The organism is Candidatus Liberibacter asiaticus (genome assembly GCF_000590865.3).
Lineage (GTDB): Bacteria > Pseudomonadota > Alphaproteobacteria > Rhizobiales > Rhizobiaceae > Liberibacter > Liberibacter asiaticus.
Map to the genome: position 1 here is coordinate 1,143,358 of NZ_CP010804.2, position 57,671 is coordinate 1,201,028.

Sequence of the window (57,671 nt, forward strand, 5' to 3'; positions counted from 1 at the left end):
TTAATTGCTCTGAAATACTCAAGACCATTAATTGTTATTAAAATGCACTCAGTTTAATGAAGAAAATTCACTTCTCACATTCAGTGAGACTGATTTCTTCGTAACCAATTAAATTTATTATTTATAGACTGTTTTTTTTCACAATCACAGTTCAAAACTGTCCCAATAAAAGAAATCATCAATTCTTATTTCTTTTTGATTTTTAAAAGAAAGATTGTTTTTTCTCTACTAAAATATTTTCTGACTTATCCTTATTCGCAGTGTAAGTGTGTAAAAAAAATATTTATAAACATTATTGATTATACAGTATGATATAGTATAGAGTTGATATAGCGAATATCTATTACTATATTTCACACAGTATTTTCTGGTATTGTATCTTATTGATACCAATGCATACATTGGTGACGAGAAAAAGTTATGTTTTTCACGATTAACGATAGAAGGAAAGTGATATAAAATATGCCACGGCGTAAAAGAGACGAACCACATCTTTCAGATGCAATCTTGCGTGAACGGATGATTTTTGTAAATAATTTCCGAAACATACGCAAAGAAGCAAAGTTGACTCAAAAAGAAATCAGAAATCGGACTGGCTTTGCCCAATCATGGATCAGTGAGCTGGAAACAGGAAAGTCTACTATTAACATAGATAATATGATTATTTTAGCCCATACCTTGGATACCCCTTTGTGGAAACTATTAAAACCCTAGTATTGCCATTTAATTCAAAATGGTGCGTCTCTCATTATTGAGAAAGATAAAACATCATCATCAAAAATAATTTATTGAGCATGGTGATGTTTTTATGGCGTCATACACTCTTGTAAGTGATTGGCTATTTTTGCGTGTCTTTTAAACGTGTTTCGTTTAGATCGTTTTATTATCTAGAAAACTTAACAGAACACTTCTATGAAACTTTATAATTTCTTTGTTTCTCTAATTGTCAGACAGAGAGTTTCTCAAAAAAATCAGATTGACGTTTTTAAAAATCCCTGTGATGTGTCGAAAAAACTCACAGAAGTATTTTTATAACATTGATTTTAATCATTATTACTAAAAATTTTCATCTGAAAGATCTATTATCTATACACTTACCTCATAGATCATCTATTACACACCCTAGAAAATGAGTAGAATAAAAACCCTTCTTCCGAACAGGAGCATAATCCTTTAAATGCCCAAATATCCTTTTAACAAAGGCATTATTAAGTTAATAATCCTAGTTAAGAGGATATTGACACAAAAAAATTTTGAAATCGAATTTTTTCACAAAATAACACAATATAAACCATCCCTATAACATCTTTCCCTAGATTTTTACTTAAAAATGTATTATAATTAAAGGAATAAATTCTTTTAATGGCTTTTTATTTTTTTAGATAATTTTATTTTAAAATATAGAAATATTTTCCTCATAAATATCTAGGAAAATTTACAGAAAAAATAAACATATGGTGAATTTGTATCGAAACCAGTAATGCTGTCCGATTTTTCTAAAAAAATATTATTCTCGGAACAACAATTCTATCTATTATTTTATTGGATTGGAACAAGAAATTCTAGGATCCTTATTATTAAAAGGCAATTTACAACCGATTATAAGCTTTTTAGATGCACAACATTTTATTGATCCCATTCATAGTGAAGTATTTCGTGCCATTACTCGTAAAACGACCAATGAATGCTGAGATTATATCTCATTTTGAATCTCAAACAAAAATATCCTTTTCTACTTACCTTAATAACTTGCTTACTTTAGCTTCTTCAATAAGCTCTGAAGTGATCAATGCCGCACGGCGCGTTGTACAACAATGGGCGAGGATAACTATCTCTCAAGAAGCAAAAGCTCTAGCACTTCATACTTCTGACCCTACTTGCAATACCGCTACCCTTATTCGAAAATCCATGCAAAGTTTTGAGGATATTATTTCAGAAGTTCATTTAACAAAAAATCAATGCACGGGATCATCTTGTATTTCCATTGCCAATGCAGCTACAACGGCGATGAAATCAGCAGAACAACAAAAGAAAGAAGGTGAGAATCCTGATATTAAGTGGGGATTACAAAGTGTTGATCATTTAATGGGTGGAGTACAACTACGCGAACTTATTCTTATAGGCGCTCGCCCTTCTATGGGCAAAACAACTTTTGCTCTCTCCACTGCATTGCATATGGCCATGAGCGGTCATGGTGTTGCATTTTTTAGCCTTGAGATGGATAGGGAAAAACTTGGTGCTAGAGCTCTATCTAATTTGCTGTATCCAAGCTCATCACGTATTCCTTACCTTAATCTTATTCGAGGAGAAATTAACCAAGAACAATATCGCATATCTCAAGGCATATGTGAAAAACTGCAAGATTTTCCGCTTATTATTGATGATCGTCCTTCTCCTGGAATCATGGAATTCGTACACGTAGCGAACGGATTGCGGAACAAGCATACAAAAATGGTACAACTCTACAGGTTATTATCATAGACCATCTTGGTCTCATACGCGCATCTAACCGTTATCAAGGTAATCGGATTTATGAAATTGCAGAAATAACCGCAAACCTCAAGATAATAGCACGCGAATTAAATGTGGCAATTATTCTACTATCTCAGCTGAATCGTTCTGTTGAAACACGTATAAATACCCCCCCAACTTTCTGATCTACGAGATTCAGGAGCAATAGAACAAGATGCTGATACCATCGCATTTTTATATCGCAAAGCCTACTTTTAGCCCGAGAAACAGGAGGAACATCCGATGAACAATTTGAACGTCGTGACAAACTAGAAAATCATGAAAACAAAAGTGATGGTGCATCCTAATCGTGTTATGGCGAGCAATGCAGAAACTGCACGAAATGCATTTCTCATTCATCCTAAATGGATTTTATTGTCGCCAAACAACGTAATGGCCCCATTGAATCTGTTTCTCTTTTTGTAGATATGCCCTATTCCGTAATAAAGGATGGAAAAGAATGGTAAATAATCGTCCATGGTATAAACGTTATCCTGCTAATTTTATTTCTGGTATTTTGGAACTCACTCTTGAACAGAAAGGAGCATACAGCATTATCCTTGATCTCATTGTATGATCGTGGAGGATCTATCCCAGACAACGATAAATATATTGCCGGTGTTTGTGGTTGTTCCATTAGGAGATGGCGCAACATCCGAGCAATACTAGAAAAATTCAATAAAATCTTTATCCAAGAGGGCAATATTTACAATGTTCGTGTTGAAAAAGAAATAATAAAAGCCAGCGAAGAACGCCAAGAAAACGGTCGAAAAGGCGGAATAAAATCTTCTCAAATGCGTATTTTATCTAAAAAAACCAATAATTTATTTCAAGGAACGCTCAAGCCCGCGCACGTGTTCCAGAAACCAGAATCTATAAATAATTATAGTGCACCTGTTGATTTTGAGAAAATAAATCCAAATCCCTTAAATTTAGTTATTGCTTTATGTTGTGCAACTGATGTACTCATTCATCATTATGGTATCGTCACTTCTAGACGAAAAAATGACACAATCATCTCAAATTAAGGAATGAATTCATTCGCATGTATATGATTAAAAAGCATCATTTTGAAACAAAAAATATGTTACTTGCAAATCCGTAAAATAAAATGGATTCGCAACAGAGAACAATATGTAATAATACCTTTGCATTTTCTCATAAAGTACTGTTTTTTCTTCTCTATCTATTATTCTCGCGTACACCAACTAGTACTGATACGCATGATAATAACACTTCTCTAAAACTACCAACTTAATGATATATGATCCATTATTATAGATGCTATTATCCCACCTCATTGATTGACTATAGTTGAAAAGAATATCCTCCTGAAAAAATTAGTTTATTCTTTGACTTTACTCTCTAAATAACCTGCAAAAAAACCATTGATTTAACGATTTTTCTAACATTTTCGCAAATTTTTAACAGCAAAAAATAAAGAATTAAACAAAATAAAGGATCACACATGGCAAATAACACAGGATTAAGCCCTATTCAAGCAGGAGAAAAGCGGGTCAATGTCGATGATAAACGCATATTGACAAATATTGTTGACTAAAATACAAAATAAAAAGTTTATCCCTAAACGATACAGATTACGGTAATTCTATACAGTAAGTCCTAAAATAAAGAAAAAGGAATCGCATTAGTATGAATATCAAATTATGTGTCAGGTCTGAATAATAGTACGTGCTTTTTATGCAATAATCTGTGTATTAATTACGTTTGTTGGAGGATTTTTCCAAACATCGTATTGTGAAAATGAATTAGCTGTCGAACTTGTTACTGCGAGACAGCCAGAGGTTATTGATGGCCATGATGCTAGTAATCGTTTTGAGCCATTTGTTTCTTTAGGTTTGAATTATAAGAAAATTCATTATTTAGATACAGCCAAAAGTTTAAAAATAGAAGTCGAATTTGAAATCGAAGGTACTCGAACAGAACTAACAGCTAAACCTACACTATTTATAGAAAAGACATGGCGTTATGATTTTGGTAATGACTATTTTTCAAAGAAACAGGAGCTGATGTCGCTCCATCTACGTCATTCACCTTACAGAATCAGTGGGTTGAATCAAAAGTAGGGGTATCCTTTTACACGTACGTGAGTGACATCATGGCTTAAATTACAACGGGATTTTGGGGTTGTTTTAATTGGTGATAAGGCTTTCAATACTTATCGTTCTCAATTGAGAATTTTGATAACTGATAATTTGAGCGCTCTTATTTCTTCCGATAAAAATATAACAGAAAGCGGAAAAGAAGGCATTGTTAAAATGGATCTTAGTTATGTTTATACGTTCTAATCTCTCTTCTTCTGCACAATCTTAAGCATATTCACATCTCAGATCCATCTTTCCTATCACCTCTCCATAAGATTTTTTTTGAATATATGAACAAGCCACGCAGTGGTTTTTCTTCCACCCTGTGCATGTTCAATTTGATTTTGATACGGTTTCTTAAATCCCACCTCGTCCTTCTTTCGAATTTCTATTAACCACAAACCTAAGAATAAGGTGTAGCAATATATTAAAAATACATTAAAATCATATATTTAAGATTATTTAAGAGGATATTGTATCAAGACTTGGTTACAATCTTGAGATAGCATCATGAGGCATGAAAAGTAAGCGTTTATCAAAGAATGAGAGCATCTCGATTATCTAGAAAACCAAAACATCCTATTGCCGATTTGTCCCTTTAGCGGAAAAACAGTGGAGCCTTACAGTGACATCTAAAGACTTTTAAAGCATCAACCAATGCAACTCTAAAATGTAATAATACGGTCTTAGCGTTTTCTATCTATGAAGTAACAAATAATTTTAAAATTTAAGATTTGCGTTTTAAGTGTACTTTATATTAGTGTCACACGTATTGATTGTGTTTTTTAAAAGGAAATATCGTGCGTAAAAATTTATTAACCTCAACCTCATCTTTAATGTTTTTTTTCTTATCTTCTGGCTATGCTTTATCTGGCAGTAGTTTTGGTTGTTGTGGAGAATTTAAAAAGAAAGCTTCTTCACCTAGAATCCATATGCGTCCTTTCACCAAGTCATCACCTTATAACAACTCAGTGAGTAATACAGTGAATAATACTCCGCGTGTTCCTGATGTCTCTGAAATGAACAGCTCTAGGGGTTCTGCTCCTCAATCTCATGTTAATGTTTCTTCTCCTCATTATAAACATGAATACAGTTCTTCTTCGGCATCTTCTTCAACACATGCTTCGCCTCCTCCTCATTTTGAACAGAAGCACATTAGTCGCACTCGTATTGACTCAAGCCCTCCACCCGGTCATATTGATCCTCATCCCGATCATATTAGAAATACACTTGCACTCCATAGAAAAATGTTGGAGCAGTCTTGAAGATGAGCGTGCATTTTCTTAATGCATTACTATTCATTTTCTAATGATGTACTTATAAGTGCAAGCAAGATGCCAGTTTTTTTCAATGGTATTCTTTTCTTTATGGAGGTATGAATGAGTAAGTTTGTGGTGAGGATTATGTTTTTATTAAGTGCTATATCTTCGAATCCTATCTTAGCTGCCAATGAGCACTCTTCTGTATCGGAACAGAAGAGAAAGGAGACAACAGTAGGATTTATCAGTCGTCTTGTCAATAAACGTCCTGTCGCTAATAAACGTTGTCCTAATGCGACTAAACAAACACCACCCGATCATGGATCCAAGTACGATACACGAGAGGTGCTTATGCTCTTTGGAGGCTTAAACAATTGATTTTTTGATAGGCTAATCAGTACGTGTCAATACAGGTTCTCAAATTTTCTCCCATCTCAATCTCCATATTTATTTGATTGAGATGATGGGGTTATTTTTTGCCAAAGTATTTTTCCATGTATATAGCACGGACTTATTGGGTTTACATGATTTTCTGTTTTCGTTTCATAGAACAATCCTTCGTATGTTACATGTTAAAAAAATCACGAGCCATAAAGCAAGATATTTAAACAATATTTATCACTACTATGATTTTTCTTAACAATAAAACCGAATAATATTCTCACTAGTAACGCTCATTGCTGCATTAAAGAAAGGATTTCTTCATCTAAATATATATGTGTCAATGGTGTTCTCTAATATGCATTTCATGCATCGTCCATAGCGTTCTACAGATTGGATGGATTAACCTCGCGTGTTACTTACACGTCAGTCTAGAATTATTACAGACAAGATATCTTTACATCTTCAGCATATAGCTAAATAAAGATTATAAAATTATTTCATCTAAGATTGTAATGTTATATAGAAAAAACACAGAGAAAAGTATTCGATTCTTAATAGATACCTCTATCGCAAAAACTATAGGATGCTATAGAGTAGTAAATTAAGACGATAGAGCAATCCCTGTTACAAATAAGATCCTTATTGGTAAAATTGAAAAAATACCGACAAACGTAATTGAATACCATAACGAATGCAAGATTTCCCCAAAGGATTGCAAGAATAGAAATCGAAGAACATTCTTTTTAAAAATCATAAAGACATAGATAAAAAAAATAAGTCAATAACTTAAATATTAAAAAGAAAATCGATGACCGTGATAAAATACAACCAAAAGCAAAGAAACTATTATAAAAAAAAACTTCCCTAATACTAATATTATCCTAGAGAAAAAAAGGGGGCATTTTTTCCCATGCCCCCTTTTTCTATTAAGCAGTATCTCAAAAAACACTCATCAAGCAATTATTCAACCATGACATAGAAGAGATACTGTTTTTTATTTCTCCCCATCTAGATATCTCTGAATCAGATTATCATGCACGGTAACTGAATACTGACTTTTCAAATAAGCAATCACCGAATCCAACAAATCTTTATTCATCATCTGTGTTAAATAAGAGATAAATTTATCTTTTTCTTGAACAGGACCAACCTTAGAATTCGTTACTTTGAAAACTACATAAGATAATCCATTCTCAATAGGGAAGCATTTGACCATTTCTACAGGACCAGAAAAAACCTGAGAGATACCATCATATCCAAAGAATTTGTTTTCGTTGTCCATACGGTTAATCTGATTTGTAGTTAAAAGGGATGCTCCCAAATTTTTTCCTATATCGCGAAAATTTTTTCCTTCTTTGCTATATTCCAAGACCAACTGATTGGCTTTACTCGACACCTCTTCTGCTGTTTTAACAGTTTTCCAATCTTTTTTGACGTCTGTCAAAACCTCCTCTAATTTTCGATCACGTGCAGGAATAGATTCTTTGATCTGAACCCACATGTAGCTTCCATCAGGTAACGCTACCGTATGATCTTTAGAAAGAGGGTCATCTTTGCCAAAAACACGGAATAACAATTGCTCTTTATAAGGAATTGCCGCTACCTCTTTACCCTTCACATCCTTACCTGCAAAATCCACAAGCGGGAGATCGATAGAAACTATTTTTTCTCTGCGAGAAATTTCGTCCATGCTTGTTCCTAAGGCAAGAAATTCCTCCAATCTCTTATAATCCTCTTTAACCTTTTCGCTTGCTTTTGTAATGCGCATCTGATTTGCAATATCCTTCTTTACCTCCTGAAAAGATACTGTAAAACTAGGTTTAATATTACTTACATGGGCAATGACATATCCAAAAGAACCATGAATCACGGGAGTAAAATCACCTTTTTTCGCAAGCGAAAAAATTGAATCTGCTAAAGAAACATCTGGTATATACTCCTTAGAAAAACTCCCTAATGAGATATCAGAGAGAGATTTACCTTGCTCTTCGGCTAATTGAATGAATTTTTTTCCTTTTTTCAAAGACTGAAAGGCTTCATCAGCTTCTTTTTGATTTGGAAAAACTAACTGTTCTACGGTGCGAATCTCTGGCGAAAAATACTTTTCTTTGTTTTTTTCGTATTCTGCCTGCAATTCATCATTTGATATCTCTATCTTCTTTTCTTTTTCATGAACATCAAACAAGATATAAGAGATACGCTTGTACTCTGGAGCGCGATAATTATCTTTATACTTTTCAAACCATTGCGTAAGAACTGCATTTGATGGATCAGCTATGGCAGGAACATGACGATTGTTGAGAACAATATAGTCAACGGATCGATTTTCGAAATAAAAACGCTTCGCTTGATCAAGTAATAAATTAGAAGGTCGCATTCCTCCAACGAACATTCCAACCACATCAGTACGTGATAGCATCTTTGTATAATGATCAATGTACTCTTTTTCATTTATACCTTCGCGGGCAAGCCGAGATACAAATACATCGTGACTGAATTTATTATCTTTTCCGTGGAACAACGGAGAACGCGCAATTTCTCCCCAGACACGACCATGATCAGCTTCTAATCCTATATCTTCAATAAACTGGTCAAGAGTAGCTCCAGAAACGAGGTTATCAAGAATTTTCTTATCCAAACCGACGGATCTCGCTCTCTCCGAATTAACAACAAACCCGATTTTCTGGGATATCATACCTAATTCTTGTTTCCAAGAATTAATAAAAGAAGAAAAGGGAACTTTCTGACGACCCACAGAAACCACTGTCGACGATCCTGAAACAGAAAAGAGAGCATCGGACAATCCCCAAATAAGGAAAGGAACGAACAAGACAACAAGAAAAATTTTTGCAACCCATGTACGAGAAGCTTTGCGTATTATCTCCAGCATGATAACCTATTATCTCCAAATTATTGAAACACTCTGCTAAATACAATAAAACACACAACGGACATGGATAGGTCGTATATTACTACGTATCAGCATTCCAAAATACGAAAATCCATCGATTATGGAATCAACTTTTTCAACGGTATTATAAGAACACCGCAATTAAAACAGATATTTTACAAATGCACAATTGATTTTGGAAACTACTTTATCTTTTTGACAGGAGATCAATAAAATAACCATGATGGATTTGCGTCCTTGACTAGATAGACTACTACCTTGAAAGAAGCATCATCTATATTAATTAATTAATTAATTAATTGCTTGATATCTAAAAAGAAACCTTAGAAAACTATCATAATAAAGAATCTAATATTCTTAAATCGCATTCATAGAAGTTCCCTATAGGAAGTTTTCTGGAATCTCCGCACCTTTATCCTCCAAAACAATCTTATTTTGTATGACAAGAAGCCATAACCACCAAGCGGTGTGGCGAAGAGTATTCGCTATTACTTTATTCTCTTCAATACCTCTACAAAAAATATCTTTCCTTCCACAAATTTTCTCTCTTATTATAACGTGCGGTGCACAAGGAAAATATTGTGTCTTATCGGCAAATTTTCAATTGAATAAACTAGATAATAGCAAAACAGCAAAAGAAAATCTTGATTCTTTTTTTGCAACATATTGAGGTCACGACTCTTCACTTCCTAGGCAATCCAAAAGTAGAATCTTAAAATCTTTCCAACCAAGATGCCAACGAAAAACACGAGAACTACAATGCTTACCCTTGTAATGCGGTCATGGAAATAAAAACCTTGAGAAAATAGCAGAGAGAGATTTTTAGAAAGTACCCTATACTCCACATTTAAGTAGTTTAATTTCTGAAAAAACTTACTTAACATACTCATGTCCATCAATAAGTAATAAAAAACAACATTTGACACAAAAACAGAAATAATGCAGGAAAAATTTACCCATAACGGCACAATAGTTTTTACCTCCAACCAATCGCACTATTAAACAACAAATAATATGTAAATCTCATTAATTAATATGATTAATATATAAATGAATTCTTCGATACTCTCAAAATGGCACACTATTTCAAAAATACGGAAAACACAAACTAGAAATTGATCTCACTACCCCATCGATAACACCGATAAATATCATACAACAATAGAAAATATGATCTGCATACTTTAGGGAAAAAATTCTTGATTCAGATATCTTATCTGCACTATAATATGGCTTTTTTCTATCCAATATGCCCTTAAAAATTCGTACACCCGCTTCACAACTACATTCTTCTTTGTTTCAATCTTCAGAAAATCTCATAAATCTGAGCCTTTTCCGACAACAAGGAATAAAAATTTCACTAATCAAGCTAAATATTCAAGATTCTCTTAGTTGCTTACTGATGCTAATACAATTCATATAAACAGATAATACTGATTATTCCCTCTAGTATTGCAAAATCCAAAAAATATATATTCCATATCATATTAATTAAATATTTTTTTTGAAGAAAAAATGATACCCTGATGCCAATTATAGATATTTTATTTATTATGCCATACTTCTTCGATATTTTCTGTTACGTTTGAAATATATTTACTGATGAAAATACATTCCCACCTTAAGCGTTTGTTTGTCGATTTTCCTTTGTGTATTAAAACTCAAGGCAAAGCAAGTGGAGATCAATATCACTATCTTGCCCATGTATTGCGAATGAAAGAAGGTGATAATATTTTACTGTTTAACGGCAAGGATGGAGAGTGGTTGAGTAAGATTTCGTATGTAGGTAAAAGTATTAGATTTAAAGTGGAATATCAGAGCAGATCTCAAACTAAGCAATCTGATGTACAGTATATCTTTTCCCCAATTAAAACCAATCGCCTTGATTATATGATTCAAAAATCAGTTGAGATGGGAATGGGAGCAATTCGTCCTGTCATCACCCGCTACACACAAAACACACACTATAATATGGATCGTGTACGCACATATACAATTAGTGCTGCAGAACAGTGCGATATTCTCACGTTACCCTTTATATATCCCCCAACTACACTAGAGTTTCTACTAAAAAATTGGGATCACAATTGTCAGATAGTTTTTGCAGATGAAACATGCGGTTCAGAGAACTCTTTAGAAAAACTTCACGCAATTGCGCATATTCCAAACGTAGCAATTCTCATTGGCCCAGAAGGAGGATACCATTCTGAGGAAAAAGAAACACTGCATTCTCTTCCTTTTGTCACCCCTCTTTCTCTAGGTCCGAGAATTCTACGTTCTGATACTGCAGCAGTTGCAGCTATGGCTTTAGTTCAAGCGATTTGTGGTGATTGGTACTGAAACGAATGCACATTTTAGTCATCCCTATCGGTTTAATATTGCTCTTTAGTTCTTATGTAAAGGAATAAATATGACATGCAATCCGTTAGCTAATACTATCGTAACTTCCATTGATGATTTGGTGCAACATATTGCATCTGGGATCAAGCCACAGGAAGAATTTCGAATTGGAACAGAACACGAAAGTTTTATCTTTTCACGTGCAGATCATCGCCCTCTGCCTTATGACGGAGAAAAAAGCATTGTCACAATTTTACAAGCAATACAAAAAAAGCTTGCGTGGAAAGAAATCATGGATAAAGGCAATATCATAGGGTTGGCGAATCCATTGAGTAAAGCGGGGATTTCTATCGAACCTGGAGGACAATTAGAATTGTCCACTACGACATTACAAAATGTCCATCAAATCAAAGGAGAAATTCTCGGATATATCCAAATACTCAAAGAAATTACTCAAAACCTTGATCTTGGCATTCTAGGAATGGGCTTTAATCCTAAATGGAAATTAGATGAAATGCCAATAATGCCTAAATCACGTTATGTACTCATGAAAAAATATATGCCCCAAGTTGGCACTCATGGTTTAGACATGATGTTCAGAACCTGCACTACACAAGTCAGTCTTGACTTCAGTAGCGAGCACGACATGGCTACTAAGTTACGAGTTTCTTTTAAATTACAACCACTTGCTACAGCAATTTTTGCTTCTTCTCCCTTTGCAGAAGGTCGAATCAATGGATTTCAATCATGGCGAAGTGAGATATGGCGACATACAGATAGCGATCGTACAGAAATTTTGCCTTTTATTCTCAGGGATAATAGTAATTTTGAACACTACGCACAATGGGCATTAGACATTCCAATGTATTTTATCCTACGTAAAAAAGAGTATTATTGCTGTACGGATATAACATTTCGTCAGTTTATGAACGGAGCGCTCAAGGGTAGAATCAAAGAATGGCACCCTACGCTAGAAGATTGGGAAAATCACTTGTCAACACTATTTCCTGCTGTACGTTTAAGGAATTGTCTTGAAATGCGTGGTGCTGATTCTGGTAGATTAGAAAATATTTTTGCCGTTGCAGCCTTTTGGACAGGCATCCTTTACGACTCATCTGCCTTGCAAAATGCAGATCACTTAACATCCAGTTGGTCATTTTACGATATTAACAAATTAAACAATACTGTTCCATCTAAGGGAATGCGCTCTACTGTTAGAGGTCAATCTTTAAAAGATATTGCAATCCAAATTCTCACTTTTGCACATCAGGGACTAAAAAATCGTTCTGCAAAAAATCATTTGCAAGAAGATGAAACAATTTTTTTAAAACCGTTAGAAAAAATTATTCATAATAACCAGACTACTGCTGATGAAATGCTCGCTGCCTATCATACCAGATGGGGAAAATCGATAGATCCGTGTTTTGAAGAATATGCTTATTAAGAAGTGTGTAACAGCGTAAAAAGCAATATCTTCTCATACTTCTCTGCAACGAACTATTCCCTTAATATTTTGAGCAACGTTCTGCACAAGTGGGAGAAACAACACCCGATTAGGATCAACGGGAGCAGGCAATATCAGGGATTTCCAAGGTACTGCTTGAAAACCTAATTTACTATAATAAGCAATATCCCCTACTAGTACGATGACTTGTGATCCCTTTTTTTCAGCAGCATCAACGGACATGCTGATCAATTTTCTTCCGATGCCTTTGTTTTGATATAATGGATGTACTACTATAGGTCCTAGCAAATGCCCTGTGATTTTTTCTATAGAAATCGGCGTCATACGCACTGATCCTACAATTCTTTTTCCCTCTGCACAAAGAAAAGAGAGAGAAAGATCGTGCATTCCTTGTTCGCGCAATAAAACAGCAGCTCGAACAAAACGACCAGGACCAAAAGAGTCCGCATGCATGGCACAAATAGAAGAATCGTGCTCAAGACGTTCAGAAAAAAAGCTCCAATCTTTTGCCAACGGCTACGTCTCCAACAAATAAACTCAAAAAAGGCAATGGATAAAAATTTGCGCAATTCTATATTATTATCATGCATCTGCCAATAATAAAAGAGAGAAAAAATATAACCATTTGTATTTGTTCCGTTAAAAAACGAATACGGTCAACTTATGAAAGGAAAATAGACACCGTATTGCCTTAGAGATACAGATAACGGTGATAATACAAAGGGCATTTTTTCACTAAAAAAATACCCTTTTCAGAACAATAATTCAACCTGATAAAAAGATTAATTCTATCTGTTACTCCCGATCCAATCATTACGAAGCTCTTTAGCATAATGGATATTATCTTTTTTCAAACAATCCCTTACAATTTTAATATGCGTTAGATAACTTTTTATTTTCTCATGATCGAAATCGGTTAATGGAATACCTTCTATCCCATATCTCATAAGAATTTTATCAACTTCGTCGATATATTCTTTAAAATGCGTGAAAAACTTGGAATTAAAAAAGTCCTTTTCTACGTTTTTTTGGCTTATTTTCTCTAAATATTGACCATACCCATTCTCTATATTGTCAATTAATGTGAATAATTGGGCAATATCTTTTGCCATTTCTATGTTGGGATTACCTAACAAAGCAATAACAAAAGAAAATAGAAGTACGTTAATTGCTAGCACTATCTTTATTGATACATCATAAGAGAACTTCTCTCCGAAAAACCAATAGGCAAACAAAGTGAAAAACCCTAAACAAAGTAGCCACAAAAATGTTCGGCATAGCAATTCCCAAAACTCGACACTCCAATAACGTAAAAGAGACCACAGCTTACGTTGCTCTGCTGAATCGAAGAGCCCGAATGCTCGCATTATGAATTTGAGACATTTGCCTGTACTTGACGTGATTTTGGGTATACTGTCCTCTATATCTTGCATCAACCCTTATCCCTCACTTAAGAACACCAAAAATTTTTGAAAAAACCTGTTCCGTGATTTTTATTTTGCTAACGAGAGGTAGGAAACATGATTCAGATCAGATGAGCACTCTAACTTCTTTGGAATAATCATCTCATCACCAAAATAGATCCAATCGAGTGATTTTTTTAACACTCGTTTAATCTATAAGAACGTTCCCGATTGTGAACATATTGATTCATAAAGATTAATGTCGATCCCGCCATCGTTTAAGAATACTTGTTACGATAGCTCACACTAGACAAAAATCCGGCAATGACCGCACACACACACCATTATCGAACACAAAATATTTTGAGAACCCTACCTCTGACGCTCTAGACACCTTTTTAATTACGACTAAATACGAGCATAAGAAACCATCTCACTTCGGTGCACAATATTTCTAAGCGTAACTCGGGAAAACTACAGCGAACTGCCCGCTGTATACCGAATACCATCCCCACTCTTTTTCCAGCAACGTGATGTCCTACAGACATACCAAGAACGTCCGATACCTCGCAAATATCTATGCATAAATCTCATATGAGATATGCATAGATTTCATACTAACATAATTTTAATAATATTCAAGATAAACTATTCAAATCTCGGTTGATACTCCGAATTGAGTCTGGTTTAATCGGATTTTTTACATGGCTTGTCGCAACTTTTTCCCAACCATTAAAAGGTCTATAACACTCTTTTTCCTTCTTTATATTTTCTGGAAATCCTTCATAGAACCAATCGATCCGAATTCATTCCACAAAAACAAGTTGTAGCAAATGTTGGAGATAGCATAATCCGTTTCGAAGCTATTAACGGAACTTCAATGATCAGCTAACAACTGCCCTAATACTTATTTGGATTAACTTTTGAGACATTCGTACGTCTCTAAAACATTGTCAGACTATTTTCCAATTGATATCAATGTTATGCTTTTCCATAGTTATTTTATATCTCAAATTCTCCTCTGATCCAACAATTGATGGCATCTTCAATATTATTTATTCAACGCTTATATGTACATCATTTTCAAATGATAGTACAGGTTTTTTCATCGTGTTATAAATAATATTTAAAAGTGCAATACCCTCGGAAATATCAGAAAAATCAGCACGACCATCGCTTTCTCTCAGGCTTAGGAAACCATAGCCTTCGAGAAAGATATGTTCCATATATTGCATCCTCAATGGTGACTATGGATACAATAAAAATTGCGTCCATTTTCCTGCGATGGTTTCACGCGAAAAGAGAAGACGATCATGGAGACGATAGGGACGTTCACTCCAAAATTCTATAGATAAAGGACAAATGCGAAAGCCATGCCACCAAACAGGACGGGGAATTTCTTTTTCTTGATAAAAAGAAGAATACCGCTGTACGGATTTCTGTAAATCATCAAGCGATGGCATCTTTTGTGATTGTTTTGAAGCCCATGCTCCTATTTTACTTTCCCGTGGTCGCGATGCATAATAATGATCCGATGCGAGGTCACAGTATTTTTCAACTAAACCTCGTACACGCAATTGTCGTGCCAAAGACTTCCAATGAAAGCACAACGATGCTTTGGGATTTTCCAGTATTTCTTTGCCTTTAGGGCTCTGGCTATTAGTATAAAATACAAATCCTTCCTGATCAAAATGTTTGATCAAGACTACACGTGCATTGGGAAATCCCATACGATCAGCAGTTGCCAATACTACCGCATGAGGATCATGAGATTCACTGGATTGCGCCTCTTGCATCCACTGAGATAATAACGTAAAAACTACATCATTATTAATAGGAACGTCTTGTTTCATAGATGTATCTCATTTTTTTAAATGCTGACTTTGGTTTTTTCCCCCCTAAGGAAATTTACAATAATATAAAGTAAACTTGAATATACTAACAATATTATGTAATACGTATCCAAAAGGAATAGCCCCCAAATAGGAGTTTTAGATGCTTGTAGTAGATAACCTCATGAAAGACAAACGAGGTATTGTTTTAGGTGTCGCAAATAACCGTTCGCTTGCGTGGTCGATTGCTAAGATGTGCCATGCTGCAGGTGCCAAAGTTGCGTTAACGTGGCAAGGTGATGCTACTAAGAAACGTATTGAGGGTCTTGTTGAAGGGATGGATTTTTTTATGGCAGGTCACTGCAACGTTTCGAATTCTGAGACAATTGACGATGTTTTTCGTAATTTAGAAAAGGAATGGGGAACAATCGATTTCCTAGTTCACGCCATTGCCTTTTCTGATAAAGCCGAGCTTACTGGACCGTATATCAACACAACTCGCGAAAATTTCCTGAATACAATGGATGTTTCCGTATATTCTTTCACTGCTTTGGCAGCTCGTGCATCTTCCCTAATGAATAAAGGTGGTAGCATGTTAACCCTCACGTATCTCGGCGCTGATAAAGTGATGCCGCATTATAACTGTATGGGACCTGCAAAAGCAGCGTTGCAATCCGCTGTCCGTTATCTTGCAATGGATTTAGGCAGGCAATCTGGCATTAGGGTCAATGCACTTTCTGCTGGACCGGCTAAAACTCTTGCTTCTTCTGGCATTAGCGATTTCAGATACATTCTTAAATGGAATGAGTATAACTCCCCTCTTGGACGTAACATTACACACGATGAGGTAGCCAAATCAGCGCTTTACCTGCTTTCTGATTTTTCTAGTGGCGTTACTGGTGAGTGCCATTATGTAGATGCTGGCTATCACATTGTTGGCATGAAAGCTGAAGATGCTCCTGACATCTCTGTAGTAAAAGAAAAAGATCCCGCTTCTCTATCCTCTTCTGTAAAATAAAACACATAACAATCGGGAGACGTTGCGTCTATTATCAATTAAAGAATTTTACTATGATGACTCGGTTTATGTTGAATTGTTTGATGAAATTAAACATTTTCAATATCCGTGATGGGAGTAAGGTCGTTGATAATCATCAATATTTTTCTGTGACAAAGTAGAAGCATTGATCCGTTCACAAAAAATAAAATAACGACCGGTGTTTTTTTTGAATTTTTGATGATTTGAGAATTATTCTTGGGAAGTTACTCAAAGTGTGTCAGAAAGGCTCTAAAGTATTGTTTAAGAAGATGATTTATAAAGATTCGATCATAAGGTTAAATGCTGTTTCAATGATGTGATGAGTTGCTGTTGAAGCACCGGCTTCAACAGTCAGGATATGGCGACAACGTCGTGAATTTGGAAATCCATGGAATAAACCAATCATATGGCGAGTAATCTGTTGTAACTTTCCACCCGAGTGGAGATGGCGCGCGGCATAATCAGTCATCGAGGCGCTTATTTTTCTCCAGAAATCCTTATCGACTCTTGTCTTTATAGGAGACGACCCCGTGAGAGGATTGCTAAAGTATTCATCAACGGTAGTAAGCATGGCACTGTTTTTATAGGCCGCTCGACCAATCATAACCCCATCCACAGAGGGCAAGATCTTTAAGGCTTGCGACATGTCCTCTAGACCACCATTAAGACCTATAAAAAGATCTGGGTTTTCTTTTTTTATCTCATAAACGATATCATAGTCAAGATTTGGAATTTTACGATTATCTTTGGGTGATAAACCCTTGAGAATGGCTTTACGTGCGTGAATCCATATGCCATTTACTCCTGATTTTTTTATGGATTTCACCAAATTTCGCAAAGCAACTGCAGGAATTTGATCATCAACACCGATACGACACTTCACTGTTACAGGAATAGAAAGTGCTTTGCACATGGCTGCAATACAATCGCCAACAATATCAGGATTAAGCATCAGACACGCTCCAAAAGATCCTTCATGAACACGAGCCGAGGGACAACCAACATTGAGATTAATTTCATTATATCCAAAATCTTCTACGATTTTTGCGGCTTCAACGAGTTTCGAGATATCAGCTCCACCAATTTGCAAAGCGAGTGGTTTTTCTTGCGTACTAAAACCTAAAATATTTTTTTTGTCCCCGCGTAGAATCGCATCAGCCACAATCATTTCAGTATAGAGCAAAGCATTATTGGTCAATAAGCGTGCAAAAAAACGATAATGTCGATCAGTCCAATCAACCATGGGAGCTACAGCAAAAACCTTTGATGATAAATGCGCAATATTTTTTTTTTCTGAAGAAATATGTTCTAATTCGTATGCCAACATTCCTTTTATTCCTTATAATTGTAATTTGTGCTCTTGTACAACATTCTTTCCGATTAAAACCACTATTGCTATCAAAAAATTTAACAATACATCATACACGCGTAATGAGTTTGACAAATTATGTGAAATAACATTAGAGTCGGTTCGAAAGAGTTTAATTTTTTTCGAAGCTTTATACTGGCAATTCTCGCACATTTTATTGGTAATTTTTCGCAAATTTATCCTTAATTTTATAGTATGATCTACTAACTAGCTAGTTGCTGTGATCAGCAAAATTTCTTGTTTCATCCAGATAAAGAACATCTACATACATCTAGAAAGGAAGAAAAATGGTTTTTTTTGCGCATTGCTTCAGTTTTTTTCATAGCCAAATATTAACCAAGCCTGCTTTTATGCTGGGTCTGATTGTTATGTTAGGAAATATTCTCCTTTCTAAAAAGATCACTACTGTGATTTCATCGACGATTCAAACGATTGTTGGTTTTTTGCTCCTGCGAGTAGGAGCTGATATTCTTGTCAAAAAATCCAAGGCTATTATTACTAAAATTTCTGTCATACATCATATTGATGGTTCAATTATTGATCCCTATGTTTTTATGTTCTCCTGTATAACATCTTTAGGAGATAAATATAATTTTGTCGGCTATACCGTTTTGATAGCGTTCCTTCTCAATATCCTCATGGTTATTTTTCGTCATCTCACGGGTATCCGTACCATTGTACTCAATGGAGAAGTGATGTTCCAACAAGCAGGACTAATTTTTATTTTTTTTCACACAGCATTAAACACAGAAATATGGCAATCCGTTGCCTACTCATCCTGTTTATTAGCGTTATATTGGGGCATAACATCCAACCTTTTATATAAACCGACACAAGAGATAACCAATAATGCTGGTTTTTCGATAGGACATCAACAACAGGTAGCATCTTGGATTGCGTATAAAATAGCACCTTATTTGGGTGATAGATCGGAAAATATCAACTCTCTCAAACTTTCCAAATGGCTTGTTTTACTGAATAATTACGTCATTTCTACAGCAATCGTCATGATTTTTTTTTGGGGAATAGCCCTTTTATCTTTAGGTATTGACACAGTTCAGACAATGGCTGGCAAAACACACTGGACACTTTATATTTTGGAAACAGGTCTATTGTTTGCCGTAGGAATTGCCATTATTATGCAGGGAGTCTCGATGTTTGTGAAAGAGTTGACCTCTTCATTTCGCGGGATTTCAACATCTCTCATCCCTGGTGCCATTCTTGCCATTGATTGCTCTGCAATTTATGGATTTGCTCCTAATGCATTGATATGGGGATTTATTTGGGGTGCAATCGGACAAATATCAACAATTCTTGTGATGCTTTTTTTTCATTCTCCCATACTCATTGTCCCTGGCTTTATTCCCATGTTTTTTTCTAATGCCACTATAGGAATTTTTGCCAATCATTACGGGGGATGGCGTGCAGCATCTAAAATATGTTTTGTAATGGGTGTCATTGAAATTCTTGGCAGTATTTGGGCCATTCAATTGGCAAAAACGGATAGTTGGATGGGAATGGCCGATTGGTCTCTTATCGCTCCATTGATTATGCAAGGTTTTAAATTAACTCATTTTTTTATCATTCCAATTGGTTTATTATCCGTCATTTATATGATTTATGCGCGTCGCACACTGGATGATAAACAAAGCAACAGCAATCATCATGAATAACCTGCAAGGACTTTGTTTTATTTATCCTGTAACCATTAGCTATCGCATGAATAGTATCCACAAAAAACTTTCGATATTCATTTGATTCGTGTCATTAAACACAAAAAAATATTGTCTTTTCTCACGAAAAAAGAATAAATCCTCTATTTCATCATACGCCATAATACCTAGTCATGTTTTCCAACATATAATGTGTAAATGACAAATTATTTGGCTCCTTATATTTCAAGGATTATGTAGAATGAAAGCTACTACTGCTATGAGTGTTCATCTGGTTTGGCTACGCAATGATCTTCGTATTACCGACAACAAAGCACTGTATGCCGCTTGTCATAATTCAGATGCAAAAGTAATAGCGGTATTTATTGCTACTCCCGAACAATGGCGCCAGCATGGGATATCAGCACGTCAGTCTCATTTTATATATGCTAGCCTTCTCCAAGTTCAAAAGTCTCTTTCTCAAAAAGGTATTGTCTTCCAATACCATCAATGTTCTAATTTTGATGATTCAATAGAATGGCTAGATTCTTATTGTTTGCAACAAAGGGTTACAAAACTTTTTTATAATCGCCAATACGAAATTAATGAAGTTCGGCGCGATAAACTTCTAGAAAAACGCCTCCAACATAGGGTTATCTGCAAGAGTTTTGACGATAGTGTTCTCCTGCCACCTGGGAGTATACTCAACCATGCGCTTCAAATGTATAAGGTCTATACTCCATTTCGTAAAGCATTGATACAAAACTTAGTACAAGCAGATCTGCGTTCTTTGCCTGTCCCTGCTATACGTCTCACTGGTCCTGTAACTCCAAGCAATATTCCTCGATTTTTCGATTACCCTTTTCAAGCAATAGATCCAATGTTTCCTATTGGCGAACAAAATGCGTTGCACATTTTACGTAAATTTTGCAAAGAAAAAGTATATTATTATGTTGAACAACGGGATATTCCTGCTATCCAAGGAACAAGTCAGCTATCCCCCTACTTGTCTATTGGTGTCCTATCTCCTCGTCAATGTTGGAATAGATTAAAAGAAGAATTTGTAGATCTACTGATCAAACCCAAAAGCGGCGCTTTTAGCTGGCTCAATGAACTCATTTGGCGTGAATTTTATCGCCATTTAATGGCATTTTATCCTTCTGTCTGCATGGGAAAGCCTTTCATTCCATGGACTGAAAAAATAGAATGGAACAAGGATTCTCACCTATTACAAGCATGGAAACAAGGATACACAGGGTTTCCTATTATTGATGCAGCGATGCGTCAACTCAATACGATTGGATGGATGCACAATCGCCTACGCATGATTACAGCAAGTTTTTTGGTCAAAGACCTTTTAGTAGATTGGCGAATTGGAGAAGAATATTTTATGTCACAATTACTAGACGGTGATTTAGCATCGAATAACGGCGGATGGCAATGGGCAGCATCTACTGGAAACGATTCCGTTCCCTACTTTCGCATTTTTAATCCTACCATCCAAGGAAAACGTTTTGATCCGCAAGGAACTTTTATACGTCACTGGTTACCTGAACTCAACAACGTCCCTACGCAATACATCCATGCTCCCCATAGTTGGCTGGATAAGAATGACCTATCTCTCAATTATCCACTTCCAATAGTTGATCATAAAAAAGCATGTCATCACACATTGAATCAATATTATGCCGCGAAAAAACAATCTCTATTATGACTAAGATATTGTGCTGAAAAAATGTTGATTGATTACCCAATCTATAAAAAAGTAATTGTACTGGGTATCTAGTCAATCGAACAATATACACAAAATAACAGTGCTAATTTTTCACCGTGAAAAAAATTTGACATTAAAAAACTTGATAACAATATACTGTCTTGCTATGGTCTCACCGTGCTCTATATGTGAACTATATCACATAAGACCTTTGTAATGATGTCCTTGATACAAGATGATAGGAAGAAAAGAGGGAAATATGAGATGTCTTTAGGTAAAATGATAACCTTGGATAAACAACAAAAAGCTTATCTCTTATATGTTTCTTCTATATTGATCGGCATATTTTCGGGTACGACGGATTATGTTATCTTTAATGAAACAGCAGAGTTTATTGTCAATGTTTTCGTGAGAATTTTTAAATTTATCAGTTTGCCATTAATATCTCTTTCTTTAATCGTCAGTCTATCGAAATGTGTTCCTGAACAGGGAATGGGCAAATTATGGGGAAAAACCGTATTTTATACTATGCTCACTACGATGTTAGCGGCATCAGTCGCATTGTGTACTTATGGACTTATCTCTCCTTCTAATATGATCACCAAACCAGACGTTGCCGTCAACATCGGCAAGATGAACTTCTGGAATTATGTTGCGAACTTAATCCCAAATAATGTTGTCGCTCCCTTTTTAGAAAGTCAGGTTATAGGCATTTTATTAATTTCTGGTTCCATAGGCATTGCTACTCATTTCATCACTGATAAACATATAAAAAGCTCCACTATTGTATTTTTTGAGGGGATCCATAGCATATTTCTCACGATCACCAATTGGGTTATGAAAATAATTCCCATTGCCTTAGGTAGTTTTATTGCTGTCACGATTTTGCAATTCAAAAAAGGACTCAATATCTCGGGTTTAGGAGAATATCTATCGGTTGTCATTTTATCGAATCTTATACAAGGATTCATTGTATTACCTGTTATATTGTATATAAAGGGCTTTAATCCGCTTACCATAGTCAAAGGCATGTTTCCTGCATTGGCTGTCGCCTTTTTTTCCAAATCTTCGGCTGGCACTTTGCCTGTGACCATGCGAACTGCAGAAAAAAATCTCAATATTTCTCCTGAAGTTAGCAGGTCTATCTTACCTTTTTGTACCTCTATTAATATGAATGGTTGTGCCGCTTTTATATGCATTACACTAATTTATGTTATGCAAAATAACGGCATAGAAGCAACATTTTCAACCTTGTTTTTATGGATTTTAATGGCCTCTGTTATCTCTGCGATTGGCACTGCAGGTGTTCCAATGGGATGTTTTTTTCTCAGTGCAAGTCTATTAACAAATATGGGAATACCCATTAATATCATGAGCATGATTTTACCATTTTATAGTATAGTAGATATGTTCGAAACAACATTGAACGTTTGGTCCGATTCTTGCGTAACTGTTATAGTAAACAAAAGTTATCCCAAGTCATCTGATCATCCTGAAAACGCAATAGTACAAAATAGCGTCGAGTAATAACACCATTGCTTATTCAAACGAAATAACAAATATCATAGCCGACATTGTTATGAAAAAGTATCATCATCCTGTCATTTAATTGTGGCTTTGTTAGTCATCGTCGTGGATACGCAACGTTGTATTATACTGTTGTAATAGAAATAAAAATTGCTCTTCGTTCATTATTTTAACACCTAGTTGTTGTGCCTTCTCTAACTTGGAACCAGGATTATCACCAACAATAATAATATCAGTTTTACGAGAAAGAATAGCAGAAACAACAGCACCTAACTGAGTCACATATTCTTGTGCTTTATGGCGTTGAATTTTCTGCAGGGTTCCGGTAAATACTAATTTCTTATTTTCGATCTCAGAGCTGACATTTTTTTCGTGACGCCCAATAGAAGGAGATACTTCTTTTAACAGTGCTTCTACAGCACAAATATTCCTAGGATTCTGATAAAATTCTACAATAGCCTGCGCTATTATATCTCCTACTAGAGGAACTCTTATTAAAGACAGCCAATCATCATTGTTATGTGCAATAATGTTGTTGATTTCTTGTGCAAAATTTTGATATGAGAGATAATATTTCGCCAAAGATCTGGCAATTTCTGCGCCAACATGCCGAATACCTAAGGAAAATATAAATCTTTCCAAAGAAATATTGCGTCTTTTATTAATAGAATCGTAAAGATTGGTGACACTAACATCGCCAAAACCTAGAATATTCTCAATCTTTGTAGTAGAAGTTTGTTGACGACGTTGCAATGTAAAAATATCGGCAGGAATCCTAATAGAAAAAGCAGGATCTTCTGATTTAAAGAAGAAATCCAATTGTTGTTTTCCTAAACCTTCTATATTGAAAGCATCTCGCGAGACAAAATGCTTAAGACGTTCTAATTGCTGTGCCGAGCACGCAAGTCCTCCCGTACAACGATGGGCAGCAACAAGTTTTCCTGTTTTCGGATTTAAATCACGCACTACTCGACTCTGACAGATAGGACAAAAAGAAGGAAAAGAAAACGGTTGAGCATCAGGATGTCTTTCATTGACAATAATATCCACAACTTTAGGAATCACCTCTCCGGCTCTTTTGACCAAGACCCTATCCCCTACACGAATATCCCTTCCTCCACGCATTACTTTACCAGATGCATCCAATCCTTTGATGTAATCTTCATTATGCAATGTTGCATTAGTGATTAAAGCACCTCCTATGTTAACAGGTTCAAGACGAGCTACCGGCGTGAGAATACCAGTACGACCAATTTGAATATCAATATCTAAAAGACGCGTAGATGCTTGTTTCTCTGCAAATTTATGCGATATCATCCAACGTGGGCTTCGAGCTCGTTCTCCTAATTGTTTTTGTAAAGAAAATTCATCGACCTTATATACCAATCCATCTATATCATATGGAAGAGTAGAACGTATTGATTTCATTTCATTATAATAGGATACGATACCGTGAAAAGTATTCGCTTGTCGAACTCCGTTATTAACAGGAAAGCCTAGACAACGCATTTTTTGTAGCATTTCATACTGACCTTTTGCGAATATCTCAGATGTTTTTCCTAATCCATGCACAAAAAAATTCAAATACCGAGTAATATCCGTAGGATTTAAACGACGTAATATGCCAGAAGCAGCGTTTCTAGGATTAGCATAGGGTTTTCGGCCGACTGCAATCATTTCATCATTAAGCGCAAGAAAATCATTTTTTGAGATGTAAACTTCACCACGCACTTCTATAATTTCTGGAATATTCAATGATAAAACACGAGGAATTGTCGGAATAGCACGAATACAAGCACTAACATCCTCTCCGCTATGACCGTCACCACGCAAAGCAGCATAAACAAACTTTCCTTTTTCATATCGTATAGTAATCATTGTCCCATCAATTTTAGGCTCCAGAGTAAAAAAAATGCTGTTATCATCTTTTTTTTGCCAAAAACGATAAATTCTAGTGATGAACTTACGAAGATCTTCGATATTCCAAATCTTTTCTAATGATAATGTTGGGATAGAATGAGTCACTTTAAATAAGGAGAGGTTCATTTCTCCCCCTATTTTATTCAGAGGCCCATTAGGATCTTCAGAGCGTGCTAAATCAGGAAAAGCATGTGCAATAGCATCACAACGTCTTTTTAATGCGTCATATTCAGAATCTAAGATTATAGGTTTTGAATACTGATAATAACAATCATCATGATATGATATCTCTTGTTCAAGAGACGATAATTCTTTTCTAGCTTGTTCGATACTCAATGCCTCGATTGGAATCAATTGACGTTTTTTCATTCTTATCCATCACAGAAATTCTTAATTGAAATATTTCAAGGTACTAAAATATGAACACCGTTTTTTTTCAATACATATACATCGGATTAATAAAAAAGTTATTCTTTTATTTCTCAATTACTGAAATTCTAAAAGTATTTCTGCAGCGGCGCGTGCTTCTTCAGTTATATGGCTTCCAGCTAACATACGAGCAATTTCTTCCCGACGTTCTTGTGGTGTAAGAACGGCAACATAGGTTTCTATCCTCTGCGTATCATCTGGTTTATTTGTTTTATAGACAAGAAAATGCCTATCAGCACGTGCGGCTACTTGTGGTGCATGTGTTACAGCCAATAACTGTATCTTTTTCGATAATTGCTTCAGCCGATATCCAATAGCATCTGCAACAGCTCCTCCTATCCCTGAATCCACTTCATCAAACACCAAAGTAGGAATTGATCCTTGATCAACGAGAACTATTTTTAACGCCAATAGAAACCGTGATAATTCTCCTCCTGATGCTAATTTCATCAAAGGCCCAGGATTTTCCCCTCTATTAGTCTGAACGTAAAATTCTACTCTATCGATTCCATCAGGAGAAATATCTTCTTTATCCGATGTAATATTGACCGTGAAACACACATTTTCTAACTTTAAAGCCGGCATCTCTGCCATAACATTTTTTTCTAACATTTTAGCAAACTGATACCGTTTTGTAGAAATATCTTGTGCAACACGATCATAAGCTTGCCGAGCTTCATAAAGCACTCTTTCTAACGAAACAACTTTTTCATTTCCTTCTGAAATATCAGCAAGATCTTCCTCCATTTTTTTTGCTAATTCAGGGAGCTGATCAATAGAAACAGAATACTTGCGACTCATAGCGCGTAATGCAAAGAGACGTTCTTCAATATTTGCTAATTCTTGAGCATCATATTGAATTTCTGAAAAACTCCGTTCTATTTCATGTTGAGCGTCGGATAAATTCTCTTGTGCTTCATTTAAAAAAGAAATACTTTTCTGTAATAAATCAGGAACTTCAGTGGATTTACGCTCTAGTCTTCGTAACATAGAAGAAATGACAGAAATAGGCGAAGATGACTTATGAAAGTCATCCATAATACTAGATAACTCAACAGCAATGCGCTCTTGCTTTAATATTTTTGAACGCATTACTACCAATTCATTTTCTTCTCCTGGCTGGACAGCGAGAGCTTGTAATTCGTCTATAGAAAATCGCAAAAATTCAACATCTTGAGAAGAGGATTTTTGTTCCTGATATTTTTTTAATGCATCTGCAGTACAACACCAATGACGATATAGTGTTCCCAACTCACAGAGAGAAAGGTCAATATCAGCATAAGAATCGAGAATTTTCCGATGTCCCTGAACATCAAGCAAAGAACGATCTGCATGCTGGCTATGAATCTCTATTAAAAGAGATCCTACTGCACGCATGAAATTAACACTGACTACTTGATCATTGACATAAGCTTTTGTGCGTCCATCAGGAAATTGCACACGGCGTAATATAACATGCTTTTCAAGCGTAAGATTGGCTTCTGCAAAAAGGATTTCCAGTGCTGGCAAATGAGAAATCTCAAAAACAGCAACTACCTGTCCCTTTTCTGCATGACGACGCACCAATCCTCCATCGCCTCTTCCTCCAGTCACCAAAATAAGAGCGTCTAATAAGATAGATTTTCCAGATCCAGTATCGCCACTTAGTATCGATAATCCTGCAGAAAAATCGATATCAAGACTCTCTATAAGCACAATATTATAAATTGAAAGACGTGTCAGCATAAGGAACAAACGATAATTTTAAAATCATAATTCTTAAAGAACACTATAAATATGTGTTATTCTATTTCACAAGTGTTTCAACGTACCGAGCCCAATATCCCTGAGGATAGCGTTCTTGAATAAGAGAGACCACCTCCCTTGCTTCATCCATCAGAGCAAGAGCAACATATGCTTCCACAAGTCTAGCCATTGCCTCTTCGGCATGTTCTGCATCAGAATAGTTTGCAAGAACTAATTGAAACCGTGGAATGGCTGCTACGTATTCTCCTCTTTTTAGATAATAGCGCCCTATTTCTACCTCCTTGGCAGCCAATTGATTTCTTCCAACAGTAACATAAAAGCGAGCACCTTTGACATAAGGAGAATTTGTATATCGTTCAACGATTCTACTCATATACTGTAGCATTAATTTTGTAGCTCGTTGATCATAAGGGACATCCCGAATCATTTGTGCATAAGACATGCCGACAAGATAATATACATAATCAACGTTTTTTGACTCAGGATATTGCGTAATATATTCTTCCCCAAGGGAAGCAGCTTGTTGATATTTTCCCGCACTATACTGAACAAATGCAGACATCAATAAAGATTTACGTGCTACACCAGCAAAGGGAAAATCCCTTGAACATTGATTAAAATATTCATAGGCCTTGCTAAAATTCTGCTCTTTTAGAAATAGGACTGCCTTTTCATAAACTTCGCGCTGATATCGAACATCCGTAACGCTATCAAGGTAAACATCACGAGAGGATTGTCGCTCCCAACCTACTAAAAAGCATACAGCAATAGAAAAAAATATAGTTAGCGCAAATTTATACAACTGATATGCCCATGCTTCGAAAATACAAATAGCTCGTCCTAATACTGCACTCAAACCAAATAATGCACCTCTCTACACTAATCACAAATGATCTGCAGTCAACTACCACTCTACTCCAAAACAACAAAAATATCTTTCTTTTAACTCTTCTAAACATTATTTTTAGGATAAATGAACACTTACGCACCGTGATCATCAACAATCTCATAGGAATCTTTATCTGCAAAAAGAGTACACAAAGCCATATGATTTATCTCATGGCTTCCTCGACATGAACGATAACATCCGATCACAGGATAGCCTGCCAATGCTATATCACCTATTGCATCCAATGTTTTATGGCGCACGAATTCCTCACCGGAATACCGCAATCCCCCGTGATTCATCACTTGATCATCTTCAGAAATGACAACACTATTTTCTAAAGAAGCCCCTAACGCACAACCCGCTTTTCTATAGCGCTCAACATCTCGTAGAAAACCAAAGGTGCGAGCAGCATAAATTTCATTACGAAAAACTGTTTGCGTTAAATCGCCTGCCCATTTCTGAAAACCTATGATACTATTCTTGAACTCAATGGATATTTCAAAACGCATAGAACAATGGGGAGAAAACTCTGCCCATGATTCACCACTGGTAATTCGAACGGACTTAATAATGCGCAGATAACGACGCTTGGCTGTTAGTGTTTTTATTCCAATACGCTCTATAACTTCTACAAATGCCTTAGCACTTCCGTCCATGATAGGAACTTCTGTGCTATCAATTTCGATAATAACATTATCAATGCCATAAGCATAAAGTGCCGCCATTAAATGTTCAATAGTACGAACTTGACAAGAAGAAGAGCCTATAGTCGTACTCAATGTCGTTCTCAAAACATTACTCCACAATGCTGATAAGGAATCAGTGATTCCTCCAGATTGAGTACACTTAAATAATATTCCTACTCCTTCTGGTGCAGGGCACAATTTTAAATTAGCCCTTTTCCCTGAATGAATCCCGATACCCGTAATGGTGATTGAATCCGCAATTGTATGCTGTAACCGACCAATTTGAAGCATCTCCATCTCACCACTTTAAATTCCAAAAGTCCTGCAATTCGCAAGAGCTAATCTAACCTTTTCATAATTTCAATCCCTAATTTATAATCTATCAATCAATGCGATTGACGACGCAAAAAAGCAGGTATCTCTAATTTATCTTCCTCACACTTAACAGTTGGCTTTGATTGTACACAAAAATCATCAATGCTCTCTTCAGAGATAGAAGGGTTTCTTTCTCTCAAATAAGAAACCGTAGATTCACTTTTCATATGAACGGAATCTTCTTCTGAAGCAATATTTTCATGCAAACCAAAAGAGTGTGCAATACGTTTAATTAATGCCATCACCCCACGCTCTTCGACAGAGTCACTATGTCTTTGCCGAGATATGAGACGATGTGGAGCAGAAGATTCTGGAACAACATCTTCCTCTAAAAACAATTCTTGATTTTGATCTCCTACCAAAGAATTTTCTTGGTTATTTAAATCTTCTTGATTGTCGGTGCAGTGAGCATTTTCAGCGATTACACTATGATGCATAACATGAGAATCTTCCACCGGTAATTTTGGGGAAGAAAGATTCAAAAATTTTGCGTTTTTTAAAGATTCATGCGTTGTCAGAGAGCTATCTCGATTATCATCACCATCTCTATGCAAACGATTCTCTATTCCCGTCGCAACAACAGATACACGAATCACACCTTCAAGCGCTTCATCAAAAGTAGCACCAAGAATAATATTGGCTTCGGAATCAACCTCTTCACGAATACGCGTTGCAGCTTCGTCAACTTCAAACAATGTAAGGTCACTTCCCCCTGTAATTGAAATCAATAATCCTTGCGATCCCTTCATTGACGCTTCATCAAGCAATGGATTAGCAACAGCTGCTTCGGCTGCTTGGATACCACGTCCATGACCAGAAGCTTCTCCTGTTCCCATCATAGCACGTCCCATATTGCGCATGACGGAACGAACGTCTGCAAAATCAAGATTAATCAATCCCTCTTTAATCATCAAATCAGTAATGCAAGAAACACCCGAATAAAGCACTTGATCTGCCATAGAAAAAGCATCGGCAAACGTTGTTTTATCATTTGCAATCCGGAATAGATTTTGATTAGGAATCACAATCAATGTATCAACTGTTTCTTGCAATGCTTCTATCCCAGATTCTGCTACACGCATACGCCGAGAACCTTCAAAATGAAAAGGTTTAGTGACCACACCAACAGTTAAAACCCCTTTATTCCGCGCTATTTTTGCAATAATCGGGGCTGCTCCCGTTCCCGTACCGCCTCCCATGCCTGCGGTGACAAAACACATATGTGTTTTATCTAACATCTCAGTAATTTCATCAATGCATTCTTCTGCAGCAGCACGACCAACTTCTGGATGAGATCCTGCTCCCAAACCTTCGGTTATTCCAGATCCTAGTTGAATAATCTGCTTAGCTTTAGACATCATCAATGCTTGAGCATCAGTATTGGCTACAACAAAATTGACACCCTGAAGACCTGAGGAAACCATGTTGTTGACGGCGTTTCCACCTCCACCTCCTACACCAAAGACGGTAATCCTAGGCTTTAATTCAGTTATATCCATATTAGCGTTTTTCCCTACCATTTACCCATTCCTTCTTATTGATATTCTCTTTGCCGATATCACTTTCTAGAAAGAGTCAAGTAATATTTTTATCTCTTTCATAGATTTAATACAATACCCAAATCATGAACTTTTCCGAAACCAGTTTATGAATGGAGAAAACTGTCTCTTACTCCAAAAAGAAGAATATTCTTCTCCACAATCAACTTCTTTTGCAATCAATTGCGGATAGATCATTAACCCTATAACGGTTGAAAAAGCAGGGCTTCTTGCTGAAAACGGCAATCCTACAGCTCCTATAGGCCTTCCCATACGCACGTTAGAACAGATCGTTTCTCTCAACATCTCTTGTAAACCAATGACCTGGCTTGCTCCTCCTGTTAATACTATACGCTTACTCGCTAGAGAACTAAATCCTGATTTCTTAATACGCTCTCCTATTAATTCGAATGTTTCTTCAATACGTGCCTGAATAATTCTCGAAATCATTGCCCTAGAAACCTGAACTAAATCATTGTGATCAGCATTACCGATAGTGGGAATAGATAAAATATCATGCTCATCAGCCAAACTAGGAATAATACTAGGATGCATCACCTTAAGACGCTCAGCATTGTCAAGGGAAATAGATAAACCGCGCGCTAGATCATTCGTCACATGAGATCCTCCAATAGCAATCACATCCATATAGACTAATTTTCCTTTATCAAAAATTGCGATCTTTGTTGTTCCTCCTCCCATATCAATAACAACAGAACCCAACTCAAATTCATCATCGACAAGAGTGGCTAAACCACTAGCATAAGGCGATGCAACCATTCTTTCTACGGAGAGATGCGCCCGATTAATTGCTCTCTCTAGATTTTTCATAGAAGATTTTTCTACTGTAAGCAGATGCGACTCAATGCCGATTTTGTCAGCAAACATCGATATAGGAGACTTTATTCCAGATTTTCCATCTAACGCATAATCAGTAATTATAGAATGTAATAACGTGCGCTTTTGATCGCGCAAATAGCGACGAAATGAGGATTTCAGCAATATCTGAATATCAGAATCATTGACTTCTCTCCATCCTATCTTCATCTCAACGAAATGTTGCTGCGACTTCAAACATCCAGCAGAAATATTGACTAGAAGATTGTCAACAGTGAAACCTGCCATCCGTTCCGCGGCATCAACAACTTGACGCACGACTCTCTCAACGGCATCAATATCAACGATAGTACCCATTTTGACACCATGCGATTGCTGACATCCAATACCAATAACTTCAATTCGATGTGTTCTTCCAGACAAAAGACTTGTTGTATTTTGAGGGACGAGCTTTCCTATCATACATACAGTTTTTGTCGAACCAATATCTAATGCTGATACGATATAGGTACGATTAGATAACAAGCAACCTGTATACTGTGAACTAAAAGGCATTGTAAAAATACTCATTACCTCATCCTTTTCAATTCTTGATCACGCTTATCAACAATATCTCGCCTATCGATGAAAGAACCTGTCGTTAAACGAACAGAAAGGCGATCTGGTAATCTCATATCAATGACGGAAATATCTCTATCTAAAATTTGATATTTATTTTGTAATTCCAAAATCTTAGCGATAGCTACATCAAATTTTTCTTCTGGAAGTTTAATAATGATGCCATTGTGGAGGTGCAAATCCCAGCGCCTTTCAGCAATCCAATTATAGGCTTTAACAAACTTAGTTATTCCTGCGATATTTGATAATACTTCAAAAGACCTTACTGCTTTGTAGATATTTTCCCCAATCAATATAGGAAGATAAGCGAATCTTACATGATTAAATGCAGTGATCACATAACCATTGTTATCAATGAGATATAGGGCGGAATTATTTTGCCATATCGCATAAGGATGACGCTCCGTAAGACGAATTTCCATCGTATCCGGATACAGTCTACGAATTTCAGCATGCGCAATCCATGGCAAAGCTAGCAACTGCTTTTGAATTTTTATAGCATCAAAAAAAATCAGTGAAGTCGATGTATTGAGATCTAAACAATGAATAATATCTGCTTCTGGCGTTTCAACGTTACCAATGATTCTGACCTTTTCTATTGAAAAACCAATAAAAGAATCTACAATATCAATGACTTTCCGTGTATGTCCTCCAATGGATGCCCCATATATACCAACGATTGCAAAGAAAAAAATAGCCAAAATTACACCACAATACGATGGCAATACCTTTTCTAAAAAGACACAAAAGTTCAGAAAATTTCTCATCTCTTCCAAACCCAATACACAACACAAAGATAATGACATCCCAATAACAAGGCACAATCTCCGATCAATGCTTAAACCTCTGTGATTCAACGCAAACATGAAGCATCCTCCACCATCCATAACAGAAGTTCTCGAAAAGAATATCCAGCATATGCAGCCATTTCTGGAAATATAGAAACAGGCGTCATACCAGGTTGAACGTTGATTTCTAACCAGAAAACTTTTCTTGAGAGAGGATCAAAGAGAAAATCCGATCTACTAATTCCACGACAACCAATAGCCTGATGTGCTAAAAAAGCTAATCTTTGTACTTCTTTATAGATATCCAACGGAATTTTTGCTGGCAAAACATGCGTAGAATTTAAAGATGAATATTTTAATTCATAGCTATAAAAATCTGATTTTGGTACAGCAATTTCAGTAACATCCAGAGAAGCATCTCCCATAACACCACAGGTCAATTCAATACCATCAACATATTGCTCAATCAAGAGTTGATCTCCATGATTCCATGACGAAGATTGCAATAAATCTAGAGGAATAGATTGATCTTTTTTTATTACTATAATACCTAAAGAAGATCCTCCTTTCAAAGGCTTGATGACATAAGGTGGCGATATAAGATGCTGAGAATCCATTGTAAAGCGATTAACGAGAATCGAAGGACACACTGGCACACCACAGCTGCTGACAACTTGTTTGGAACGCATCTTATCCATAGACAAAGCAGAGGCTAAGATTCCAGAATGGGTATAAGGAATTTCCAACAATTCTAGTATCGCTTGTACCAGTCCATCCTCTCCGAAATTTCCATGCAAGACATTGAAAGCCAAATCTGGCTTTAAATGCGCAAGAACTAATCCTACAGAACGGTCTACATCAATCTGGCTCACTTTAAAACCAGCATCTTCTAGAGCAGAAGCACAAGCCTTGCCTGAAGAAAGGCTCACCTCTCTTTCCGAAGAGATGCCACCCATGAGCACAGCCACATGCGGACTTCCTATTTCTTGTTTATTTATCATAAGTCGATCTACAATATGCCGAACTGAATCATCTCCATAACCAACCCAGCATGTAAATCTATCAAGGTTAACGAAGCGTTCATTTTCCTTAACTTTTGTTCAAAAAAAACATTCTTTTTGTTTTTTATGATGTGCTATGAATAATGGAAAACAAAAAATAACCATTATTGAATGATAGACACCGTACCATGGCTAATTCAAAAAGACTGCGAAGAACCTATTGAAAAAGTTCGGTTATATCCGAATAAGTTGTGGAAAATTTCGAATAACGCCTCCTCCCATTCTCCTTGACTTCTCCTTAGATTCTATCAGAGATTGAATTTAATTTTATTTTCTTACGCATTTGGTTGTAGGATGTGATGGCTATTTTCCTAAATGGAATGCCAGTGGTCATTAGCTGTTTTCAAATACTCTCCTCCTGAAAGCGTGAGAGAGATGTGAATGCGTAAAGACCTGTACTGTAATTCCCAGGAATCGGTGAAAAGATTCATTGGTTGAGCTTGAAAAACTTTATGGGCAAAATTATTTCATCTTGAACATGCAATGTGGGGAAAAAATTAAATGAATAAAAGGAGCATTGTAATCGTATCAGGATTGGCTACTTGCATTCTATCCATCAATCCACAAATAGCTGTGATCTCGTAAATAACGAGCAATTGACAGAGATTGAAGAACCTCAAAAAGTCACCGTTGATCAAATCAACAATGCCATAGCATCACTCATACCAGAAGAACGGCGAGATTTACAGGATAGAATGGCAAAGTATTCCACGAGAAAACTAAAGCCCAGAGGAAGAGTTATATTTGCAGATGATTAGTTTATTTTAACTTTGAACTATCGTAAAATGATTAGTATTGAGAAGACTTGGAGGCATTTTTTCCCCTAAGAACGCAAATGGTTGAGAGAAATCATATAAACTGGAAAACTACTAATTGCATCAGCCTTCGTTTCTGGTATCTTATCCGCTAGTGGCTGTAGTGATCAGGCTTATTTTGAAGAACTTCGGATGTCCCTTGAAGAGGATCGTAAAAGTGCAGAAGCAAGCTAAATCTCTCGCTAACGCATCTCAGAAACTCACTGTCGATCAAATCGATAATTCTATAATGTTCCTTTATCCGGAACAACGCCAAGAACTAGCGAAGCGATACAAAGAAAAGTATAATGATGTGCTCATTCACTTGCCAGATTAAAAACTTATAAGCGTAGATTCAAAGCCCCACTATTGGTTAGATCGTATTATTTTGGGCTTTGATCTTATGAACCGAAATTAAAATTGAAAAGCATAATAGGTAATTTTCCTCGAGAAAAAGAGGTAGTTGGATCTCGTACCCTAAGAAATATTGAAAAAAAGCCTAAAGAATCCTCTACCAGAAAATCGAGTTTAGAAGGTCAATAGAAATTTAGTTTCTTTAACCTCACACGTGCCGTTTGGAAGGGGATGACAATAACCAAGTTATCGCAAGGAAACAACAACCATTCCCGTAATCCTATTCTTTTTTAGCACAAAGAAAATAAGAATCGGGTTGTTGTCCCCCCCAAACCACAGAGATATTTCTCCAATACACTATTGAAAATACACAAAAAACTGTAAGATCTAGCTAAAAGAGATAAATAGCCTTCACTAACGCCATCAAGAGCCTACTAGAACCAAAGATCCAACCAGCTAAGAGCGATACCCATACCTAACCAATACCTCATCAACTGATGATAGCTCTTCCATATCATCAACATTGTCAATATCACCTCATTATAGAGGAGGAAAGGAAAATACCCATGAGGAATGATAATCTTATTACCTTAGGGTTATTCTCGCATTTATCCGTCTCTAGACTGATTTGGATGAGTTGATTTTTTTTCTTTAATCAAAGCGGGCAAAGTGAAGACGATATCACAAAAAAGATTGACGAATTCAAGACATTCGTCGGATTCTTCAATAGAAGACTGACCCTCATGAACAGCTTTATTTCCTTCAATACGGACGAAATTAGACCATTCAAAGATTTCTTCAATAATCAAATTATGTTGTTTCAAATATCTTGTTCTATCACTAAGCATTCCACACTTTTCAAAATTTATGCGCTGTCCTTGATCATCCTTCATACTTCTGATGGCGATTTCTAGCGCAGTGCGACATGATCCAAGAATAGCTCTGGCAAAATGAGGATCTTCTTCCTTCTAAAGTTATTCCGCTGCACGCACACTATCAATAACTTTTCCAGGCCATCCGTAGTAGATTCAATAAGACTAGCTGGCTTTGGATAAATAGAACTCCTCATAAGAGGGAAAATATTCCTCTTTAGTTTGAGATTCTCCTATTGCCTTATTTATATCCTTCGTAGGCAACCACTTTTGGAAAGCCATCAAAGAAAGATCACCACAGTTTTCACAAATCCCTACTGCATAAGTTGGGTGCATATTTCCAGCCTTTTCTTCTTTACTCACTCCTGCATGGCACATACCATAATTTGGATTCTTTTGACTGCAATGCCTACAAAAGATAGATAATTTCGATGTATTCCAGATTAACATAATACCCCCCTTACAATGGAGTGAATAAAGAAAACAGACACCACAACTTATAAATGAAATTAATAATAACCGCAACCATAAATGAAGGAAAGTAAGAAATTTGTCATCATGAGTATGCCAATAGAATGATCAAGAGCAGATAAATAGCTTAAACGATTACAATAGTTTCCACCCCCCTCATCTTCAAGTGGATTATATGCCTATTCCTTAAGTAGCACATAATAAGTCAGATGAATAAAGTATACCCATGTGCTGAAAAATAATTTATTCGTGTCAGTTTATTACTCAGGAACTATTATGGTCAGTAATCCACCTTGTTAGGACAATCTTTCTTTGAAAGAGAAAATAGAGTTAAGCGTTAAAATTTCTAAAAACGTCGTAGATCATATGAACAGGTTTTCCGAAAGAGAGAAAAGAGCATTAGCGAACGCAAGCACGTACTAGAGAAAATGCTACCCGCTAAAAACGTTGAGAAATGAGACTAGCATACGTAAGTTCAAAGCGGAGATAAATGGTTGGATGCCAATGGAAATTAAAAATTCACAATGTCTGCATGAAGTATAGAGATTGTAGCGGTCAGTTTAAATACAGAAGACATCTGTGATCGCATCAACAAATGAATTAACAAAAAATATCAGAAATTCTTTGTTGGGTAGAGAAAAACGCAACAGAAGCGCAATCTCCCGCCGAATAGGGCAGCGAACTGGTATAATCCACGACTGTTATGTTATTGAATTTGATCTTTAAAAAGGCTCATTCTCCTATTCCAATAAACCGAGCATAACAGTTTTCCGCACGTCTTTGAAACACAATCCACTTTCTTTCCACAAAGTATGCTGTTTTCTTTACGATAGGATTCTCACGGATTATTCTCCCTCTTATCGAAATCATGATCGATATTTGGATGGAAATCAATATCATAAGAGGAAAAGTATACCATAGGATCGGATAGAATATATTAATAAATAAATGATTTATCGCTTCATTCATGATTCCATGAATCATGAAACTAAAGGAAAGGAATGCAAAAAACTATAATCTATTACTTTAGGTTAGAGAGAATGTTTTAACACTGTCTATCTTAATGACCAGAGAGGCGTTTGGTTGGATATCAAATACATCAAGATAGACAGGTAAGAAAAGTAATACTAAACAAAACTTGTGTGAAACGTATCGTTGATGTGATGCATAACTTTAATCCCGTTAATTAATGAATGATTATACTGTAATATCAACTGCTTAATCCCTTAATATCCCTAAAAAACTACTAAAAAATCACATCATTATTGATTCTACGATGATTTTTTCACCCTTCCTACAGCGATATTAATAAACCGCTTGGCAGTTGACGTTGGTTCACAACAGTATTGCCCACAGGGATACGTCACTAGAGGGTAATGGCTGGGATTTGGTTCTTCTAAAGTAACCCTTTTTGCTATCTATAAATTCTAACCTCCTTCATTTCTGAAGCATTCAACCAAAACAACGTGATGAAAGAACGAATGAGAATTACGACATTGCAATACCTTACTCTATAAAAACGCCACACGTTAATGAATGGTCACCCGGAAAATTTTAAAATAATGATAACCATATTGATTCATAATTAAGTGATATTATTATGCAATTATAAAAAATAGTGAAATATATTAGTAAAATATAGGAGGCGATATGGTTAGTAAAAACATAGGAATCAATATTATCTTCGGTCTGGTTCTTGTACTCAGTGGTTGTTCTATTGGAGAACAGAAAAAAAACAATTCAGTAAAAAAGTACTTTAATAAACTAATCCAAAGATGACCAAGAGAAAGTAAGAGAATTATCTTTTCTCTCTCTTCATTCTTTTCGCATGCTAACATTTATTAGACTGAAAACTATTTACCCAATAATGAAGGGTTCATGCTCTTCAAAATCCCAAGACGGTGGTTCCCAATCTGATTAAGGACAATTAATCCTAGTATTGAGATCAGAAGACACACAAAATTCCTAAGAGTATTCTTTATATTTTCCAATCTTTTGAATGAAGAATAAATCGGTACACTCGTTCCTTTGATACCTATATTTCCTTAGTAATAGTATTATAATCTAAAATCAATTACTTAAAGTATCCCTAACCCTCGAAAATCACCCATATTAACCTATTGATACGACAATTCTTTTCTAAACCACTCCCGCACCTTTTTAAGCCCCTCCCATACCTTTTAAAGGTAAGACTAAAATTAGACTCATTGATTTACTTTCAAAATAAATAATGCTAGTACGGATGTAGAGTAATACTTAGAGTATTATGACAAATACTAGTTTCCTGAAGGTATTTATGACAGAGTATTACAACCGCTAAACTAAAACGATTAATGAGGAGAAACACTCAATCAGCCACACTACTTCGTTGACCCAATATCTTCTCTATAGGGCTATAATTTAAGTTCTCTAAATAATTGGCCGTAACCGCTCCTATCCCATTCGCATACAACACAATAGCATCAGGATTATATTGATGAGCCAACTGGGCAACCTTCTTGATTAGTCTCTTGAATAAGCTTCGCTGACCAATCAAATATATGTTCAATGATATTACCACGACGGAAGACAACAACGGTCTTATCTCCCCCTTCTCCCGCTATGTCACAGCCCATAATTAACGGGGCGTATAGGTCGTCTATCGCCTCTCGAGACATCGCTTCCTCAATGTAATTGTGAGGAATAAAGTTATTGACCTCTTGTTGAGGAAATTGACCTAAAATTTCAATACGAGCCACGTCAGAATCAAGTCCATAACGGGATATGATCCCTTCATGAAAACCTGAATCAATCCCCTCTACCGTCCGTGTATCAATTTGATAACGCTTCCAATCTTCAAGAGGAATATTAAATATATCGTAAAACCAACCATTTAACCTACGAGTATTGGAGGTCATAATCCAAAAACGATTAGGATTAAGTTCGGTGAAAAACCCAAGAATAGACTTATTGATGATATCAGGAGTTCCCGACGCTTCATCGTTAAAAACTGCCATCCCATGAGTATTGTGAGGGCCTACAAAGGTATCAGGACGTTCTTCAGAGTAGGTTCTACAGGTTATGGTATAATGCTTAGAATCTATCCCCATACTCTGCTCTAACAATTCCGCATACCACCCAGAAGGATGAAGGGATAACGACTGCATCTCAAACCAATGGCGATGGGGAAGCATCGAAAGCCACTTAGACACTTCCGCCCATAACGTGTTTTTCAACTGGGTTTCTGAGTTCGCAATACAAATAATCGACATGCCCGGACGGGTCGATATCAACCATAGCATCATCCATGCGTTTAAGGTGGTTTTACCGATACCTCGCCCCGCGGATATAGCGCATTTAAAAATCGTAGGGTTAGAATTATTTACGTTAGAATGACAATGGACATCCACCGCCTCCATAAACTCTAATTGCCATCGGTGCGGTTGAGAAAAGTGTTCAAGCGGTTTCCCTTTAATCCCCCAAGGGAAAAACCTCATAACAAAGTTTTTAAAACTCAAAACACATTCAGCATGCATAAGCATCTCATGCAATTCTTGTTCAAGCTTTTGATCAGTGGAAATCAAACGGGGCAAAGATGAAACTCAATATCAATAAATATGAATACCGCAGGAGAAGTTTAGCCCCATCTCCTATAGATATTTGATAGTAGGCTAATACTACCAAATAAAATACCTACTATAACACAACCATTACAAGAATACAACCTTTAAACGTTTGAAACGTCAACGTTTATAAATTTCCTCTATAACTCTGAAATTTTCAAAATTTTATAAAAATTGTCGGAGGGTAGCCTAGAGAAAAATCAGAAAAAGCTCTTTGGGGGGCACCCCCTCCAAAACTCTAAAAGCTCTAAAAACCCCCTAATTTTTCAAGTCTTTCGCTCTACGATAGTCTTTCTAATCGTTTAAAAACTATTGTAACCTGATAAAGCTTCAAAAGCTCTAAAAACACCTCAATTTTTCAATTATTGTGTTCAATGATAGATTGTTCAGCTATAGATGATTCCACTATTTCTAGTGGCTTTTCTGTGGATTTATGAGGTATCCGCTCAGAGTCAATGGGCTTGAGATGCTTGTAATGCTCTCGAAGCCTCTCAATCGCAGGTCTTAAATCTATCGTATGCTTAGATTCAACAGAAACTCGAGGGCCATACTTCTGATTACTAAGCTTCTCAAGCAGAAAAGTCCCCATCCTCTGCTTCCTATCTCTCATCTTCGAATAAAATACGGGATTCGCCAGTTCTTCCGCTGTCGGTGCTGGCTCCTCCAACAGTTCCTCAGCTAATAAATCTAATCGGCATTGAAGCGCTTCCGTATACGCCTCTTGAAGTTTTAAATCCTTCTTAATCCATCTATAAAAAGTTGAATACTTGGGCATACCCACTTTTCTTAAAACATGGCCTAAAGCCTTCCCGTTCGCCACTTGGTCAAGAATACCAGCAAACAGTTCAGGACTGTAATAAATGCAGCCTTTCTTAGCTCTCACAGCTTTCTTAGCCTTTTTAACCAAGTTACTCATACCTCTTTATAACATAAATACTTGAATTTATATAGTTTTTAAACTATATACACGCGCGAATATAACCCTGTCAACGCTGTGGAAGCCTATCAAACAGCTTTGAAAGTTTATAGCTTAGGTCAACGTTAGGTACTATAGATAATTTAAGCTCTATTTCTCTAAAAAACTCATAAAACCTATGCTATCGATGATTTAATAAAAGATGATGAACTATGAAGGTATGGCCCCTAAACTGAAAAATAGAGGCATTTATGATTCTTTGAGAGCTATTAAAACCTTTAAACCCAACAGCTCCAACAGCTTTCAAAGCTTTTCATGCCCTTTCTAGCCATCGAAACACAATTGCCGCCGCTAATAAATGCAAATTTACACTTAAAAAGAGTAATGGGTATTATAAATACAACCAAAGCGTAGGAAGCACGGTTTTTTATTCCAATTTATTACATTAAATCAATATGTTAAACACAAATAATCGAAAAGGAAGCATGGTGGAAGCACGTTTTTTTTAGGGAAAAAAACATCTAAAATCATATATTTATAAAAAAGAAGCACATGAAGCACGGTTTTTAGAAGTTTCCACACGCGGGAGAGAAAAAAGCCTTAAAGTTGTATATGTACAACTTATACACGTATTAGGCATAAAAATATTACATATGTAAAACTTCTAAAAAGCGGGCTTCCATGCTTCCACCTCTATTATTTTTATTAAACTATTGTTATAAGGGAGTTTTTAGGAATTAAAAACCGTGCTTCCACCATGCTTCCACGTGCTTCCCCCATACTACCCCCTCTTTTGCCCACGATGATAATATCGATGGCTGAATACGAGTGTTTGAGTCTCTATGGTTTTAAAAGACTCATAAACCCCCCTCATATTTATAGTTTGTTAAAAGGTTATGGATTGAAGGGTATGTTCTATAACTGTTAAAATAGAGGCATTTACGAGGATTTAAAAGGTATTGAGGAGCTATATAAGCTTCTATAGGCGATAAACGGATTTAAAAGGGTGTAAATGGCAGATGTGAAAAAAGCCCGCTCCAAATTTGGATTGGACTATGAAAATCTGATTTGGTGGCTTTCTTAAAAGCTATTCTCTAAGTTCTGTGATATCTTCGATGAATTTATTACACTCCCTTTCAGCCACCTGAAAATCAGCAGTAGTATAATAGAATATAGTTCATGGCGGTGTAACAGAATGTAACAAAGTTGTAACAGAGTTTTTTAGACCTACAAAACAACGTAAAATCAAATAGTTAAATGGATAAAACGGGCATTGTAACAGAGTAACAAGGTTTTTAAACTTTTTCTATATACGTGTAAAAAAGTATATACGATATAGGGTATATTGCGTTTTTTCGCGCATATAAAGTTTCTCTAAAAGTCTGTTACACTGTTACAATGAGCTAATTATAAATCTAGGGGTGTTTCTGTCGTTTTTAAAGGAATTTTGTTGTAACAAAACACTTTGTTACATTCTGTTACATTCTGTTATAATTTATACCCCAAACACTATAAAAGTGGCATATTGCTAAAGATTTTGGAGATTTTAAGCTTTAGCCACATTGATTTTATTGATCAGTGCTTCTACTTTTTATGATAAATTTTGTGTGTGATTTTGTGTAAAAAGATGATTTTAATGGCTCTAATAAAATTAGAATTGTCAAGAATTATCTTTGGGATCTTCGATTAAAAGCTTTTCGCGCAATGCTCATTTCGTTAAACTTCCCCTTCTCTAACCAGTTGACAAGAGCGCACGCGTGTTTTTCATATTGAGTGAAACTTATATCACGAGGTGTTAGAGGATCAACATAAAGGCTTATGGTATCTTCAAAAATTTTCATTAACTTAGTCGGACAAATCGTTCTCATGGCCTCTGCCGAGGGTCGATACTTGTTGTCGTACACAACGGGGGTTTCGCTAGATCGAACATCCAATAATCCACGATCTACATATGTCAGATAACTAGTATTAAGACGTCTTTTTTCCTCTGGAATATCTAATAGATCGTGTATGAAATCGGGGACGATGACCCCATACATAGGACCACCAAAATTATATATCACCTCATATCGATCGTACTGTGTTAGACATGCACAGGCTTCAGTAGCTTTAACTAAACGTTCTGAGGCGGAATCCTCCTTAATTTTAAGCTGTATTGCTTGCTCTTCTTCGTATTTAATATCATTTAACCTCAAACATTCTTCAACCCCAAATGCGACTATTGCTAAACTCAGGGAGCTTACAAATATCACCCAAAGGTAATGTACCTCATAAAGTCCTAAAGCACCTAAGGGAAGGGAAAAGATAACGAAAAACACCCCAACGCTCCCAAGCGCACTTAGCTTCGATTTGCGCCATCGTGATAAGATAGCTTTTAATATCCTCTTAATCGAAAGAATCCCATTTCGCATTGAAGCTTTTTTCATCATAGGTTCTTCCTAATTTGCACCATTCCCTAACAATTTCTTTTCCTTCGGCAGATCCACGAGTTTCATAATGAATAGCCATCACAACAGGTATCCATTCGTCATGCGAGCCATTATAAAACTCTTCACCAAAACAAGATAAAAAAGCTCTTATTTCTATGTTGGTATAACGTCTATTATTATGGCTTTTCCATATTTTTGATAATTTTCTGTAACTCTTCTCTTTATCTCGAGGGGTAGTGATAGTGTCAAAAAACTCAAAAAAGTATTCAACTTCATCGGGGGTTAATAACGGAAGCTCTTCGACTTTTAAGGCATGAGGAGCAATGGACCACGTATAGGCTCGTTGTGTTTTAGGATGGATGTTATAAGCAACAAATTGTTGTCCATAAGCTAAGAACTCAAGATGTCCTTGAATCTTTTCCTCGCTCTTTTGCTTTTTAAGATTTGTTTCTTGCATGCGAAACAACATAAGAGTCTTAGGGGCTTGCCCTACTCTACTTATGGGCTTACCACAACAACTTTGGAATTCGTTATTGAACCGATCAACGACTTGTTCATCTAGGACATCCACATCAAAAGCATAAACAGGATGTGTTCCTATGCCACACAGAATACCAAAACCGTTGTAAACATAGTGGTCAACATCGGTGGCTACCATTCGGAAGGATGGCCAATCCTTTGGAGTGGATGAGAACGCGTGTCGGTTTTGTCGAGCGAAACCTCGCTGTGGAGCCTTAGCGGTTAAAGCCCTCAGTACCTTCTCAGAACATATGCAGATCTTGAGCAATCGTCAGCTTTCTCAAGTGATGAATGTTTTACCTCTCATCGAAACATGGATGAAAGGCGTCAAGGAAGAAGCATTGAACGTGCTGAGTTCGGGAGAAGACTTACCCAATTATGAACTCAAAGAAGGGAGAAAAGGCAGTCGAACATATAACAACGACAATCAAGTAGAACAACTCTTGATGAGGGAGTTAGGGGATGAGGCTTACAATCGAACATTGTTGAGTCCTACAGAAACTGAACAACTTGTCAAGCGGAAAAAGGTGAGTGAGACCACATGGGAACAACTACAAAAGTTCATTACTCGTAAAGACGGGAAACAAGTGATTGTTCCTTGTGATCTTCCTGTTAATCACCTCAAAGCAAACATCAGTGAATTTAGCGTTTTAAAGGATTAGAACAATGGCGAAAGTACTAATAAAAGGACGGTTGTCTTACCCTCAGTTGCATGAACCTAGGGCCTATGGCGATAAGGGGGATGAGGTATATAGTGCAGACATACTTTTTTCTAAAACTGACAACGAACAATGTGACAAATTAGAACAAGCCATCCGAGAAGCAGGTGAGGAGAAGTTTGGAGGCAGTAATATGTCCGCTCTTATTGAGCGAATGAAGCGTACTGGCCGATATCCATTAAAAGATGGAGACCAGAAGATCAGTACTTCATTAAAACCTGAAGCTTATGAAGTTTATGCGGGTCAATACTATATCACACCGAAGAACAAAAAAGTCCGCCCTCGCCTCGTTGATCGTCACGTTCAAGAGGTTACGGAGAATATCCAAGAGGTTTTCTATTCAGGATGCCATGTCAATGCGATCATTAGTGTTTATGCGTATACGTTCCAAGGAACGAAAGGGGTCACCTTCACTTTAACAGGAGTACAATTTGTTAAGGATGACACGCGTTGGGGAGGACAATTGAGAGCCTCGAGTTCAGACTTTGAAAGTTATGAAGAAGAAACGGCTTCTATAGATGAACTAGAAGAGATGCCTTTTTAATCATGGCGACCTTATTCATCGATTTTGAGACCCGAAGCCCTATTGATCTGACCAAATGCGGTATATGCAAATATGCAGAAGACGTTTGTGTTATTCTGTTTGCTTTTGGGTTTGATGATCATCCTGTGGAGTTATGGGATTGTGTGCATGATCCTGTAATGCCACAGGTTTTGAAAGAAGCATTAGAAAATACCGATGTTACCATAGTGGCGCACAACAGTTATTTCGAACGAACAGTTTTGAAAGCTTGTTTCAATCTTGATATACCAATCCACCGTTGGATTTGTACATTGGTGTTAGCTCGTTCTAACGGCTTGCCTTCAGCCCTCAAGGCAGTTGGAGAGGCTTTAAAACTTTCCTCTCAGAAAATGGAGGAAGGGAAAGAACTCATTGCTCGGTTTTGTAAAGGAGAAACGCATGAGTGTCTCTATGACAGGAATAAACCGAACCATCGGGAAGCATGGCGTTTATTTGGGGAGTATTGCAAGGGAGATGTCACAGTAACTCGAGAGATCTTCAAACGTCTTGAGCCCTTAAGTTCTAAAGAACAGGAGCTATGGTATTTAGATCAAACCATCAATGATCGGGGGTATTGTGTTGATGTTGCTCTTGCTCACACTCTCAACCAAATTGTTGATGTAGAACGTACGAAACTGGATCAGGAATTAGAAAGTCTCACCTATGGACTTGTGTCTTCATCCCGTTGTTTAGAAAAGTTAAAAACCTGGCTTTTTCTTGAAACAGGACTTCATTTAGAGGATCTCACAGAAACCACATGTCAACGAGTGTTATCTTCTAACAAAAAACTAACCCCGCAAGCCATTCAAGTTTTTAACAACCGGATGAGAGCTTCTCGTTCCGCTGTATTAAAATTGAATACGTTAGTGGAAGCGATGAATAGTGATGGACGTTTACGTGGGACATTACAGTTTTTAGGTGCTAGTCGCACGGGTCGTTGGTCAGGTTGTGTGTTTCCACCCCAGAATCTGCCTCGCCCCTCCAGAAGTCATGAAGAACTAGACCAGATTATTACTCATCTCCCCACTTCTATTACTTCTGACCCTGATCCTTTGCAGATAATCAGTGATTGTGTTCGTTCGTGCGTTATTGCCTCCGAAGGTAAAAAGCTTGTGGTGGCGGATTTAGCAGGAATTGAAGCGCGAGTACTGGCGTGGATGGCGGGTGAACAATGGAAATTAAAAGCTTTTGAAACGGGGGAAGATCTCTATGTAACAACTTATGCTCGGTCGTTTAATGTTGCTCCAGCACAAGTAACCAAAGACCAACGAGCCATTGGGAAAGTGATGGAATTGGCATTGGGCTATCAAGGGGGTGCCAAAGCGTTTCAGAAAATGGCGTCGACTACGGGTTTAAATCTCAACACTTTTGCCCATTTGGTGAAAACCAATTCTGCCCCAGAAGAGTGGGAAGATGCGGAGAATTTCTGTCGTTGGATGCAAGAGAATCATCCCGAACATGCCATTGAGGATTTATTCATTGGAACAGCGTGTGAACGAGTCAAAAAAGCATGGAGGCAAAAACACTCTAGGGTTAGCGAATTATGGAACGAATTGCACCAAGCGTTTGAGCAAACTATTGAAAATGGCAAAGCGATTATTGCACGCAAACGCCGTGATGTTCCCTTAGTTTATATGAAAAAAGACAAGAATAATCTTATACTTATGCTTCCTTCTGGTCGATCTCTTGTTTATCGAGATGTGGGGAATAATCGTTCTTATCTCAATACAACCACACGCCAATTGACCCGAGAATATACTTATGGAGGCAAACTGACAGAAAATATTGTGCAAGCGGTAAGTCGAGATATTTTAGCGGAAGGAATGATGAATGCTACTAAAGCAGGTTATGACATCGTGCTAACAGTCCATGACGAAATCGTGTGTGAAACGCCTGATACTGATGAGTTTAATGCTTCGATGCTTTATCATTTAATGACGTCGAACCCATCTTGGGCGAAGGGTTTACCGTTGAAAGCCGAAGGCTATGAATCAAAGAGATATCGCAAATGAGAACAGATTATCTATCGGAAGCAAAATTAGAAAAGCGTTTAGTTAAAGGATCTAAAAAGCTTGATTGCTTAGTCTTTAAAACTCAATTCATTAACCAGCGAGGTTGTCCTGATCGGTTGATCATTACACCGAATGGTGCTCATTTTTGGGTTGAGATGAAAACGTCTCGTGGAAGATTGTCTAATGCTCAAAAGCGAGTCATCGCAACTCTCTTACTTTATCATCAAAAAGTTCAGGTTCTGAGTTCTACGGAGGAAGTTGATGGTTTTTTGAGGATGTTAGAATGTTACTGAATTTAGCTCCTCACCAAACCAAGATTGTTGATTGGATTTTAGACCACAAGCGATGTGCCATCTGGGCATCTATGGGATCCGGTAAAACCGTGAGTGTATTAACGGCTCTTTCTTACATTCATTTGTGGGGAGAGAAGTCGGTTTTGGTTATTGCTCCTTTGCGTGTCGCCCAAAGTGTTTGGACAAGTGAGGTACAACGCTGGAGTAATTTTAGCCATATGAATATATCAGTGATCACAGGGACGGTGAAACAAAGAACGAAAGTCCTGAAGACTCCCGCGGTTCTTTATGTCATTAACTTTGAGAACCTTGGTTGGTTGGTTCAAGAGCTTAAAGGAACATGGCCTTTTGCCACTATTGTTGTTGATGAAAGCACTAAACTCAAATCGTTTAGATTGCGTCAAGGCAGTAAAACCGCAAGAGCATTAGCCAAACCTGCATGGGAATCCGAACGTTTCATTGAATTGACAGGAACACCCTCTCCTAACGGATTAATCGATTTATGGGGTCAAATATGGTTTTTGGATAAAGGAAAACGTTTAGGACGTGTCTTCCAAAGCTTTGTGGCTCGCTGGTTTAATACAACACAAATCGGATCTCATATTGGAGCGGTACGGTATACGGCTAAAGAAACCGCCCAAAAAGAGATAGAAGCGCAATTATCTGATTGTTGTTTATCATTAGATATCGCTGATTATCAAAATATTGATAAACCTATTCTCATCACTAAAAAAGTCCCATTACCCCAACCGGTGATGAAGCAATATCACAAGTTTCAACGAGAGTTGTATTGCGATCTTCAAGGAGAGAATATTGAAGCGTTTAATTCCGCTTCTAAAACTGTCAAGTGTCTCCAATTAGCCAATGGTGCGGTGTACTACGACGAAGAAAAACATTGGAAAGAAGTCCATGATGAAAAGATCAAAGCGTTAGAAGTCATCATTGAAAAAGCCAATGCCGCCCCTATTATCGTTGCTTATCATTTTAATAGTGATCTTGCTCGATTGCAAAAAGCATTTCCCCAAGGCCGAACGTTGGATAAAGACCCTTGCACTATTCAAGAGTGGAATGAGGGGAAAATTCCTTTGTTGTTCGCACATCCAGCGTCTTGTGGCCATGGCTTAAATCTCCAATATGGCGGGAACATTTTAGTCTTTTTCTCCTTGTGGTGGGATTTAGAAGAACACCAACAGATGATTGAACGCATTGGGGTCACGCGTCAACGACAAGCGGGATTCAAAAGAGCGGTTTTTGTCTATTATTTAATTGCCCAGAACACCATAGATGAGTTGGTTTTGCAACGATTGCGAACTAAATCCACTATCCAAGACTTGTTGTTAAACGCTTTAAAAAAGGAGACTATCCATGTATAATTTTGACAGAGTTTTTAGATCTAGTAAATTTGAAAACGAGCATAATATTACTCCTGCCCAATGGAAAAAGCTTTTAACGCTTGAAGCAAAGTTTCTTCCAAATAAGCGCGCCCTAGAATCATGGCTCGACAAAGCAAAAAAGGTCACATCGCTGTCGAAGGGAGAAGCGATGATTGAAGTTGAGTATCTGGTTAAAATCGCTCTCCATCATCAGAAGTGGTATTATCGGTTGGACGACCCTCTATTTACTGATGGGTTATATGATCGCGTATCAGAGCGACTCGACGCATTACAAGAGCAATTCCCTGAGCTTTTTGATGAGGATCATCCATGGAACACCGTGGGGTATTAACATGGCTCATATCTTTGTTTTGATTGGGGCATCAGGAGTTGGGAAAACCACACTAGCTCGATCAGTTATCAAAGCGGTTGATAAACTTATCATGCCTGTGGGAGTTACAACGAGACCACCACGATGGGATGAACGAAACGGTATTGATTATCGTTTTTTGTCTCATAAAAAATTCCAACAATGGATACAAGAAGGCAAGTTCATAGAAACAGCTTTCTGTCGAAATGAACAGTACGGTTTGCTTAAAGACGACATCCTAAACCCTTTAGATAACGGGTTTGATATCTTAACTATTCTGACCAATGAAGGGTTGAAAGAATTCGAAAAGCTTTTTGATCAACAGATCGTATCCTTATTCATAGCCCCTCCCTCAGTTCAAGTCTTAAAGAAAAGAAGACGTCAAAGGGGAAATTGGAAAGTAATAACTGAAGAAGACGATATCTTCGGAAGAAATAGAGCTTATGACTTCAAAATTATCAATGATCATCTAGGTATTGCCTGTCAGAAGATATGTCAAATTAGAGAGTGGGTGAAAACTAAAAACCATTCAGATATCCCGAGTTTGATCCCATAATAGATATAGAGCCCCCTGAAGAATCTGAACCCTTTGATGACTTTGTGATTTATACCAGAGAGAAAAGAGGGATGTTTTTTCTTGCACCTATTCGACTTTTTAATTACAATACACCTATGACAAACGTAGCAGAAAAAGAAAAAACACATAAAACATCTTCTCAACCTCTTACCGAGTACCGCTTGACTCTGCTTGAGAAAAACTATGATAGACTCGAAAATAAGGTCGATAGGCTATCCGATAAGATGGATGCACGCTTTGACTTCCTCATCGATAAAATGGATAAAGAATCTAAAAGAGTCGATGCACGTTTTGAATTCCTTATAGATAAAATGGATAAAGAGTCTAAAAGAGTCGATGCACGCATGGAGAGAGATTTCAGATTGACTTTTGGAGCTTTAATAGCCCTTGCTCTAGGACTAGCAACTATGATGGCTAAAGGGTTTCACTGGCTTTAAACCTTCTACACCTTCTTCACCTCGTAAACACCTATTTCCTTCAACTTTCTTAACTAAAAAAGCTTTGGTGTTATCTTGACTCCCGCAATTTATGGTGTTATTCGAAACAAAGTTGCATTCAATGGTATTACAATTAGTAGATTGACTCCCTATTATGTATCATTTAAAAAAATCTGGCGTTGTTTTATATAAATTCTGAGAGAGGGTTAAATGGATATCAAGAAAATATTATTAGCATCTTTATTGTCATCAACTGCTATAGTAGGAGGTTGTGATCTTTCTGACAAAAAGGCTGCAACAGCTTTGAAGCTTGCACAAGATACTCATACATTGGTGGAAAACACTAGAGAAAAGGCTGAAGAAGCTTTGAACCTTGTGAGAAATGCCAACGGAAAACCAGGACCTCAAGGACCTAAAGGACAGACAGGAGATAAAGGACCTCAAGGACCTAAAGGACAGACAGGAGATAAAGGACCTCAAGGACCTCAAGGACAGACAGGAGATAAAGGACCTCAAGGACCTCAAGGACAGACAGGAGATACAAGGACCTCAAGGACCTAAAGGACCTCAAGGACCTCAAGGACAGACAGGAGATAAAGGACCTCAAGGACCTCAAGGACAGACAGGAGATAAAGGACCTCAAGGACCTCAAGGACAGACAGGAGATAAAGGACCTCAAGGACCTCAAGGACAGACAGGAGATAAAGGACCTCAAGGACCTCAAGGACAGACAGGAGATAAAGGACCTCAAGGACCTCAAGGACAGACAGGAGAACAAGGACCTAAGTGAGATGACTTAACACATAAAGATAAATCAGCCCCCAGGACTTAGTTTGTTTGCAACTTTATCGTCTCTTCTGGACTATCTTATCTGTATACCAGAAGCCAAGAATACAAGCGATAATTTCCTGTTCAAAAGGGCTTAAGATCGAAAGGGGGCTTTTATCAAAAATGCCCTCTTTCACACTCCACCATACCATCATTGGATAAACAATAATCCAAAAAAGAGTTGTTAAAGGGCGTATTAAAGCAGTGAAGCCATCAACCCACTTGACACCGCTTTTGATGTTTTGAGCTTTGATACGAGCTAGTTTTATCGGCTTATCTGCTTTTAACTCTTCAATACCGTATTTGATATCCGCTAAATCAAGTTGTAAAGAACTATCAATTTTGGCGGTTTCTAGTTTCCATTTATCGTATTCGATCGATTGTTTCTTCGTCAGATATTCTGACACCACATCTACTATTCTCTCAAAACTTGAAGGAATAAAACGCAGTAAAAACCTGAATAGTCCTCCTGCTAAAAAAGATTGTATCATTGTTTAAACCATCCTTTAATGTTTAATAGCCCGTAGATGATTGCGGTAAGAGAAGTAACGGCGATTGCTATATTCTTCAAAGCTGAAAAAAGCCATTTCACACTTTTTAGTATGTCTAAAATCTCATTGACACCTTTTTGTTGTTCTCTGTAGTGTTTTTCAAAAAGTTTAAATTGAGAGATAAGACAATCCTGTTTAGAATTTGAATTAGTACAGAATTCAATAAACTCCTCTCTTGTAATATAATAATCTTCTTGTCTTTTAGCCATTATAGTTCTTCCTGTAAGTAATATGTATCTTTCTCTCCAGGGCTTGCAGCTGACCAATCAGATTTACCCCAAACTCGCCATTTTTTGTTACAGTTCTAATGTTTTCAACCTCTGTTCAAGATCATCAATTCTTTTCTGCAATTGTGCGTTTTTGCTTTCGATCTTCTCTAGTTCTTGGATCCTGTTTTTCATATTGTTAAGATCAGAAACGATAGTTTCAACACCATCTAATCTAGTATGCAAAGGATACAAATCCGCTTCTTTAACAAGATTATGAGGAGCTTTAGGAATATTATAATTAACGCCTATATTGTAAGTACTTGATTATACTCATCTTTTTTCCGTATTTTTCATACCTTTTAACGGGGTGTGAGATTTGCTATATTTCCGCTAGCAGGTTTTACCACAGATCTTTCCCCCCTCCATCCCCTTAACCAAATCAATTAAAAGCTGTGGAATGCTATTGACTCTCACAATCTGTAGTTTTTTTTTGTAATATAAAGGAAAACGCCAAAGTATAGAAGAAACAAAAGGACAAATATTCTAAGAGTGGGGGAAAGGAATAACATGGATAGAGTAGAAATAATTGCAGGGATTATTACAATAGTGCTCTTTTTTGCGGTAATAGCAGGAGTAAGCCATGAGTTTTTTCATTTGGTTCTTATGGCTTCTTCTTCCGTTTTTGTCTTCTGCTTTGTTAAAAGAAAGTGTGAAAGTTTTTCTGATGGTTCCGTTATAATACCAATAACTCTTAAAATGGCGCTGTATACTGCGGCGTTCATAGCGTATTACTTCAACATTAGCTCAGCAGATGAGGATGATGATTATATTCCTATGTATGTGCCATTTCTTACGCTAGCTGTAATGATGACGGGCTTCTGTATCTTAGAGGCCTCTGGTTCTTTTGATTGGGAAAAATCGATATTACTTTTAGTGGAAAGGATATGGAAAAAGGAAATCAGCTCAATGCTTTATCGTGCGTATTGCACTCGGACTTTTATCATATATTATAGTATACTTCTTATACTTCAAGCCTACACGATTGCGGCGAAGATCAAGGATAGTCCTTTTGCGATGCCCATACTTTTTATATTTAGCAGTTTGATCACATGTAGGTTAGCGATTCTCATTTGTATTTTGTCGGGGTTTTTGGCACTTGCAATTGCAAATATGGGTATCCTATGGTTTATATCCGTTCCGCATCTATTGAAAGCCATATACCGTATAGTTTATCCAGATAGATGTAACCTACCCAAATACGATAGCCAGCAGATACGATCTGAAACAACAGAAACTCTAGATCGTATACGCCAAGAAAAAGCCCGTAAATTTAGACAGGCACATGCTAAATTTAGACAGGCACATGCTAAACGTTGGTATAATCTTGAACTCAACGATACCCAAAAATACAATAAAATAAATAAAGAATTACAAGAAGCAGAAAAAGAATTACGAGAAGCAGAAGATGAATACAAATACGCATGGTATAGATTAAGACCCTATCTCGATTAGATATGATCAATTATAAAGCTCTACCCCCATCTCTTCTGGACTATCTTATCTGTATACCAAAAGCCAAGAATACAAGCGATAATCTCCTGTGTGAATGGACTTAACAACGTTAGAGGATCAATACTAAACATTCTCTCTTTTACACTCCACCAGACTAATAACGGATAAACAACAATCCAAAAAAGAGTCGTTAAAGGTCTAATGAGAGCGTTAAAGCCATTAATCCACTTAATATCAATCTTAACATTTTGAGATTTTACTCTTGCTAATCTGATGGGTTTATCAGCTTTAAGCTCTTCAATACCGTATTTAATTTCTTCAAGGTTAACTTGAGTGGAAGTGTTAATCTTAGCTAATTCAATCTGCATTTTATTGTATTCAAGCGATTGTTTCTTCGTCAGATATTCTGACACCACATCTACTATTCTCTCAAAACTTGAAGGAATAAAACGCAGTAAAAACCTGAATAGTCCTCCTGCTAAAAAAGATTGTATCATTGTTTAAACCATCCTTTAATGTTCAATAGCCCGTAGATGATTGCGGTAAGAGAAGTAACGGCGATTGCTATATTCTTCAAAGCTGAAAAAAGCCATTTCACACTTTTTAGTATGTCTAAAATCTCATTGACACCTTTTTGTTGTTCTCTGTAGTGTTTTTCAAAAAGTTTAAATTGAGAGATAAGACAATCCTGTTTAGAATTTGAATTAGTACAGAATTCAATAAATTCCTCTCTTGTAATATAATGATCTTCTTGTCTTTTAGTCATCAAAATTAATAACTTCTTGTAACCAATACAGTGTGATGTAATAACTGTCAGTTTTACCCATAATCCTCCATCTTTTACGTGCGTTTTCTGCACTAACTGCCATTGTGTGTTCTTGAGTAGCACTAACTGATATATAACCACTGCTGTTTTCTGAAGGATAAGCCCAATATTCTATATCACTCCCTGATATTATATCACCAATTGAAGCTCTTACACGTAGATTGGCACTTCGTACCATTGTACGACCTTGGAGCAAACCTAGAAAACGAGGTGTTAGTTGTCGTGCTATTTCATCAAAGATAGAGGTATCAGTTCCCCTAATGAAACACTGACCGTGGATATAGACATCCTTGTCGTCATAGAATTTAACACGATCTACAAGGCTTCCGCTCTTATTCTTTGTTGCTATAGATAGACCCGTAATATCCCCTTTAACCACTCTCTTGATCGAACCACCTAGTGCCCCATCTTTATCCTTGAAACGTATAGATGAATCATACCCTCTAGTGTCATCATGTTGAAGCGTGAGCGTATCCGACGTTAACTGCGTTTGTATATCTTGTAGATACTTTCGTGTTTGTGGATCTAAACCTTCTACTTTAGATGAGGCAATTTGTTCTAGCTTACGACCAACATCTTTCGTTTGAGTAGCTAGATCATTGACTATTCCATCTACGCTATTCATCTTTTGTGTTAAAACGGCCATTTCAGATAAATCAATTTGTTCAAGATCATCAATTCTTTTCTGCAATTGTGCGTTTTTGCTTTCGATCTTCTCTAGTTCTTGGATCCTGTTTTTCATATTGTTAAGATCAGAAACGATAGTTTCAACACCATCTAATCTAGTATGCAAAGGATACAAATCCGCTTCTTTAACAAGATTATGAGGAGCTCTGGGGCTATCAGAGTTATATTCTTTAAAAGTTTGTTTCTCACCTTCGAAAATCCTTAAAGCGTTATTATTGTTAATCCACCTTTTAGAACTTAAAATCAAACTGCTTTCGTCTACATCAACTTTAAAATCTCTTTCAGGACTTAATTCTTCCCTGTTGCCATCAGGATATTTAACTTCAGCATGAATCCTACTTGGATCTTTAACAGTCCAAGGAATAACAAAATAAGAGCCAAAAAGACGATAAGACACATCTTTCGATTGTTCGAAGTTATATTGCATCATCCATTCCTTTTCCTTTGTTTTTTATATTTTTGTCTCTGTCTATACACCTCTGCTCGGGCTCTGCCTCCTGGGTTCAGTACATCATCGATAGAATTGCGAACAAAATGGTTAAACGCACCTCTCGCATACCAAAGGTTTTGAAACGGAACAAAAGTGTTTACCAACTCTTTACCAAACTGAGCTTGAGCTTTACCCCGTTGTTTCCGAGTACCTTCATCCCAAACTGCCTCCTTACCTGCAATCGCTAATTTCCCTGCTTGCGATGACCAAGGTCCTAATACATCCCAGCCACTACTGTTGAAGGGCGAAAATCTTTCATAATGCGTTATTCCATTAATAAGAGCTTTGATGTATTCCGTGGGATCACTAAAATCCAATTGTGGCTCTTTCCCAGAAATAAGAGGAACGAGAGTTTTTCTGATTAATTCTTCCCCTAATATACCTATGACTAAAGCTTTGGCTCTGTATACCTGCGACGACACTCCAACTAAGGAACTCGGAATCTCTATAAGATGCATTCTTGACCATGATATCGGCATGACAAGAAACTGTCCCATTAAGCGAGCGAGATTGTTAACACTTCCATCTTTCCCAGTTATCCATCGTTTATCCTGTATGGTAGAACCTACAGAGCCCCTTGCATGTTCTTGCACCGTTGACCAAATAAAAGTTCTGTATTTATTCGCAAGATCACTCTTTAATCTATAAATGTCTTCACCCTTTTTGAGAAACGGAGTTAATTTAGTATCATCAATTCGGTATATGTTTTTATCCGTTAAATAAGTGCCTTTGCCTTTAAAACTTTCTGTATCTGCTAAAGAAAGAAGTTTCAAATCACGTTCATTAAATCTATGTTCGTCAATTATACTTTTAAAAGATTGTTCGCCTATTTTCTTTTTTAATGAATCCATATCTTTAAAATTGCGAGTAAAACCACCGACATAATCTTGTAAGGTGGCAGATAACCCTCGCACCATCATGTTATCTAATGTGGTCAACCCCTGCCAATCCATGGTCTTTTTCGCCATAACCCCGAGAACAGACTGACTATTTGTTTCTAAATCACGGGTAAAACCCGTCGCCATATGTTCTAAACCAACTGTTATACTTTTTATAAATTCTTTTCTCTCTTTGCCTGCCACTGGGGAAGCATTCCAAATATTCGCAATATTCGTTTTCCACGTATATCCCATCCGTTGAGAACCCATAAAAGCACTCTCAATAATTTCTTTAGGTATATACAACGATTGGCTACCCAACTTAGTTATAACCATCCAAGCTGTCGCAGAATCAACAATTTTATCCATGGTAGAAGGTTGTTTTCTTCCCATTGTCAATCCATCCCAATCCATTTGGACTTGCATCTCTTCCTTTTTCAGCTTATTAAGAGCTTTTGTTTTTTTATCCCCTTCTAAACGACTGTTAATATCTTCTCGATCTCTCTCAAACATACTTGCTAAAACAAAGTTAAAATTCTCATTTGCATTAGCCCCAAACTCACGAGCTATGGCAATATCCCTTATGAGATTATCAAACGAACGACTCATCATTCCTTCAACAGTCAAATCAGAACCAAACTCTTTCATCGCCTCAACCAAACCTTGAGGGGTGTAGTGAAGTTGACGAACTTGACGTAATCGACCTCCAAGAGAAATCCCAGAATGATCCTTCCCTCCTGATGCAATAACCTTGTTACGACCCTCACTTGCTAATGTCTCATAAACATCTTCAACAAATTGACGCAATGATCCTTCATTATCCAGTCCTCTTTTTTGATACTCTGCCCAATCAAGACGAGGAAGGGTGCGATCAACGAATTCATCTTTCGTCACTAACGATATCTTCCGAAAATCCATCGGTTGTGGCGTATAGTTATCCCGAGGATTAAACTTTATACCTACGGCTTTCGCCTCCTTAACAAGAAAATCCA

The 57,671-nt window shown here is 36.8% G+C and carries 53 protein-coding genes and 1 pseudogene (1 of these 54 running past the window's edge); 26 read left to right on the top strand and 28 right to left on the bottom strand.

Annotated elements, in window-relative coordinates; translation table 11 throughout:
- Nucleotides 1-462 precede the first annotated feature (462 nt).
- The 8 genes and pseudogenes from CD16_RS05205 to CD16_RS05230 all read left to right on the top strand — a co-directional run bounded on the left by CD16_RS05205 (nt 463) and on the right by CD16_RS05230 (nt 6,253).
- Nucleotides 463-714: a helix-turn-helix domain-containing protein gene (locus CD16_RS05205; protein ID WP_015452977.1), complete on the top strand. Its 252-nt coding sequence runs from the start codon at nt 463-465 to the stop codon at nt 712-714.
- An 833-nt stretch (nt 715-1,547) separates the two neighbouring features.
- Nucleotides 1,548-1,691: a DnaB-like helicase N-terminal domain-containing protein gene (locus CD16_RS05850; protein ID WP_157141060.1), complete on the top strand. Its 144-nt coding sequence runs from the start codon at nt 1,548-1,550 to the stop codon at nt 1,689-1,691.
- Nucleotides 1,657-2,481, top strand: a complete 825-nt coding sequence (locus CD16_RS05940) for a DnaB-like helicase C-terminal domain-containing protein (RefSeq protein ID WP_015452978.1) — start codon at nt 1,657-1,659, stop codon at nt 2,479-2,481. The genes CD16_RS05850 and CD16_RS05940 overlap by 35 nt, the downstream gene beginning before the upstream one ends.
- A pseudogene (locus CD16_RS05945) lies at nt 2,478-2,730 on the top strand (DnaB-like helicase C-terminal domain-containing protein). The gene CD16_RS05940 and the pseudogene CD16_RS05945 overlap by 4 nt, the downstream one beginning before the upstream one ends.
- A 341-nt stretch (nt 2,731-3,071) precedes the next feature.
- Nucleotides 3,072-3,539, top strand: a complete 468-nt coding sequence (locus CD16_RS05215) for a DUF1376 domain-containing protein (RefSeq protein WP_015452981.1) — start codon at nt 3,072-3,074, stop codon at nt 3,537-3,539.
- A 1,083-nt stretch (nt 3,540-4,622) separates the two neighbouring features.
- On the top strand, nt 4,623-4,820 hold the full coding sequence (locus CD16_RS05220; protein ID WP_015452983.1) for a hypothetical protein: 198 nt from the start codon (nt 4,623-4,625) through the stop codon (nt 4,818-4,820).
- A gap of 596 nt (nt 4,821-5,416) precedes the next feature.
- Nucleotides 5,417-5,881, top strand: a complete 465-nt coding sequence (locus CD16_RS05225; RefSeq protein WP_015452985.1) for a hypothetical protein — start codon at nt 5,417-5,419, stop codon at nt 5,879-5,881.
- A gap of 114 nt (nt 5,882-5,995) precedes the next feature.
- Complete coding sequence (locus CD16_RS05230; protein WP_015452986.1) at nt 5,996-6,253, top strand: hypothetical protein; 258 nt, start codon at nt 5,996-5,998, stop codon at nt 6,251-6,253.
- A gap of 1,000 nt (nt 6,254-7,253) precedes the next feature.
- On the opposite strand, the gene CD16_RS05235 is transcribed toward CD16_RS05230, so the two are convergent.
- Nucleotides 7,254-9,149 carry a SurA N-terminal domain-containing protein gene (locus tag CD16_RS05235; protein ID WP_015452987.1) on the bottom strand — a complete coding sequence of 632 codons (1,896 nt, stop codon included), beginning with the start codon at nt 9,147-9,149 and terminating at the stop codon, nt 7,254-7,256.
- A gap of 1,623 nt (nt 9,150-10,772) precedes the next feature.
- Between CD16_RS05235 and CD16_RS05245 the strand changes: the two genes are divergently transcribed.
- Nucleotides 10,773-11,510, top strand: a complete 738-nt coding sequence (locus CD16_RS05245; RefSeq protein WP_015452989.1) for a 16S rRNA (uracil(1498)-N(3))-methyltransferase — start codon at nt 10,773-10,775, stop codon at nt 11,508-11,510.
- 70 nt (nt 11,511-11,580) lie between these two features.
- A complete protein-coding gene (locus CD16_RS05250) occupies nt 11,581-12,954 on the top strand; it encodes a glutamate--cysteine ligase (RefSeq protein WP_015452990.1) in 1,374 nt (457 codons plus the stop codon).
- 33 nt (nt 12,955-12,987) lie between these two features.
- Here CD16_RS05250 and CD16_RS05255 read toward each other — a convergent pair whose 3' ends face one another.
- The 5 genes from CD16_RS05255 to pdxH form a co-directional block, all read right to left on the bottom strand.
- The gene (locus CD16_RS05255) at nt 12,988-13,488 is read right to left on the bottom strand and encodes a GNAT family N-acetyltransferase (RefSeq protein ID WP_015452991.1); all 501 of its coding nucleotides are present in this window, start codon (nt 13,486-13,488) and stop codon (nt 12,988-12,990) included.
- Nucleotides 13,489-13,763: 275 nt separating this feature from the next.
- A complete protein-coding gene (locus CD16_RS05260; RefSeq protein WP_244611725.1) occupies nt 13,764-14,342 on the bottom strand; it encodes a hypothetical protein in 579 nt (192 codons plus the stop codon).
- Nucleotides 14,343-14,776: 434 nt separating this feature from the next.
- Nucleotides 14,777-14,926: a hypothetical protein gene (locus tag CD16_RS05265; protein WP_155714015.1), complete on the bottom strand. Its 150-nt coding sequence runs from the start codon at nt 14,924-14,926 to the stop codon at nt 14,777-14,779.
- 507 nt (nt 14,927-15,433) lie between these two features.
- Nucleotides 15,434-15,604: a hypothetical protein gene (locus tag CD16_RS05740; protein WP_015452993.1), complete on the bottom strand. Its 171-nt coding sequence runs from the start codon at nt 15,602-15,604 to the stop codon at nt 15,434-15,436.
- Between the two features lie 21 nt (nt 15,605-15,625).
- Nucleotides 15,626-16,231, bottom strand: coding sequence for a pyridoxamine 5'-phosphate oxidase (pdxH, locus tag CD16_RS05270; protein WP_015452994.1), 606 nt, complete (start codon nt 16,229-16,231; stop codon nt 15,626-15,628).
- 142 nt (nt 16,232-16,373) lie between these two features.
- Here pdxH and CD16_RS05275 point away from each other — a divergent pair, with 142 nt between their 5' ends.
- On the top strand, nt 16,374-17,228 hold the full coding sequence (locus tag CD16_RS05275) for an SDR family oxidoreductase (protein WP_015452995.1): 855 nt from the start codon (nt 16,374-16,376) through the stop codon (nt 17,226-17,228).
- A 295-nt stretch (nt 17,229-17,523) separates the two neighbouring features.
- On the opposite strand, the gene dusA is transcribed toward CD16_RS05275, so the two are convergent.
- Nucleotides 17,524-18,576 carry a tRNA dihydrouridine(20/20a) synthase DusA gene (gene dusA, locus CD16_RS05280; protein ID WP_015452996.1) on the bottom strand — a complete coding sequence of 351 codons (1,053 nt, stop codon included), beginning with the start codon at nt 18,574-18,576 and terminating at the stop codon, nt 17,524-17,526.
- A gap of 329 nt (nt 18,577-18,905) precedes the next feature.
- Here dusA and ulaA point away from each other — a divergent pair, with 329 nt between their 5' ends.
- The 3 genes from ulaA to CD16_RS05295 all read left to right on the top strand — a co-directional run bounded on the left by ulaA (nt 18,906) and on the right by CD16_RS05295 (nt 23,511).
- Nucleotides 18,906-20,291 (top strand): PTS ascorbate transporter subunit IIC, encoded by a 1,386-nt coding sequence (gene ulaA, locus CD16_RS05285; RefSeq protein ID WP_040055332.1) that lies wholly within the window; start codon nt 18,906-18,908, stop codon nt 20,289-20,291.
- Between the two features lie 241 nt (nt 20,292-20,532).
- A complete protein-coding gene (phrB, locus tag CD16_RS05290; protein WP_015452998.1) occupies nt 20,533-21,984 on the top strand; it encodes a deoxyribodipyrimidine photo-lyase in 1,452 nt (483 codons plus the stop codon).
- A gap of 264 nt (nt 21,985-22,248) precedes the next feature.
- The gene (locus CD16_RS05295) at nt 22,249-23,511 is read left to right on the top strand and encodes a dicarboxylate/amino acid:cation symporter (protein WP_015452999.1); all 1,263 of its coding nucleotides are present in this window, start codon (nt 22,249-22,251) and stop codon (nt 23,509-23,511) included.
- 93 nt (nt 23,512-23,604) lie between these two features.
- On the opposite strand, the gene ligA is transcribed toward CD16_RS05295, so the two are convergent.
- The 8 genes from ligA to CD16_RS05335 form a co-directional block, all read right to left on the bottom strand.
- Complete coding sequence (ligA, locus tag CD16_RS05300; protein ID WP_015453000.1) at nt 23,605-25,800, bottom strand: NAD-dependent DNA ligase LigA; 2,196 nt, start codon at nt 25,798-25,800, stop codon at nt 23,605-23,607.
- 117 nt (nt 25,801-25,917) lie between these two features.
- Entirely contained in the window at nt 25,918-27,585 is a 1,668-nt protein-coding gene (gene recN, locus CD16_RS05305; RefSeq protein WP_015453001.1) for a DNA repair protein RecN, read from the bottom strand.
- Nucleotides 27,586-27,646: 61 nt separating this feature from the next.
- A complete protein-coding gene (locus tag CD16_RS05310) occupies nt 27,647-28,462 on the bottom strand; it encodes an outer membrane protein assembly factor BamD (RefSeq protein ID WP_015453002.1) in 816 nt (271 codons plus the stop codon).
- A 125-nt stretch (nt 28,463-28,587) separates the two neighbouring features.
- Nucleotides 28,588-29,478, bottom strand: a complete 891-nt coding sequence (gene lpxC, locus CD16_RS05315) for a UDP-3-O-acyl-N-acetylglucosamine deacetylase (RefSeq protein ID WP_015824991.1) — start codon at nt 29,476-29,478, stop codon at nt 28,588-28,590.
- Between the two features lie 89 nt (nt 29,479-29,567).
- A complete protein-coding gene (gene ftsZ / locus CD16_RS05320) occupies nt 29,568-31,076 on the bottom strand; it encodes a cell division protein FtsZ (protein ID WP_015453004.1) in 1,509 nt (502 codons plus the stop codon).
- Nucleotides 31,077-31,178: 102 nt separating this feature from the next.
- Nucleotides 31,179-32,501, bottom strand: a complete 1,323-nt coding sequence (ftsA, locus tag CD16_RS05325) for a cell division protein FtsA (protein WP_015453005.1) — start codon at nt 32,499-32,501, stop codon at nt 31,179-31,181.
- Nucleotides 32,501-33,415 carry a cell division protein FtsQ/DivIB gene (locus CD16_RS05330; RefSeq protein ID WP_015453006.1) on the bottom strand — a complete coding sequence of 305 codons (915 nt, stop codon included), beginning with the start codon at nt 33,413-33,415 and terminating at the stop codon, nt 32,501-32,503. The genes ftsA and CD16_RS05330 overlap by 1 nt, the downstream gene beginning before the upstream one ends.
- Nucleotides 33,403-34,320, bottom strand: coding sequence for a D-alanine--D-alanine ligase (locus CD16_RS05335; RefSeq protein ID WP_089078529.1), 918 nt, complete (start codon nt 34,318-34,320; stop codon nt 33,403-33,405). The genes CD16_RS05330 and CD16_RS05335 overlap by 13 nt, the downstream gene beginning before the upstream one ends.
- A 620-nt stretch (nt 34,321-34,940) precedes the next feature.
- Here CD16_RS05335 and CD16_RS05340 point away from each other — a divergent pair.
- Entirely contained in the window at nt 34,941-35,156 is a 216-nt protein-coding gene (locus CD16_RS05340) for a hypothetical protein (RefSeq protein WP_015453008.1), read from the top strand.
- Nucleotides 35,157-35,370: 214 nt separating this feature from the next.
- On the top strand, nt 35,371-35,529 hold the full coding sequence (locus CD16_RS05865) for a hypothetical protein (protein ID WP_236301263.1): 159 nt from the start codon (nt 35,371-35,373) through the stop codon (nt 35,527-35,529).
- 625 nt (nt 35,530-36,154) lie between these two features.
- On the opposite strand, the gene CD16_RS05350 is transcribed toward CD16_RS05865, so the two are convergent.
- The 6 genes from CD16_RS05350 to CD16_RS05380 form a co-directional block, all read right to left on the bottom strand.
- Nucleotides 36,155-36,439, bottom strand: a complete 285-nt coding sequence (locus CD16_RS05350) for a DUF4145 domain-containing protein (RefSeq protein ID WP_015453010.1) — start codon at nt 36,437-36,439, stop codon at nt 36,155-36,157.
- Nucleotides 36,440-36,583: 144 nt separating this feature from the next.
- Complete coding sequence (locus CD16_RS05355) at nt 36,584-36,868, bottom strand: hypothetical protein (protein ID WP_015453011.1); 285 nt, start codon at nt 36,866-36,868, stop codon at nt 36,584-36,586.
- A gap of 2,489 nt (nt 36,869-39,357) precedes the next feature.
- The gene (locus tag CD16_RS05365; protein ID WP_015453015.1) at nt 39,358-40,461 is read right to left on the bottom strand and encodes a terminase large subunit domain-containing protein; all 1,104 of its coding nucleotides are present in this window, start codon (nt 40,459-40,461) and stop codon (nt 39,358-39,360) included.
- Nucleotides 40,462-40,849: 388 nt separating this feature from the next.
- Entirely contained in the window at nt 40,850-41,407 is a 558-nt protein-coding gene (locus CD16_RS05370; RefSeq protein ID WP_015453016.1) for a terminase small subunit-like protein, read from the bottom strand.
- A gap of 1,667 nt (nt 41,408-43,074) precedes the next feature.
- Nucleotides 43,075-43,836, bottom strand: a complete 762-nt coding sequence (locus CD16_RS05375) for a hypothetical protein (protein ID WP_236301264.1) — start codon at nt 43,834-43,836, stop codon at nt 43,075-43,077.
- Entirely contained in the window at nt 43,793-44,494 is a 702-nt protein-coding gene (locus CD16_RS05380) for a PriCT-2 domain-containing protein (RefSeq protein ID WP_015453018.1), read from the bottom strand. The genes CD16_RS05375 and CD16_RS05380 overlap by 44 nt, the downstream gene beginning before the upstream one ends.
- On the opposite strand from CD16_RS05380, the gene CD16_RS05385 reads away from it, so the two are divergent.
- The 9 genes from CD16_RS05385 to CD16_RS05915 all read left to right on the top strand — a co-directional run bounded on the left by CD16_RS05385 (nt 44,484) and on the right by CD16_RS05915 (nt 51,259).
- A complete protein-coding gene (locus CD16_RS05385) occupies nt 44,484-45,017 on the top strand; it encodes a DUF2800 domain-containing protein (protein WP_236301265.1) in 534 nt (177 codons plus the stop codon). The two genes, CD16_RS05380 and CD16_RS05385, sit on opposite strands and share 11 nt — an antisense overlap.
- Nucleotides 45,018-45,021: 4 nt before the next feature.
- Nucleotides 45,022-45,618: an ssDNA-binding protein gene (locus tag CD16_RS05390; protein ID WP_015453020.1), complete on the top strand. Its 597-nt coding sequence runs from the start codon at nt 45,022-45,024 to the stop codon at nt 45,616-45,618.
- A gap of 2 nt (nt 45,619-45,620) precedes the next feature.
- A complete protein-coding gene (locus tag CD16_RS05395; RefSeq protein WP_015824993.1) occupies nt 45,621-47,648 on the top strand; it encodes a DNA polymerase in 2,028 nt (675 codons plus the stop codon).
- Nucleotides 47,645-47,941, top strand: a complete 297-nt coding sequence (locus CD16_RS05400) for a PDDEXK family nuclease (RefSeq protein WP_015824994.1) — start codon at nt 47,645-47,647, stop codon at nt 47,939-47,941. Before CD16_RS05395 ends, CD16_RS05400 begins: the two co-directional genes overlap by 4 nt.
- Nucleotides 47,932-49,314 carry a DEAD/DEAH box helicase gene (locus CD16_RS05405; RefSeq protein ID WP_040055333.1) on the top strand — a complete coding sequence of 461 codons (1,383 nt, stop codon included), beginning with the start codon at nt 47,932-47,934 and terminating at the stop codon, nt 49,312-49,314. The genes CD16_RS05400 and CD16_RS05405 overlap by 10 nt, the downstream gene beginning before the upstream one ends.
- Nucleotides 49,307-49,666, top strand: coding sequence for a DNA ligase LigA-related protein (locus CD16_RS05410; protein WP_012778351.1), 360 nt, complete (start codon nt 49,307-49,309; stop codon nt 49,664-49,666). The genes CD16_RS05405 and CD16_RS05410 overlap by 8 nt, the downstream gene beginning before the upstream one ends.
- 1 nt (nt 49,667) lies before the next feature.
- Nucleotides 49,668-50,240 carry a guanylate kinase gene (locus CD16_RS05415; RefSeq protein WP_015453025.1) on the top strand — a complete coding sequence of 191 codons (573 nt, stop codon included), beginning with the start codon at nt 49,668-49,670 and terminating at the stop codon, nt 50,238-50,240.
- A 71-nt stretch (nt 50,241-50,311) separates the two neighbouring features.
- Nucleotides 50,312-50,698 carry a two-component system sensor histidine kinase AtoS gene (locus CD16_RS05420; protein ID WP_015453026.1) on the top strand — a complete coding sequence of 129 codons (387 nt, stop codon included), beginning with the start codon at nt 50,312-50,314 and terminating at the stop codon, nt 50,696-50,698.
- Between the two features lie 210 nt (nt 50,699-50,908).
- On the top strand, nt 50,909-51,259 hold the full coding sequence (locus tag CD16_RS05915; protein WP_280177171.1) for a collagen-like triple helix repeat-containing protein: 351 nt from the start codon (nt 50,909-50,911) through the stop codon (nt 51,257-51,259).
- A 284-nt stretch (nt 51,260-51,543) separates the two neighbouring features.
- Here the strand turns inward: CD16_RS05915 and CD16_RS05430 are convergent, their stop codons facing one another.
- The 3 genes from CD16_RS05430 to CD16_RS05745 form a co-directional block, all read right to left on the bottom strand.
- Complete coding sequence (locus CD16_RS05430) at nt 51,544-52,017, bottom strand: hypothetical protein (RefSeq protein WP_015453028.1); 474 nt, start codon at nt 52,015-52,017, stop codon at nt 51,544-51,546.
- The gene (locus tag CD16_RS05435; protein WP_031935143.1) at nt 52,014-52,286 is read right to left on the bottom strand and encodes a hypothetical protein; all 273 of its coding nucleotides are present in this window, start codon (nt 52,284-52,286) and stop codon (nt 52,014-52,016) included. Before CD16_RS05435 ends, CD16_RS05430 begins: the two co-directional genes overlap by 4 nt.
- An 87-nt stretch (nt 52,287-52,373) precedes the next feature.
- Entirely contained in the window at nt 52,374-52,538 is a 165-nt protein-coding gene (locus CD16_RS05745) for a hypothetical protein (protein WP_015453030.1), read from the bottom strand.
- A 315-nt stretch (nt 52,539-52,853) separates the two neighbouring features.
- Here CD16_RS05745 and CD16_RS05440 point away from each other — a divergent pair, with 315 nt between their 5' ends.
- Nucleotides 52,854-53,798: a hypothetical protein gene (locus CD16_RS05440; RefSeq protein ID WP_016062880.1), complete on the top strand. Its 945-nt coding sequence runs from the start codon at nt 52,854-52,856 to the stop codon at nt 53,796-53,798.
- Nucleotides 53,799-53,818: 20 nt separating this feature from the next.
- Here CD16_RS05440 and CD16_RS05445 read toward each other — a convergent pair whose 3' ends face one another.
- The 4 genes in view from CD16_RS05445 to CD16_RS05460 are tightly spaced (each overlapping or abutting the next) and all read right to left on the bottom strand, a layout consistent with a single transcriptional unit that may run on beyond the window.
- A complete protein-coding gene (locus CD16_RS05445) occupies nt 53,819-54,295 on the bottom strand; it encodes a hypothetical protein (protein ID WP_016062852.1) in 477 nt (158 codons plus the stop codon).
- Nucleotides 54,292-54,564: a hypothetical protein gene (locus CD16_RS05450; RefSeq protein WP_015453034.1), complete on the bottom strand. Its 273-nt coding sequence runs from the start codon at nt 54,562-54,564 to the stop codon at nt 54,292-54,294. The genes CD16_RS05445 and CD16_RS05450 overlap by 4 nt, the downstream gene beginning before the upstream one ends.
- Nucleotides 54,557-55,741, bottom strand: a complete 1,185-nt coding sequence (locus tag CD16_RS05455; protein WP_080723996.1) for a hypothetical protein — start codon at nt 55,739-55,741, stop codon at nt 54,557-54,559. The genes CD16_RS05450 and CD16_RS05455 overlap by 8 nt, the downstream gene beginning before the upstream one ends.
- Nucleotides 55,738-57,671, bottom strand: the 3' portion of a protein-coding gene (locus CD16_RS05460) for a hypothetical protein (protein ID WP_244611799.1). 499 nt of this gene lie beyond the right edge of the window; 1,934 of the gene's 2,433 nt are visible here — the last part of the coding sequence; its start codon lies beyond the right edge, outside the window; its stop codon occupies nt 55,738-55,740. The genes CD16_RS05455 and CD16_RS05460 overlap by 4 nt, the downstream gene beginning before the upstream one ends.

Excerpts from the sequence above, each read along its gene's own strand:
- CD16_RS05235 (WP_015452987.1), bottom strand. The coding sequence starts at position 9,149 with ATGCTGGAGATAATACGCAAAGCTTCTCGTACATGGGTTGCAAAAATT.
- CD16_RS05370 (WP_015453016.1), bottom strand. The coding sequence starts at position 41,407 with ATGAGTAACTTGGTTAAAAAGGCTAAGAAAGCTGTGAGAGCTAAGAAA.
- CD16_RS05390 (WP_015453020.1), top strand. The coding sequence starts at position 45,022 with ATGGCGAAAGTACTAATAAAAGGACGGTTGTCTTACCCTCAGTTGCAT.
- CD16_RS05420 (WP_015453026.1), top strand. The coding sequence starts at position 50,312 with ATGTTTTTTCTTGCACCTATTCGACTTTTTAATTACAATACACCTATG.
- CD16_RS05295 (WP_015452999.1), top strand. The coding sequence starts at position 22,249 with ATGTCTTTAGGTAAAATGATAACCTTGGATAAACAACAAAAAGCTTAT.
- pdxH (WP_015452994.1), bottom strand. The coding sequence starts at position 16,231 with ATGAAACAAGACGTTCCTATTAATAATGATGTAGTTTTTACGTTATTA.
- CD16_RS05415 (WP_015453025.1), top strand. The coding sequence starts at position 49,668 with ATGGCTCATATCTTTGTTTTGATTGGGGCATCAGGAGTTGGGAAAACC.
- ulaA (WP_040055332.1), top strand. The coding sequence starts at position 18,906 with ATGGTTTTTTTTGCGCATTGCTTCAGTTTTTTTCATAGCCAAATATTA.
- CD16_RS05230 (WP_015452986.1), top strand. The coding sequence starts at position 5,996 with ATGAGTAAGTTTGTGGTGAGGATTATGTTTTTATTAAGTGCTATATCT.
- CD16_RS05205 (WP_015452977.1), top strand. The coding sequence starts at position 463 with ATGCCACGGCGTAAAAGAGACGAACCACATCTTTCAGATGCAATCTTG.
- CD16_RS05435 (WP_031935143.1), bottom strand. The coding sequence starts at position 52,286 with ATGGCTAAAAGACAAGAAGATTATTATATTACAAGAGAGGAGTTTATT.
- lpxC (WP_015824991.1), bottom strand. The coding sequence starts at position 29,478 with ATGGAGATGCTTCAAATTGGTCGGTTACAGCATACAATTGCGGATTCA.
- recN (WP_015453001.1), bottom strand. The coding sequence starts at position 27,585 with ATGCTGACACGTCTTTCAATTTATAATATTGTGCTTATAGAGAGTCTT.
- CD16_RS05250 (WP_015452990.1), top strand. The coding sequence starts at position 11,581 with ATGACATGCAATCCGTTAGCTAATACTATCGTAACTTCCATTGATGAT.
- dusA (WP_015452996.1), bottom strand. The coding sequence starts at position 18,576 with ATGTTGGCATACGAATTAGAACATATTTCTTCAGAAAAAAAAAATATT.
- ftsA (WP_015453005.1), bottom strand. The coding sequence starts at position 32,501 with ATGAGTATTTTTACAATGCCTTTTAGTTCACAGTATACAGGTTGCTTG.
- CD16_RS05405 (WP_040055333.1), top strand. The coding sequence starts at position 47,932 with ATGTTACTGAATTTAGCTCCTCACCAAACCAAGATTGTTGATTGGATT.
- CD16_RS05455 (WP_080723996.1), bottom strand. The coding sequence starts at position 55,741 with ATGATGCAATATAACTTCGAACAATCGAAAGATGTGTCTTATCGTCTT.
- CD16_RS05450 (WP_015453034.1), bottom strand. The coding sequence starts at position 54,564 with ATGACTAAAAGACAAGAAGATCATTATATTACAAGAGAGGAATTTATT.
- CD16_RS05260 (WP_244611725.1), bottom strand. The coding sequence starts at position 14,342 with ATGCGAGCATTCGGGCTCTTCGATTCAGCAGAGCAACGTAAGCTGTGG.
- CD16_RS05355 (WP_015453011.1), bottom strand. The coding sequence starts at position 36,868 with ATGTTAATCTGGAATACATCGAAATTATCTATCTTTTGTAGGCATTGC.
- CD16_RS05915 (WP_280177171.1), top strand. The coding sequence starts at position 50,909 with ATGGATATCAAGAAAATATTATTAGCATCTTTATTGTCATCAACTGCT.
- CD16_RS05445 (WP_016062852.1), bottom strand. The coding sequence starts at position 54,295 with ATGATACAATCTTTTTTAGCAGGAGGACTATTCAGGTTTTTACTGCGT.
- CD16_RS05375 (WP_236301264.1), bottom strand. The coding sequence starts at position 43,836 with ATGATGAAAAAAGCTTCAATGCGAAATGGGATTCTTTCGATTAAGAGG.
- CD16_RS05400 (WP_015824994.1), top strand. The coding sequence starts at position 47,645 with ATGAGAACAGATTATCTATCGGAAGCAAAATTAGAAAAGCGTTTAGTT.
- CD16_RS05265 (WP_155714015.1), bottom strand. The coding sequence starts at position 14,926 with ATGTCTGTAGGACATCACGTTGCTGGAAAAAGAGTGGGGATGGTATTC.
- CD16_RS05380 (WP_015453018.1), bottom strand. The coding sequence starts at position 44,494 with ATGGTAGCCACCGATGTTGACCACTATGTTTACAACGGTTTTGGTATT.
- CD16_RS05430 (WP_015453028.1), bottom strand. The coding sequence starts at position 52,017 with ATGATACAATCTTTTTTAGCAGGAGGACTATTCAGGTTTTTACTGCGT.
- CD16_RS05410 (WP_012778351.1), top strand. The coding sequence starts at position 49,307 with ATGTATAATTTTGACAGAGTTTTTAGATCTAGTAAATTTGAAAACGAG.
- ftsZ (WP_015453004.1), bottom strand. The coding sequence starts at position 31,076 with ATGGTAGGGAAAAACGCTAATATGGATATAACTGAATTAAAGCCTAGG.
- CD16_RS05245 (WP_015452989.1), top strand. The coding sequence starts at position 10,773 with ATGAAAATACATTCCCACCTTAAGCGTTTGTTTGTCGATTTTCCTTTG.
- CD16_RS05350 (WP_015453010.1), bottom strand. The coding sequence starts at position 36,439 with ATGAAGGATGATCAAGGACAGCGCATAAATTTTGAAAAGTGTGGAATG.
- CD16_RS05395 (WP_015824993.1), top strand. The coding sequence starts at position 45,621 with ATGGCGACCTTATTCATCGATTTTGAGACCCGAAGCCCTATTGATCTG.
- CD16_RS05275 (WP_015452995.1), top strand. The coding sequence starts at position 16,374 with ATGCTTGTAGTAGATAACCTCATGAAAGACAAACGAGGTATTGTTTTA.
- CD16_RS05330 (WP_015453006.1), bottom strand. The coding sequence starts at position 33,415 with ATGTTTGCGTTGAATCACAGAGGTTTAAGCATTGATCGGAGATTGTGC.
- CD16_RS05740 (WP_015452993.1), bottom strand. The coding sequence starts at position 15,604 with ATGGAACATATCTTTCTCGAAGGCTATGGTTTCCTAAGCCTGAGAGAA.
- CD16_RS05440 (WP_016062880.1), top strand. The coding sequence starts at position 52,854 with ATGGATAGAGTAGAAATAATTGCAGGGATTATTACAATAGTGCTCTTT.
- phrB (WP_015452998.1), top strand. The coding sequence starts at position 20,533 with ATGAAAGCTACTACTGCTATGAGTGTTCATCTGGTTTGGCTACGCAAT.
- ligA (WP_015453000.1), bottom strand. The coding sequence starts at position 25,800 with ATGAAAAAACGTCAATTGATTCCAATCGAGGCATTGAGTATCGAACAA.